This is a genomic window from Rhodococcus sp. TAF43 (assembly GCF_052113525.1).
GTDB lineage: Bacteria > Actinomycetota > Actinomycetes > Mycobacteriales > Mycobacteriaceae > Prescottella.
The window spans coordinates 1-55374 of the sequence record NZ_JBFRDL010000046.1 but is presented as its reverse complement, the minus strand read 5'-3'; the positions used below and the strand labels follow the sequence as shown (position 1 = coordinate 55374).

Annotated in this window: 57 protein-coding genes and 5 pseudogenes (1 of these 62 only partly in view); 27 read left to right on the top strand and 35 right to left on the bottom strand. The window is 69.3% G+C overall.

Features of this window, described 5'->3' with window-relative positions:
- A protein-coding gene (locus AB4Z09_RS23035) for a tetratricopeptide repeat protein (RefSeq protein WP_442240746.1) crosses the window boundary here: on the top strand, window positions 1-567 show its 3' portion. The gene continues 1683 nt to the left of window position 1, outside the view; only the last 567 of its 2250 coding nucleotides appear in the window; its start codon lies off the left edge, out of view; the stop codon is at window positions 565-567.
- On the opposite strand, the gene AB4Z09_RS23030 is transcribed toward AB4Z09_RS23035, so the two are convergent.
- The 4 genes from AB4Z09_RS23030 to pta form a co-directional block, all read right to left on the bottom strand.
- Window positions 500-793, bottom strand: a complete 294-nt coding sequence (locus AB4Z09_RS23030) for a hypothetical protein (protein ID WP_442240745.1) — start codon at window positions 791-793, stop codon at window positions 500-502. The genes AB4Z09_RS23035 and AB4Z09_RS23030 overlap by 68 nt on opposite strands.
- 2 nt (window positions 794-795) lie before the next feature.
- Entirely contained in the window at window positions 796-2565 is a 1770-nt protein-coding gene (gene ctaD, locus AB4Z09_RS23025; RefSeq protein ID WP_442240744.1) for an aa3-type cytochrome oxidase subunit I, read from the bottom strand.
- 86 nt (window positions 2566-2651) lie between these two features.
- Window positions 2652-3842, bottom strand: a complete 1191-nt coding sequence (locus AB4Z09_RS23020) for an acetate/propionate family kinase (RefSeq protein ID WP_442240743.1) — start codon at window positions 3840-3842, stop codon at window positions 2652-2654.
- The gene (gene pta, locus AB4Z09_RS23015; RefSeq protein WP_442240742.1) at window positions 3839-5920 is read right to left on the bottom strand and encodes a phosphate acetyltransferase; all 2082 of its coding nucleotides are present in this window, start codon (window positions 5918-5920) and stop codon (window positions 3839-3841) included. The genes AB4Z09_RS23020 and pta overlap by 4 nt, the downstream gene beginning before the upstream one ends.
- 39 nt (window positions 5921-5959) lie before the next feature.
- Here pta and AB4Z09_RS23010 point away from each other — a divergent pair, with 39 nt between their 5' ends.
- On the top strand, window positions 5960-6469 hold the full coding sequence (locus tag AB4Z09_RS23010) for a nitroreductase/quinone reductase family protein (protein ID WP_114721710.1): 510 nt from the start codon (window positions 5960-5962) through the stop codon (window positions 6467-6469).
- Window positions 6470-6546: 77 nt separating this feature from the next.
- On the opposite strand, the gene AB4Z09_RS23005 is transcribed toward AB4Z09_RS23010, so the two are convergent.
- The 4 genes from AB4Z09_RS23005 to AB4Z09_RS22990 form a co-directional block, all read right to left on the bottom strand.
- Window positions 6547-6951, bottom strand: coding sequence for a suppressor of fused domain protein (locus AB4Z09_RS23005; protein ID WP_442240741.1), 405 nt, complete (start codon window positions 6949-6951; stop codon window positions 6547-6549).
- A gap of 48 nt (window positions 6952-6999) precedes the next feature.
- Window positions 7000-8013: a glucose-6-phosphate dehydrogenase (coenzyme-F420) gene (gene fgd / locus AB4Z09_RS23000; RefSeq protein WP_114721706.1), complete on the bottom strand. Its 1014-nt coding sequence runs from the start codon at window positions 8011-8013 to the stop codon at window positions 7000-7002.
- A 75-nt stretch (window positions 8014-8088) separates the two neighbouring features.
- On the bottom strand, window positions 8089-8574 hold the full coding sequence (locus tag AB4Z09_RS22995) for an RDD family protein (protein ID WP_174912884.1): 486 nt from the start codon (window positions 8572-8574) through the stop codon (window positions 8089-8091).
- Window positions 8571-9299 (bottom strand): hypothetical protein, encoded by a 729-nt coding sequence (locus AB4Z09_RS22990; protein WP_174912887.1) that lies wholly within the window; start codon window positions 9297-9299, stop codon window positions 8571-8573. The genes AB4Z09_RS22995 and AB4Z09_RS22990 overlap by 4 nt, the downstream gene beginning before the upstream one ends.
- A 152-nt stretch (window positions 9300-9451) precedes the next feature.
- Here AB4Z09_RS22990 and AB4Z09_RS22985 point away from each other — a divergent pair, with 152 nt between their 5' ends.
- Complete coding sequence (locus AB4Z09_RS22985; protein ID WP_174912890.1) at window positions 9452-10456, top strand: alpha/beta hydrolase; 1005 nt, start codon at window positions 9452-9454, stop codon at window positions 10454-10456.
- The gene (locus AB4Z09_RS22980; RefSeq protein ID WP_114721828.1) at window positions 10453-11268 is read left to right on the top strand and encodes an HAD-IIA family hydrolase; all 816 of its coding nucleotides are present in this window, start codon (window positions 10453-10455) and stop codon (window positions 11266-11268) included. The genes AB4Z09_RS22985 and AB4Z09_RS22980 overlap by 4 nt, the downstream gene beginning before the upstream one ends.
- Before the next feature lie 11 nt (window positions 11269-11279).
- On the opposite strand, the gene AB4Z09_RS22975 is transcribed toward AB4Z09_RS22980, so the two are convergent.
- From AB4Z09_RS22975 to AB4Z09_RS22955, 5 genes and pseudogenes are all read right to left on the bottom strand, one after another.
- Window positions 11280-12422: a serine hydrolase domain-containing protein gene (locus AB4Z09_RS22975; protein WP_174912895.1), complete on the bottom strand. Its 1143-nt coding sequence runs from the start codon at window positions 12420-12422 to the stop codon at window positions 11280-11282.
- 143 nt (window positions 12423-12565) lie between these two features.
- The gene (locus AB4Z09_RS22970) at window positions 12566-13915 is read right to left on the bottom strand and encodes a bifunctional adenosylcobinamide kinase/adenosylcobinamide-phosphate guanylyltransferase (protein WP_442240759.1); all 1350 of its coding nucleotides are present in this window, start codon (window positions 13913-13915) and stop codon (window positions 12566-12568) included.
- A gap of 93 nt (window positions 13916-14008) precedes the next feature.
- A complete protein-coding gene (locus tag AB4Z09_RS22965; RefSeq protein WP_442240740.1) occupies window positions 14009-15256 on the bottom strand; it encodes an O-succinylhomoserine sulfhydrylase in 1248 nt (415 codons plus the stop codon).
- A pseudogene (locus AB4Z09_RS22960) lies at window positions 15142-15411 on the bottom strand (rhodanese-like domain-containing protein); the annotation flags it as partial. The gene AB4Z09_RS22965 and the pseudogene AB4Z09_RS22960, both read right to left, overlap by 115 nt.
- Window positions 15412-15490: 79 nt before the next feature.
- The gene (locus AB4Z09_RS22955) at window positions 15491-15913 is read right to left on the bottom strand and encodes an Rv0361 family membrane protein (RefSeq protein WP_442240739.1); all 423 of its coding nucleotides are present in this window, start codon (window positions 15911-15913) and stop codon (window positions 15491-15493) included.
- Window positions 15914-16224: 311 nt separating this feature from the next.
- Here AB4Z09_RS22955 and AB4Z09_RS22950 point away from each other — a divergent pair.
- Both AB4Z09_RS22950 and AB4Z09_RS22945 read left to right on the top strand, forming a co-directional pair.
- A pseudogene (locus AB4Z09_RS22950) lies at window positions 16225-17481 on the top strand (FAD-dependent oxidoreductase); the annotation flags it as partial.
- Between the two features lie 12 nt (window positions 17482-17493).
- Entirely contained in the window at window positions 17494-18294 is an 801-nt protein-coding gene (locus AB4Z09_RS22945; RefSeq protein WP_442240758.1) for an amidohydrolase family protein, read from the top strand.
- A 23-nt stretch (window positions 18295-18317) separates the two neighbouring features.
- Here AB4Z09_RS22945 and AB4Z09_RS22940 read toward each other — a convergent pair whose 3' ends face one another.
- Together AB4Z09_RS22940 and AB4Z09_RS22935 are read right to left on the bottom strand one after the other, a co-directional pair.
- Complete coding sequence (locus AB4Z09_RS22940) at window positions 18318-19028, bottom strand: GAP family protein (RefSeq protein WP_254622635.1); 711 nt, start codon at window positions 19026-19028, stop codon at window positions 18318-18320.
- Window positions 19018-19200, bottom strand: coding sequence for a hypothetical protein (locus tag AB4Z09_RS22935; RefSeq protein ID WP_174912907.1), 183 nt, complete (start codon window positions 19198-19200; stop codon window positions 19018-19020). The genes AB4Z09_RS22940 and AB4Z09_RS22935 overlap by 11 nt, the downstream gene beginning before the upstream one ends.
- 109 nt (window positions 19201-19309) lie before the next feature.
- Here AB4Z09_RS22935 and AB4Z09_RS22930 point away from each other — a divergent pair, with 109 nt between their 5' ends.
- Both AB4Z09_RS22930 and AB4Z09_RS22925 read left to right on the top strand, forming a co-directional pair.
- A complete protein-coding gene (locus AB4Z09_RS22930; protein ID WP_174912910.1) occupies window positions 19310-20548 on the top strand; it encodes a sensor histidine kinase in 1239 nt (412 codons plus the stop codon).
- Window positions 20545-21201, top strand: coding sequence for a response regulator (locus AB4Z09_RS22925; RefSeq protein WP_114721684.1), 657 nt, complete (start codon window positions 20545-20547; stop codon window positions 21199-21201). Before AB4Z09_RS22930 ends, AB4Z09_RS22925 begins: the two co-directional genes overlap by 4 nt.
- Before the next feature lie 17 nt (window positions 21202-21218).
- On the opposite strand, the gene AB4Z09_RS22920 is transcribed toward AB4Z09_RS22925, so the two are convergent.
- On the bottom strand, window positions 21219-21701 hold the full coding sequence (locus tag AB4Z09_RS22920) for a DUF456 domain-containing protein (protein WP_174912912.1): 483 nt from the start codon (window positions 21699-21701) through the stop codon (window positions 21219-21221).
- Between the two features lies 1 nt (window position 21702).
- Window positions 21703-22917: a formate-dependent phosphoribosylglycinamide formyltransferase gene (gene purT / locus AB4Z09_RS22915; protein WP_442240738.1), complete on the bottom strand. Its 1215-nt coding sequence runs from the start codon at window positions 22915-22917 to the stop codon at window positions 21703-21705.
- 41 nt (window positions 22918-22958) lie between these two features.
- Here purT and AB4Z09_RS22910 point away from each other — a divergent pair, with 41 nt between their 5' ends.
- A complete protein-coding gene (locus AB4Z09_RS22910) occupies window positions 22959-23384 on the top strand; it encodes a hypothetical protein (RefSeq protein WP_442240737.1) in 426 nt (141 codons plus the stop codon).
- On the opposite strand, the gene AB4Z09_RS22905 is transcribed toward AB4Z09_RS22910, so the two are convergent.
- Both AB4Z09_RS22905 and AB4Z09_RS22900 read right to left on the bottom strand, forming a co-directional pair.
- Window positions 23381-24097: an alpha/beta fold hydrolase gene (locus AB4Z09_RS22905; RefSeq protein ID WP_442240736.1), complete on the bottom strand. Its 717-nt coding sequence runs from the start codon at window positions 24095-24097 to the stop codon at window positions 23381-23383. The genes AB4Z09_RS22910 and AB4Z09_RS22905 overlap by 4 nt on opposite strands.
- Window positions 24098-24101: 4 nt before the next feature.
- A complete protein-coding gene (locus AB4Z09_RS22900; protein ID WP_114721674.1) occupies window positions 24102-24482 on the bottom strand; it encodes a VOC family protein in 381 nt (126 codons plus the stop codon).
- A 130-nt stretch (window positions 24483-24612) separates the two neighbouring features.
- Here AB4Z09_RS22900 and AB4Z09_RS22895 point away from each other — a divergent pair, with 130 nt between their 5' ends.
- A complete protein-coding gene (locus AB4Z09_RS22895; RefSeq protein WP_174912921.1) occupies window positions 24613-25713 on the top strand; it encodes a CaiB/BaiF CoA transferase family protein in 1101 nt (366 codons plus the stop codon).
- Window positions 25714-25773: 60 nt separating this feature from the next.
- Here the strand turns inward: AB4Z09_RS22895 and AB4Z09_RS22890 are convergent, their stop codons facing one another.
- A complete protein-coding gene (locus AB4Z09_RS22890) occupies window positions 25774-26649 on the bottom strand; it encodes an alpha/beta fold hydrolase (RefSeq protein ID WP_442240735.1) in 876 nt (291 codons plus the stop codon).
- Window positions 26650-26717: 68 nt separating this feature from the next.
- On the bottom strand, window positions 26718-28199 hold the full coding sequence (gene yczR, locus AB4Z09_RS22885) for a MocR-like transcription factor YczR (protein WP_442240734.1): 1482 nt from the start codon (window positions 28197-28199) through the stop codon (window positions 26718-26720).
- A gap of 62 nt (window positions 28200-28261) precedes the next feature.
- Here yczR and AB4Z09_RS22880 point away from each other — a divergent pair, with 62 nt between their 5' ends.
- Window positions 28262-28483, top strand: a complete 222-nt coding sequence (locus AB4Z09_RS22880; protein WP_442240733.1) for a hypothetical protein — start codon at window positions 28262-28264, stop codon at window positions 28481-28483.
- Between the two features lie 115 nt (window positions 28484-28598).
- Here AB4Z09_RS22880 and AB4Z09_RS22875 read toward each other — a convergent pair whose 3' ends face one another.
- Entirely contained in the window at window positions 28599-28748 is a 150-nt protein-coding gene (locus AB4Z09_RS22875; RefSeq protein WP_442240732.1) for a hypothetical protein, read from the bottom strand.
- Window positions 28749-28886: 138 nt separating this feature from the next.
- Here AB4Z09_RS22875 and AB4Z09_RS22870 point away from each other — a divergent pair, with 138 nt between their 5' ends.
- From AB4Z09_RS22870 to AB4Z09_RS22860, 3 genes are all read left to right on the top strand, one after another.
- The gene (locus AB4Z09_RS22870; RefSeq protein WP_442240731.1) at window positions 28887-30149 is read left to right on the top strand and encodes a LuxR C-terminal-related transcriptional regulator; all 1263 of its coding nucleotides are present in this window, start codon (window positions 28887-28889) and stop codon (window positions 30147-30149) included.
- Between the two features lie 140 nt (window positions 30150-30289).
- On the top strand, window positions 30290-31375 hold the full coding sequence (locus AB4Z09_RS22865; protein ID WP_442240730.1) for an S-(hydroxymethyl)mycothiol dehydrogenase: 1086 nt from the start codon (window positions 30290-30292) through the stop codon (window positions 31373-31375).
- Entirely contained in the window at window positions 31372-32004 is a 633-nt protein-coding gene (locus AB4Z09_RS22860; RefSeq protein ID WP_114721664.1) for an MBL fold metallo-hydrolase, read from the top strand. Before AB4Z09_RS22865 ends, AB4Z09_RS22860 begins: the two co-directional genes overlap by 4 nt.
- Before the next feature lie 87 nt (window positions 32005-32091).
- Here the strand turns inward: AB4Z09_RS22860 and AB4Z09_RS22855 are convergent, their stop codons facing one another.
- The 5 genes and pseudogenes from AB4Z09_RS22855 to AB4Z09_RS22835 all read right to left on the bottom strand — a co-directional run bounded on the left by AB4Z09_RS22855 (window position 32092) and on the right by AB4Z09_RS22835 (window position 35622).
- Window positions 32092-32643 (bottom strand): maltokinase N-terminal cap-like domain-containing protein, encoded by a 552-nt coding sequence (locus tag AB4Z09_RS22855; RefSeq protein WP_442240757.1) that lies wholly within the window; start codon window positions 32641-32643, stop codon window positions 32092-32094.
- Window positions 32644-32774: 131 nt separating this feature from the next.
- Window positions 32775-33765: pseudogene (locus AB4Z09_RS22850) on the bottom strand (heme-dependent oxidative N-demethylase family protein).
- 8 nt (window positions 33766-33773) lie between these two features.
- A pseudogene (locus tag AB4Z09_RS22845) lies at window positions 33774-34716 on the bottom strand (PDR/VanB family oxidoreductase).
- 2 nt (window positions 34717-34718) lie between these two features.
- The gene (locus AB4Z09_RS22840; RefSeq protein ID WP_442240729.1) at window positions 34719-35225 is read right to left on the bottom strand and encodes a dimethylamine monooxygenase subunit DmmA family protein; all 507 of its coding nucleotides are present in this window, start codon (window positions 35223-35225) and stop codon (window positions 34719-34721) included.
- A 19-nt stretch (window positions 35226-35244) separates the two neighbouring features.
- Window positions 35245-35622, bottom strand: coding sequence for an ethanolamine utilization protein (locus AB4Z09_RS22835; protein WP_442240728.1), 378 nt, complete (start codon window positions 35620-35622; stop codon window positions 35245-35247).
- A gap of 289 nt (window positions 35623-35911) precedes the next feature.
- Here AB4Z09_RS22835 and glnT point away from each other — a divergent pair, with 289 nt between their 5' ends.
- The 7 genes from glnT (at window position 35912) to AB4Z09_RS22800 (ending at window position 42695) form a co-directional block, all read left to right on the top strand.
- On the top strand, window positions 35912-37366 hold the full coding sequence (gene glnT, locus AB4Z09_RS22830; protein ID WP_442240727.1) for a type III glutamate--ammonia ligase: 1455 nt from the start codon (window positions 35912-35914) through the stop codon (window positions 37364-37366).
- A gap of 36 nt (window positions 37367-37402) precedes the next feature.
- The gene (locus AB4Z09_RS22825; protein WP_174912942.1) at window positions 37403-38299 is read left to right on the top strand and encodes a class II glutamine amidotransferase; all 897 of its coding nucleotides are present in this window, start codon (window positions 37403-37405) and stop codon (window positions 38297-38299) included.
- Window positions 38287-38982 carry a protein glxC gene (locus tag AB4Z09_RS22820; RefSeq protein ID WP_174912945.1) on the top strand — a complete coding sequence of 232 codons (696 nt, stop codon included), beginning with the start codon at window positions 38287-38289 and terminating at the stop codon, window positions 38980-38982. Before AB4Z09_RS22825 ends, AB4Z09_RS22820 begins: the two co-directional genes overlap by 13 nt.
- A gap of 25 nt (window positions 38983-39007) precedes the next feature.
- Window positions 39008-40357 (top strand): FMN-binding glutamate synthase family protein, encoded by a 1350-nt coding sequence (locus AB4Z09_RS22815; RefSeq protein WP_174912948.1) that lies wholly within the window; start codon window positions 39008-39010, stop codon window positions 40355-40357.
- A gap of 156 nt (window positions 40358-40513) precedes the next feature.
- Entirely contained in the window at window positions 40514-41161 is a 648-nt protein-coding gene (locus AB4Z09_RS22810) for a helix-turn-helix domain-containing protein (RefSeq protein ID WP_442240726.1), read from the top strand.
- A 16-nt stretch (window positions 41162-41177) separates the two neighbouring features.
- A complete protein-coding gene (locus AB4Z09_RS22805) occupies window positions 41178-41555 on the top strand; it encodes a VOC family protein (RefSeq protein ID WP_114721644.1) in 378 nt (125 codons plus the stop codon).
- Between the two features lie 90 nt (window positions 41556-41645).
- Window positions 41646-42695, top strand: a complete 1050-nt coding sequence (locus AB4Z09_RS22800; protein WP_442240725.1) for an ABC transporter substrate-binding protein — start codon at window positions 41646-41648, stop codon at window positions 42693-42695.
- Here AB4Z09_RS22800 and AB4Z09_RS22795 read toward each other — a convergent pair whose 3' ends face one another.
- Window positions 42696-43247 carry a GbsR/MarR family transcriptional regulator gene (locus tag AB4Z09_RS22795; RefSeq protein WP_442240724.1) on the bottom strand — a complete coding sequence of 184 codons (552 nt, stop codon included), beginning with the start codon at window positions 43245-43247 and terminating at the stop codon, window positions 42696-42698.
- Between the two features lie 144 nt (window positions 43248-43391).
- On the bottom strand, window positions 43392-44756 hold the full coding sequence (locus AB4Z09_RS22790; protein WP_442240723.1) for an ammonium transporter: 1365 nt from the start codon (window positions 44754-44756) through the stop codon (window positions 43392-43394).
- 194 nt (window positions 44757-44950) lie between these two features.
- Between AB4Z09_RS22790 and AB4Z09_RS22785 the strand changes: the two genes are divergently transcribed.
- Window positions 44951-46153 carry an NAD(P)/FAD-dependent oxidoreductase gene (locus AB4Z09_RS22785; RefSeq protein ID WP_442240722.1) on the top strand — a complete coding sequence of 401 codons (1203 nt, stop codon included), beginning with the start codon at window positions 44951-44953 and terminating at the stop codon, window positions 46151-46153.
- A gap of 83 nt (window positions 46154-46236) precedes the next feature.
- Here the strand turns inward: AB4Z09_RS22785 and AB4Z09_RS22780 are convergent, their stop codons facing one another.
- On the bottom strand, window positions 46237-47526 hold the full coding sequence (locus AB4Z09_RS22780; protein ID WP_174912962.1) for an adenylosuccinate synthase: 1290 nt from the start codon (window positions 47524-47526) through the stop codon (window positions 46237-46239).
- Between the two features lie 357 nt (window positions 47527-47883).
- Here AB4Z09_RS22780 and AB4Z09_RS22775 point away from each other — a divergent pair, with 357 nt between their 5' ends.
- A complete protein-coding gene (locus AB4Z09_RS22775) occupies window positions 47884-48558 on the top strand; it encodes a hypothetical protein (RefSeq protein WP_114721632.1) in 675 nt (224 codons plus the stop codon).
- A gap of 27 nt (window positions 48559-48585) precedes the next feature.
- A complete protein-coding gene (locus AB4Z09_RS22770) occupies window positions 48586-49365 on the top strand; it encodes a site-2 protease family protein (RefSeq protein ID WP_442240721.1) in 780 nt (259 codons plus the stop codon).
- A 63-nt stretch (window positions 49366-49428) separates the two neighbouring features.
- Here the strand turns inward: AB4Z09_RS22770 and AB4Z09_RS22765 are convergent, their stop codons facing one another.
- A complete protein-coding gene (locus AB4Z09_RS22765; protein WP_114721628.1) occupies window positions 49429-49734 on the bottom strand; it encodes a chorismate mutase in 306 nt (101 codons plus the stop codon).
- Between the two features lie 72 nt (window positions 49735-49806).
- The gene (locus AB4Z09_RS22760; protein WP_174912968.1) at window positions 49807-50721 is read right to left on the bottom strand and encodes an aminotransferase class IV; all 915 of its coding nucleotides are present in this window, start codon (window positions 50719-50721) and stop codon (window positions 49807-49809) included.
- Between the two features lie 111 nt (window positions 50722-50832).
- Between AB4Z09_RS22760 and AB4Z09_RS22755 the strand changes: the two genes are divergently transcribed.
- Entirely contained in the window at window positions 50833-51795 is a 963-nt protein-coding gene (locus AB4Z09_RS22755; RefSeq protein ID WP_442240720.1) for a DUF389 domain-containing protein, read from the top strand.
- Window positions 51796-51811: 16 nt separating this feature from the next.
- Here the strand turns inward: AB4Z09_RS22755 and AB4Z09_RS22750 are convergent, their stop codons facing one another.
- Window positions 51812-52768: a helix-turn-helix transcriptional regulator gene (locus AB4Z09_RS22750; RefSeq protein WP_174912970.1), complete on the bottom strand. Its 957-nt coding sequence runs from the start codon at window positions 52766-52768 to the stop codon at window positions 51812-51814.
- A gap of 62 nt (window positions 52769-52830) precedes the next feature.
- Between AB4Z09_RS22750 and AB4Z09_RS22745 the strand changes: the two genes are divergently transcribed.
- Both AB4Z09_RS22745 and AB4Z09_RS22740 read left to right on the top strand, forming a co-directional pair.
- Complete coding sequence (locus tag AB4Z09_RS22745) at window positions 52831-53295, top strand: pyridoxamine 5'-phosphate oxidase family protein (protein WP_442240719.1); 465 nt, start codon at window positions 52831-52833, stop codon at window positions 53293-53295.
- Window positions 53292-54215: an SDR family oxidoreductase gene (locus AB4Z09_RS22740; RefSeq protein WP_442240718.1), complete on the top strand. Its 924-nt coding sequence runs from the start codon at window positions 53292-53294 to the stop codon at window positions 54213-54215. Before AB4Z09_RS22745 ends, AB4Z09_RS22740 begins: the two co-directional genes overlap by 4 nt.
- Before the next feature lie 18 nt (window positions 54216-54233).
- Here AB4Z09_RS22740 and AB4Z09_RS22735 read toward each other — a convergent pair whose 3' ends face one another.
- Together AB4Z09_RS22735 and AB4Z09_RS22730 are read right to left on the bottom strand one after the other, a co-directional pair.
- Window positions 54234-55160 (bottom strand): cation diffusion facilitator family transporter, encoded by a 927-nt coding sequence (locus tag AB4Z09_RS22735; protein ID WP_114721622.1) that lies wholly within the window; start codon window positions 55158-55160, stop codon window positions 54234-54236.
- 60 nt (window positions 55161-55220) lie between these two features.
- Window positions 55221-55374: pseudogene (locus AB4Z09_RS22730) on the bottom strand (FUSC family protein); the annotation flags it as partial.

Sequence of the window (55374 nt, the reverse complement as noted above, 5' to 3'; positions counted from 1 at the left end):
GGTGCGACCGCCGAGCTGCTGCTCGATCACAGCGACGAGGAGGGAGTCGACCGCTGGCGGATTCCGGCCGTCTCGTACTACGAGACGGTGTGGCGGATCGATCGCAACGTCGTCAGTGCCGCCTTCGGATCGGCCCGACGCCGCGCCGCCGACGGCGACGTCCACGGCGCGGTCACCGCCCTCGACCAGGTGCCGACCGGCTCGCGCAGCTACGGCCTCGCCCGGATGACGGCGGTCCTGACGTACCTCGCGGTGCGGCCGATCCGCAAGATCACCGAAGCCACGTTGCGAGAATCGGCTCGGCGCGTGCTGGCCCTGCCGCGGGCCGAGAGCCGCGGGCCGCAGATGCGGACCGTGGTGCTCGGCACCGCGCTCCAATGGCTCCTCGAAGGGCACACCCCCACCACCGCGCGCGAGCCGCTGCTCGGTGTTCCCTTCACCGAACGCGGCCTGCGCGCGGGGACGGAGTCCTCACTGCGAGCGATGGCGCGCAGTGCGCCTACGCCCACTCACCGCTATACGCTCGTGGATCTTGCGAACGCCGTCCGTCCGCGAAGCCTGTTCTGAGCGCCCCGTCGGCCCGGCTCGAACTGCCGGACTCCTGGATTCGCGCACCGAACCAGGACAGCGCCGCGAGGACGAGGACGACGGCGACAGGGATCGGCAGGACGACCGGAGTCGCCAGCGCCAGCACCACGGTGAGCAGCGGTGCCAGCAGTCGGCGCGGTTCGGGCCGCGTCTCGGCCGGAGCCGGCTCGACCATCCAGTTGCGGTACCTCGTGCCGTCGTCCACCGTCAGACCCTCGTCTCGTGCTGCAGTTCGGCGACCGTGTCCGCGTTCTTGTCCTTGCCGTGCCCGAGCCCCACGTGGGCCTCGTCGCGCATGCGGTCGACCATGTGCGGGTAGTGCAGCTCGAATGCCGGACGCTCCGAACGGATCCGGGGCAGCTCGGTGAAGTTGTGCCGCGGCGGCGGGCAGGTGGTGGCCCACTCGAGCGAGTTGCCGTAGCCCCACGGGTCGTCGACGGTCACGATCTGCCCGTAGCGGTAGCTCTTGAAGACGTTCCACAGGAACGGCAGCGTCGAGGCACCGAGGATGAACGAGCCGACCGTCGAGATCGTGTTCAGCGTGGTGAAGCCGTCGGTGGGCAGGTAGTCCGCGTACCGACGCGGCATGCCCGACGCACCGAGCCAGTGCTGGACCAGGAAGGTGAGGTGAAAGCCGACCAGCGTGGTCCAGAAGTGYCACTTCGCGAGGCGCTCGTCCATCATGCGGCCGGTCATCTTGGGGAACCAGAAGTAGATGCCGGCGTAGGTCGCGAACACGATGGTGCCGAAGAGCACGTAGTGGAAGTGCGCGACGACGAAATACGTGTCGGTGACGTGGAAGTCGAGCGGCGGGCTCGCCAGCAGGACGCCCGACAGGCCGCCGAAGAGGAAGGTCACGAGGAAGCCGACCGAGAACAGCATCGGCGACTCGAACGTGAGCTGTCCGCGCCACATGGTGCCGATCCAGTTGAAGAACTTCACACCGGTCGGGACCGCGATGAGGAACGTCATGAAGGAGAAGAACGGCAGCAGCACCGCACCGGTGGCGTACATGTGGTGCGCCCACACCGCGATCGACAGGGCCGCGATGCCCATGGTCGCGTACACCAGGCCGCTGTAACCGAAGATCGGCTTACGCGAGAAGACCGGGAAGATCTCCGAGACGATGCCGAAGAACGGCAGCGCGATCACGTACACCTCGGGGTGACCGAAGAACCAGAACAGGTGCTGCCACAACATCACTCCGCCGGTCGCCGGGTCGAACAGGTGCGCACCGAGGTGACGATCCACCCACAGACCGATCAGCGCGGCAGCGAGCAGAGGGAACACCAGCAGGATCAGCAGCGACGTGATGAGGATGTTCCACGTGAAGATCGGCATCCGGAACATGGTCATACCGGGGGCACGCAGGCACACGATGGTGGTGATGAAGTTGACGCCACCGAGGATGGTGCCGACACCACCGAGCGCCAATCCGATGATCCACAGGTCCGCGCCGACCCCCGGTGTGTGCACCGCATTCGACAGCGGCACGTAGGCGGTCCAGCCGAAGTCGGCGGCACCACCCGGGGTGATGAAACCGGCCGTCGCGATCAGGCCACCGAACAGGTAGAACCAGTAGCTCAGCGCGTTCAGGCGCGGGAAGCTGACATCCGGCGCGCCGATCTGCAGCGGAACGATGTAGTTGGCGAAGCCGAACACGACCGGGGTCGCGTACAGCAGCAGCATGATCGTGCCGTGCATCGTGAACAGCTGGTTGAACTGCTCGTTCGACAGGAACTGCAGACCCGGGATCGCCAACTCGCTCCGCATCAGCAGCGCCATGAGGCCACCGATGAGGAAGAACGCGAACGCGGTGACGAGGTACATGATCCCGAGCACCTTGGGATCGGTGGTCGTGATCATCTTGTAGATGAACGACCCCTTGGAACCTGTTGCCGCACGACCTGCCGTCGTCGGCCGCGACGGTGTCAGCGTGCGTGGTGGAGCTGTGTCGATCTCGGGGTTGGCAACCATACCGGACATAGTCGGACGTCCGAGGGTTCCGCCACGAGGGTCGAAGGTCCCGACAGTTCCCGCCGACGGACACCGATCTTCCCGATTCAGGTCAACGCGATCGCCTTCCGTGCAATCGCGAGCTCCTCGTTGGTGGGAACGACGAGCACCTCGACCGAGGAACTCTCTGCGCTGATGCGGCGCTCGCCCCGACCGGGCGACTGGTTGAGGGTCTCGTCGACCACGATACCGAGACGGTCGAGACCCGCAAGGGCGTCGCGCCGGACGTCGACGTTGTTCTCCCCCACCCCACCGGTGAACGTGATGACGTCGACGCCGCCGAGTTCGACGAGGTACGCGCCGATGTAGCGGCGCAGCCGGTGCACGTACACGTCGTAGGCGAGCTTCGCGGCCCCGTCCCCGTCGGCGACGAGCCCCAGCAACGCGCGGAAGTCGTTCACACCGCACAGGCCCTTGAGCCCCGAGTGCCGGTTGAGCAGGTCGTCGATCTCGTCCACCGTCATCCCGGCGTTGCGGGCCAGATGCAGGATGACGCCGGGATCCAGGTCGCCGCTGCGGGTGCCCATCACCAGACCCTCGAGCGGTGTCATGCCCATCGACGTGTCGATCGCACGCCCTCCGCGGATCGCGGACGCCGACGCCCCGTTGCCGAGGTGCAGGACGATCTGGTTCAGCTCCGCGTCGTCGCGGCCGGCGAACGCCGCCGCCCGCCCGCTCACGTACTCGTGCGAGGTTCCGTGGAACCCGTAGCGCCTCACTCGATTCGCGCGCGCCACCTCCGCGTCGATCGCATACGTCGCGGCTGCGTCGGGCAGCGTGTGGAAGAACGCGGTATCGAACACCGCGACGTGCGGGACGTCCGGCAACAGCTTGCGCGCCACCTCGATCCCGACCACGTTCGGCGGATTGTGCAGCGGCGCGAGGGGCGACAGCCGCCGCAACTCCTTCAGAACCGCGTCGTCGATCAGGACGGGCTCGTGGAACACCGCGCCGCCGTGGACCACCCGGTGACCGACGGCGACGATGCCGCGCTCGCGCAGCGGCGGGCCGGTCTCGGCGATCACCTCTTCGGCAGCGCGCAGGCCCGCCGCATGATCTGGAATGTAGAGCTCGCGTTCGATCACGCCGCCCGGGTGGCGGTAGACGATCCGTCCCGCCGGCTCCCCGATCCGCTCCACCAGACCCGAGCCCACGGCATCACCCGCCACCGGGTGGACCAGCTGGAACTTGATCGACGACGACCCCGAATTGATCACCAGCACAATACGTTCGGTCATGACGACACCCCCTGCGCCTGGATCGCCGTGATCGCGACGGTGTTGACGATGTCCTGGACCAGCGCGCCGCGGGACAGATCGTTCACCGGCTTGTTCAGACCCTGCAGGACCGGCCCCACCGCGACGGCGCCCGCGCTGCGTTGCACCGCCTTGTACGTGTTGTTGCCGGTGTTGAGGTCCGGGAAGACGAACACCGTGGCCCGGCCCGCCACCGCCGAACCGGGCAGCTTCGCGCTCGCGACCGTGGGCTCCACCGCGGCGTCGTACTGAATGGGGCCTTCCACCGGCAGGTCGGGGCGCCGCTCGCGCACTAGGGCGGTCGCGGTACGCACCTTGTCCACGCCGATGCCCGTACCGGATTCTCCCGTCGAATACGACAGCATCGCGACGCGCGACTCGATCCCGAATCGGGCGGCCGTGTCGGCCGACGAGATCGCGATGTCGGCCAGCTGCTCGGCCGTCGGATCCGGCACCACCGCGCAGTCCCCGTACGCCAGGACCCGGTCCGACAGGCACATCAGGAACACGCTCGACACCGTCGACACCCCTGGCTGGGTCTTGATGATCTCGAGCGACGGCCGAATCGTGTGCGCCGTCGTGTGCGCCGCACCGGACACCATCCCGTCGGCAATCCCCTTGTGCACCATCATCGTTCCGAAGTACGAGATGTCGGCCATGATCTCCCGGGCCCGTTCGATCGTCATGCCGCGGTGCGCCCGCAGCCGGGCGTACTCGGCCGCGAACGCGGAGACGTACTCGGACGTGTGCGGGTCCAGGACGGTGRCCGACGACAGGTCCACACCCAGCTCGGCGGCCCGCCCACGCACCTTCGCCTCGTCACCGAGGATCGTCAGATCCACCACCTGCCGGCGCAGCAGCCTGCCCGCGGCGCGCAGGATCCGATCGTCGTCGCCCTCGGGCAGAACGATGCGCTTGCGGTCGGCACGAGCCCGGTCGATCAACTGGTACTCGAACATCTGCGGGGTCATCACCGATGGGATCTCGAGCTTCAGGAGATCCGTCAGGGTCCGCGAGTCCACCCGCCGCTCCATCAGGCTCAGTGCGGTGTCGACCTTGCGCAGCGAGGCGACCCCGACCCGGCCGCGGGTCTGCGCCGCGGTGCTCGCGGTGTCGAACGTGCCCATCGCGGTGGTGAGGATCGGCAGCCGTGGGTTCAGTCCGTCGATCAGCTTCGCCACGGCGGGATGCGGCGCGATCCCGCCGTTCATGATGATTCCGGCCAGCGACGGAAACCCCTGTGCGTCATGGGCATTGACGAGAGCGAGCAGCACGTCGGACCGGTCGCCCGGCGCGATGACGACGGTGCCCTCGGACAGCCGCTCGAGGATGTGCTCGGCAGTCATGCCGCCCACCATCACCCGCAGCGCCTCACGCTGTAGGAGCGCGGTGTCACCGCTGTACAGCTCGCCGTCGATGGCGTCGAGCAGTTCGGCCATCGTCGGGGCGACCAGCAGCGGAATCTCCGGCAGGCTCCACACCGGCACCCCGGCCGCGTCCGGCGCGGCCGCGTACTCCTCGAGCCGATCAGGATCGCAGCGGTTGACGACTATCGCGACGAGATGCGCGTGCTGGGTCGCCAGCTCGGCGGTGCACAGGTTCGCGAGCTGCGCCACCTCGTGCGGCGTGCGGCGGGCCCCGCGCAACGTCAGCAGCACCGGCGCCTCGAGGTTGGCCGCGATCCGCGCGTTGTAGCCGAGCTCGCTGGGGCTCGCGACGTCGGTGTAGTCGCTGCCGACGATCACGACTGCGTCGCACTGCTCGGCCACCTGGTGGTAGCGGGAGACGATCTCACTGAGGGCGCCGTCCGGGTCGGCGTGCACCTGCTCGTACGTCACGCCCAGGCACTGCTCGTAGCTCAGGTCCGCGGTGGTGTGCTCGACGAGCAGTTCGTGAATGTGGTCGGTCTCGTCGGTGCCGCGCGCGATCGGCCGGAACACCCCCACTCGCGCAGTGGACGCGCACAGCATGTGCAGCACACCCAACGCGACCGTGGACTTCCCGGTATCGCCCTCCGGCGAGGCAATGTAGACGCTCGACACGGTGCCCGAATCAGCCATGAGCGACAGCCTAGTGACGATCGCGCATAATCGGCGCCCATGAGCGAATCGTCATTCCCGGACGTCCGGTGGGGTTCGGAGAACAGCATCCTGCGCGGGCCGGGCACCGCGTTCGCGGCGACCGGGCTGGGGTCGTGGACCATCCGCCGGCTCGCCGGGGTGGACCGTCGACTGCTCCTGCGCAGCAAGGGCCGCTACACGATCCTCGGCCCCATCGGCGCGCCGACGGTCCTGCTCAACACGGTCGGGCGCAAGTCCGGGCAGCGCCGCACCAGCCCGCTGCTGTACATCCGCGACGGCGACCGTCTGGTGGTCGTGGGCAGCAACTTCGGGCAGGCGCACCACCCCGCGTGGACGTCGAACCTGCTCGCGCAGCCCGAGGCGAGCGTGACGATGGCCGGACGCGACATCCCCGTCCTCGCGGAGCAGGTCGACGGCGAGGAGAAGGACCGGCTGTACAAGCAGTTCGTCGAACTGGCCGGCGCGTACGCCGTCTACCAGGGCCGCACCGACCGGAACCTGCGGATGTTCGCCCTCACCCGCCGCTGACCGGCCTCACCCCGCTGTGGCCGAATGTCACATGCGTTCAGTTGGACTGGACGTATGTGACATTCGGCCAGCGGGGGTCAGACCACGGAGGGGCGGTCGATGTCGGACACGTCGGCGCCCGCCGATTCGAGTCGTGTGAACAGCTCGTCGGCGCCCAACCGGGAGGCGAACTGCAACTCGGCGTCGGTGATCGGCACCGCCTGCAACCATGTGGTCACATCCTCGTCTCGTTCGACGAGGATCTCGAGCGCAGACCAGATGAACGGGACGACGAGCAGCACGTGCCGGGTGGAACGGTCCGGATCCGCTGCGTGAACGGCGTTGGGAACGATGGTGTTCGGGGTGACGTGCAGGGATCCGGACGCGATCTGGAACGCGCACTGGGCGAGGACGTCGGACAGGAGCCGATAGTCGGCGCGTCCGACGGTGATCAGCTCGGTGCGAATGCGTGCCGCGGCCCGGACTTCCTCGCTGGCTTCCATGGGAACGAGCCTAGATGCCGGTCCCGAGCGAACCGGCGTCGGCGCCCGTCAGGCCAGGGCGCGCAGGCGCGGGGCGAGGTCGCGCTCGAAGAGGTCCAGGAACCGCTTCTGGTCGTGACCGGGCGCGTGGAACACCAGGTGGTTGAGGCCCGCGTCGATGTACGGCTTGATCTGCGCGACGGCCTCGTCCGGATCCGACGCCACGATCCACCGCTTGGCGACCTGCTCGATGGGCAGCGCGTCGGCGGCCGCCTCCATCTCGATCGGATCGTCGATGGAGTGCTTCTGCTCCGCCGTCAGCGACAGCGGCGCCCAGAACCGGGTGTTCTCGAGCGCGGCGTCGGCGTCGGTGTCGTACGAGATCTTGATCTCGATCATCCGGTCGATGTCCGCGAAGTTGCGGGCCGCCTTCTCGGCCCCCTCCTTGACGGCGGGGATCAGCTTCTCGGTATATAGGTCCATGCCCTTGCCGGACGTGCAGATGAAGCCGTCGCCGGCGCGGCCCGCGTAGCGCGCCACGACGGGGCCACCGGCCGCCACGTACACCGGGATGCCGCCCTCGGGAACGTCGTAGATCGAGGCGCCCTTGGTGCTGTAGTACTCGCCCTCGAAGTCGACCCGGTCGCCGGTCCACAGGTCGCGCATCAGCTGCACCGACTCGCGCAGGCGCGCGAAACGCTCCTTGAACTCGGGCCATTCGCCCTTGAAACCGGTCGCGATCTCGTTGAGCGCCTCACCGGTGCCGACACCGAGCATGACGCGCCCCGGGTACAGGCAGCCCATCGTCGCGAACGCCTGCGCGACGACCGCCGGGTTGTAGCGGAACGTCGGCGTCATCACCGAGGTGCCGAGCTGCAGGCGCTGGGTGCGCTCGCCGACCGCCGTCATCCAGGCGATCGAGAACGGTGCGTGGCCACCGTTGTGCCGCCACGGCTGGAAGTGGTCGCTGACGGTGACACTGTCGAGGCCGTGTTCCTCGGCCATCACGCCCAGTTCCACCAGGTCACGCGGTCCGAACTGCTCCGCGGACGCCTTCAAACCCAACTTCAGTCCCTGTACCACCGGTTCTCCGATCGTCTACCTGATTCGATTGGGTTCGAGTATGCCCCGACCACTGGGCGCGGAGTAACCCCCGTCTCAGTCGCGCAGGGCGCCGTGCTCGACGATCGTGGGGTCGGCGCGCCAGTCGTAGACCACCGACGTCCGCAGCGCGATGTCCTGCAGCGAGCGGCGCCGCGGGTCGACGGCCACCCAGAGCAGCCCGAACCCGAACAGCACACACAGCACCGCACGCGCGGCGCACCGCGGCCACCGCACGAGGCGACCGTCGCGGCTGACCATCCGCAAACCCATCGCGACGGCACCGACCGTCCGGCCGCTGGTGGCCCAGCACGCCGTCAGATACAGGACCGACAGTGTCAGAAACGTCGTCACCGACAGGATCGCCCGGACCTGCGGGAAGTGAAAGTCCTGCGGCGAGAACAACAACCGCGCGAACATCAGAGCCAGATAGACGCCGACCAGCATGAACAGCACGATGCCGATGTCGATCACCGCCGCCAGACCGCGGGTGACAATACCGGCCGGACGATGTGGCGGGTCCGCGCGGACGGTGCCGGTCACCGATCACCACCGGTGCCGGGATCCTGCGCATCCGACTCGCCCCGGCCGAACAGTCGGCCGACGAAGCCCGCGACCGCGTCGTCCGCCTGCATRCCCTGACTGCGCGCACCGCGGACCGCCTCGGTGGACATCGACCCCGTCGACTCGCGGATGATCCGCGGCAGGTCGACGCCGTCGATCACGCTGTTGGACAGATCCACCAGATCGACCCGTTCGATCACCGCGTCCACGTCCACCTTCGCGGCGATTGCATCCACGTCCACCCGCGCCGCGATCGCATCCACGTCCACCCGGTCGATGATCCGGTCGATGTCGACGCGCGCGGCGACGTCGTCGACGTCGACCCGGTCCAGAATCGGCGCGATGTCCACCCGCGCCGCGATGGCGTCGACATCCACGCGGTCGACGATCCGTTCGATGTCGATGCCTTCCGCGATGGTGTCGAGGTCGACGTGGTCGCGGACGACGGCCGTGATGTCCACCTCCGCCAGCGCGGCCGCCACCACTCGGCGCAGCACGACCCGCAGCACGCGGTCGGAGAGCTCGTCCGCCGCCCGCAGCGTCTCGGCGCCACGCGACTCGAGCACGGCCAGACCGGCCTCCAACCCGGGCACGCGGCGCGCGAGATCCAGCGTGGTGCCCGCCGCGAAGCGCAGAGCGTCGCCGAGGAATGCGACGGATCCGGCCACGACGCGGACCGGATCGGGAGTTCGGTTGCCGTCCATACCGAACATCCAAGACCGATCGGGCGGAAAATGCACGCTCCCGGGTCCGACGCCGTCCGGAAGCGCCACCCCGGCACGACTCCCGCGGATATGCTGGCGTGAGCTTCATTCAGCCAGAATGCAATTCAGGCCGATTCGGCCGGAGGTGCGCGATGAGAAGCTCTGGGGCGAGCGTCGGTGCACGGCACTGGTTCCTCCACTCGATCACTCTCGTCGGGGTGCTGGTGGTCTCCCTGCTCGGCGGGGCGCTCACCGCGCGGGCCGCTCCGTCGGGCGTCGCGTACGTGGCGGGGACGGTCCAGGTGAGCGACCGCGTCACCCGCATCTCGGTGTACTCGCCGTCGATGGACCGAGTGGTCTCGAGCGACGTCATCCATCCCGTCGGTGGCGGGCCGGCACCCACGTTCTACCTGCTCACGGGCATCACCGGCGGCGAGGACGGCGTCTCCTGGTACAACAACACCGACGTGACGCAGTTCTTCGCGGACAAGCACGTCAACGTGGTGCTGCCGGTGGGCGGCAAGTTCTCCATGTACACCGACTGGGCCGACGACGATCCGGTGCTGGGCCGCAACAAGTGGCAGACCTTCCTCACCCGGGAACTGCCGCCGGTGATCGATCGTCAGTTCGGGACCACCGGCGTCAACGCCCTCGGCGGGGTGTCGATGGCAGCCGGCCCGGTGCTCGACCTCGCGATCCAGGCACCCGACGTCTACCGCGCCGTCGGCTCGTACAGCGGGTGCGCGGGAACCAGCGACTTCAACGGGCAGGCGATGGTCCGCTCCATGGTCGAACTGCGTGGCGGCGGCAATGTCAACAACATGTGGGGTCCCGGCGGCGGGCCGCAGTGGATCGAGCACGACCCGGTGGTGCAGGCAGAAAGGTTGCGCGGCAAGGTGTTGTACCTGTCCGCCGCGTCCGGTATGCCCGGCGCCATCGACCGCCTCGACCCGCTGATCGCCATCCCGCAGGGCGTTGTGGGCGGTCTGCTGGAGTCGGTCACGAAGCGATGCACGGTCGTGATGGACGCCCGCCTGCGGTCGCTCGGGATCCCCGCGACCGTCGTCTACCGGGACGTGGGCAGCCACACCTGGGGTGTGTTCGAGGCCGAGATGCAGGACTCGTGGGCGGTGCTCGGACCGGCGATCGGGGCATGACGGATACTGGTGGTGTGAGTACCGACGAGCGGAACCCCGGTTGGACCTATCTCATGGACATGGACGGCGTGCTCGTCCACGAGGAACACATGATTCCCGGCGCCGACGCCTTCCTCGCCGAACTGCAGGAGGCGGGAACGCCGTTCATCGTCCTGACCAACAACTCGATCCGGACGCCGCGGGATCTGCGGGCACGCCTGCTGCGCAGCGGCCTGGACATCCCGGAGAAGTCGATCTGGACCTCCGCGCTGGCCACCGCGACGTTCCTGAAGAACCAGCGTCCCGGCGGAAGTGCTTACGTGGTGGGCGAATCCGGCCTCACGACGGCGCTGCACGAGATCGGCTACGTGCTCACCGACAACGACCCGGACTACGTGGTGCTCGGTGAGACCCGCACGTACTCGTTCGAGGCGATCACCACCGCGATCCGCCTCGTCGAGCGCGGCGCGCGGTTCATCGCCACCAACCCGGACGCCACCGGCCCGTCCCGCGACGGGTCGCTGCCGGCGACCGGTTCGGTCGCGGCCCTGATCACCCGCGCGACCGGCCGTGAGCCGTACTACGTGGGCAAGCCGAATCCACTGATGATGCGGTCGGCGCTGCGCGCGATCGGGGCGCACTCGGAGAACACGCTGATGATCGGCGACCGGATGGACACCGACGTCGTGTCCGGGCTCGAGGCCGGGCTGCAGACCATCCTGGTGCTCACCGGAATCTCCACCCGCGCAACCGTCGAGACGTTCCCGTACCGTCCGACACTCGTCCTCGAATCCGTGGCCGATCTGGTGGGGCGAACCGCGAACCCGTTCTGAAAGAGAATGTTTCACGCGATCGAGGCGTACGCGGCCTCGATCAGCCGGTACGCGCGACGGTCACCGGCGAAGTAGTCGCGCTTGAGGTTCGGCACGAACGCGACCGTCAGTCCGTGGTCGGGGTCGCCGAGGCCGACGGCCCCGCCCGCGCCCGGGTGACCGAACGCGGTGTCACGGGCCACCTCGGGTAGCTCGAAACTCTGCGCCGGACGCATGAAGCCGAGGCCGTACGCGCTGTCGGTGAGCAGCACCCGGTCCGGGCCGCGGACCCGTTCGCGCAGCGCGTCGTCCAGCGTCTCATGGCTCAACGACACGCCGTGCACGAGGTCGCGATAGAACCGGGCCAGCGCGCGGGCCGTCGTCACCATCCCGGCGGCCGGCCATCCGCCGCCGAGCACTGCCGGATCGTTGTACGACGCAACCGGATTCGTGGTGGCCCGGAAGATCGGCGAGCCGGGCTCGGCGTAGGCCGAGTCGATCCGTGTCTGTGTCGCGACGTCCGTCAGCGGCGACGACGGCTCCCCGCGGCGCGGGACGCTGATCCGGGCCGAGCGGGCGATCGTCCCCGCCGGCGCCCCGATCCACAGGTCGGTGCCGAACTCCTCGTGGACGAACTGTCCCACCGTCTTCCCGGTGTGCCGCCGGACCAGTTCGCCGACCAGCCACCCGAAGGTCAGGGCGTGGTAGCCGTGATCGGTGCCGGGTTCCCACTCCGGGGCCTGCCGTGCGAGCCGCTCCGCCATCGCCGCCGGGTCGGCCGCCTGTGCCACCGACACCTGTTCGTCGAACGCCGGCAGTCCGGCCTGGTGTGTGAGCAGATGTTCGACGGTGACGCCGCCCTTGCCGTTCTGCGCGAACTCCGGCCACCACTGCGCGACCGGCGCGTCCACCGTCACGTAACCGCGTTCGGCGAGCAGCAGCGCCGCCGCCGCGGTCACGGCCTTGGTGCAGGAGAACACCACGCACGGGGTGTCCCAGGCCCACGCCCGTCCGGTGCGCCGGTCCGCCACGCCGCCCCACAGGTCCACCACGGGTCGGCCGTCGGCGTAGACGGCGACCGCGGCACCCAGGTTCGTGCCGTCCGCGAAGCTGTCCTCGAAGACATCGCGGACAGCCGAGAACGCCGAATCACATTGACCCTGTACCGATGTCATGAACACCTCGAACCGGACACCCCCGCCGCGGCCCCACCTGACAGCCTAGGCCGCCGCCGACTCCCGCAGGAATGATTCGGCGTCAGCACCCATTCCTCGAGCGCCGGCGCGGGTTCCCGTGCGCAGAGGCCCGGAGTGGGCGCTCAGCGCAGCGGTGTCGCCACGCCCGCAACCACCAGCACGACGCTCTCCGACTCCCCCGCGACCGCCGAGTTCACCCGCCCCAGCAGGTCCCGGAACCGTCGACCCGCCGACGTCGGCGGCACCACACCGCTGCCCACCTCGTTGCTGACCACCACGACCGGCACCGTCACCGCCCGCATCGCGTCCAGCAGATCGCTCACATCGGCATCCACAGCGGCCCAATCGCCGCCCGTCCAGACGCCGTGGTGATCGAGGCGTCCGGTGAGCCAGGTGCCGAGGCAGTCCAGCAGGACGGGTTCGCGGGCGGACCGCAGCACCGCGGACGCGTCCGCCGTCTCGACGGTGGTCCACCCCGCCGGGCGTCGGGCCCGGTGCAGCGCGATCCGCTCCGCCCACTCCCGATCCCCCTCGTGCACCCCGCCGGTCGCCACGTACGTGACCCGCGGATGCGCCGCCAGCAGCGCCTCGGCGTACGTGGACTTGCCGGCGCGGGCGCCGCCGAGGACGAGGGTGCGCCGGAGCCCCGGCGTCTCGGTCACCGTCTGCGCCCCTACGGTCACCGTCGCCCCGTCGTCCACCACCCGGGCACCCCACGGCGCCAGGCGCTCCGTCAGTTCCGGGGTGGGCGGGTTGTAGTGGCTCAGGTGCACGGCCACCACGTCGGTGGCGTCGGTGATCGCGCCGGATTCGCGCAGTGCGGCCAGCGTGCGCGGGAACGTCGTCAGGTCGTGGTGTCCGGCGCAGAGGTCGGTGCGGGTCCCGAAGGTCTCCTCGAGGAACACCGCGTCGTATCCCGCATCCTGGACGGCGTCCAGCGTCGACGACGGCAGCGGCCCGGTGTCGGTGGCCCACAGCATCCGCGCGCCCTCCGGGGCGGCGACGTCGTAGAGCACGCTGTCGCCGTCACGTATCGCGGTGTGTGCGGCCTCGAGCACGCGAATCGTGTAGCCGTCCAGGTCGATTCGGTCACCGGCGGCAACCGGGACGAACCGCACCGGGTCGTCGGGGCCCACCCAGTCGCGGCACAGGTCCAGCGCCTCGGGCGGCCCGATCACGTCGAGGGGTTCGTCCCGCCGCACCCACGCGCGGAACAGCAGCGCCGCCGGACCGACATGGTCGGGGTGCGCGTGGGTGAACAGGATGTGGCGGACGCCGGCGAGGGAACGTCCGGCATGCACCGCGGCCCGCGGGATCTCCGGTCCGCAGTCGAGCAGGATCGTGCCGTCGACGAGGGCGGCCGTCTGACCGCGGATCTCGCCGCGCGCGGCGGCGGTGCGGCAGGACGCGCACACGCAGAAGGGGTTGGGCCACCCGTCGGCGCTGCCGGTGCCCAGCAGTACGACGTCGATGACCCAACCCCCTCCCGTTCGCGCTCCGGCCGAATGTCACATGCGTTCAGTCGGACCGAACGTGTGTGACATTCGGCCACTACACAGCGAGCGTCAGCGCAGTGCCTGCGCCAGATCCTCCAGCAGATCCTCGGGATCCTCCAGGCCGACGGACAGGCGCACGACGCCGTCGGACAGACCGATCGCGGCGCGCCCCTCCGGGCCCATCGCGCGGTGCGTGGTGGTGGCCGGGTGGGTGATGAGCGACTTCGAGTCACCGAGGTTGTTGGAGATGTCGATGACCTGCAGCTTGTTCAGCAGCTCGAAGGCACGCTTCTTCCCCTCGCCCTCGGCCGAGTCCAGCTCGAACGTGACGACCGTGCCGCCACCGCTCATCTGCGACTTCGCGAGCTCGTACTGCGGGTGCGATTCGAGGTACGGGTACTTGACCCAACGGATCGCGTCCTCGGCCTCGAGGAACTGCGCGATACGCAGGGCGCTGTCCACCGAGTGGTTCACGCGCAGCGGCATCGTCTCGAGACCCTTGAGCAGGGTGTGCGCGTTGAACGGGCTCAGCGCCGGACCGGTGTGCCGGATCAGCTGCTGCACCGGGCCGTCGATGTAGTCCTTGGGACCCAGGATCGCGCCGCCGAGGACACGCCCCTGGCCGTCGATGTGCTTGGTGCCCGAGTACACGATCACGTCGGCGCCGAGATCCAGGCTGCGCTGCAGCAGCGGGGTCGCGAAGACGTTGTCGAGCACCACCTTGGCACCGGCGGCGTGCGCCATCTCCGACACCTTGCGGACGTCCACGAGGGTCTGCATCGGGTTGGACGGCGTCTCGAAGAACACGGCCGTGGTGGGCACCGACAGCGCCTGCTCCCACTGGTCGAGGTCCTCGCCGTCGACGAACACCGTCTCCACGCCCCAGCGGGGCAGGATCTCGTTGCACACCACGAAGCACGAGCCGAACAGGCTGCGTGCGGCCACCAGCCGGTCGCCCTTGCCGAGCAGCGCGCCCAGCGCGGTGAACACCGCGGACATGCCCGACGCGGTGGCGTAGCAGCCCTCGGCGCCGTCGAGCAGCCGCAGCCGCTCCTCGAACATCTTCACCGTGGGGTTGCCGTAACGGGAGTACACGAAGTGGTCGACCTCGCCGGTGAACGCCTGCTCGGCCGCCTCGGCGGACTCGTAGACGAAGCCGGAGTTGAGGTAGATCGCCTCGGACGTCTCCTCGAAGCCGGACCACACAGGAAAATCACCGGACGCGCTGCTTCCGCGTCGGCCCCACCGACGATGCCCGCCTCGACCAACTGGTCGACGAAGGACTCGTTGCGCGCACCCGTGGGATAGCTCACCCATTCGATGAGCACGGTCCGGCGGTCGATCGACGACGTGTCGGGCAACCCGACGTATCGCCATTCGGCGTCGGTCCGCACATCCACGAGCACGGCTTCCGGATGCTCGCGCAGCAGCTCCCAGGCTTGCTGCGGCGTTATGTCACCTGCGTAGCTCACCGTCCCAGCTTTCCACAGTGCCCGGTGGGGCGTAGCACGCGGAGGGTCGAGAACGCGAGAACTGTGGAGGTGCGGCGGGTCAGTTACAGACGAGCCAGATGCCGTCGCCCTGGACGAACTGCCACGTCGAGGTGGCGGCGCCCTTGCCGTCGCCCGCGTCGATCCGAACGTCCGCGGTGGCGGCGGTTCYGTTCACGGCCGCATTGGTGACTTCTTCGATCTTGATCTCGCCCTCACGGCCGGCGATCGGGGAGCGTTCCTCGGCAAATCCCTGGCACACCATGTGGTCGATCGCGTCGGCATCGTCGTTGTTGCTCGCGCGGACGAAATCACTGACGGACGCGTTGATCCGATCGGCATCGGATCGACTCTCCTCGGCTGGTCGCAGCAGCGCGGAGACGATAATTCCGATCATCAAGATCGCCACTATTGACACGGCGAGGATGAAGGGCTTCGCCGTCGTGCGCGAGGGGTCGTCGAGGGGCTCCTGCTGATCGGTCATACCTGCGATTTTCCCCTGACGGCCCGGGTCCTCTCCAACCGGGTCGCGAACAGTCCAAGGCCCAATCGCTGTTTGTGACCTCCCAAACAACGGCGTACTACCCGGGGGTAGAACACACCGGGAGTATCGGGTGCGGTCGCCGTGCGAGTTCTAGCATGAAGGCGGGGGACGGTGGGTTCGGGGGAATCCACCGCCCGCGACAGGCGGCAGCACCGCGTGTTAGGTAGGGCTTAGTTTAAGCTGGAGCTTCACACACGGCTGTCGCACAACCACCAGCACGTCCGTCCAATCGAAAAGGTAGTTCGCCTCAGATGACTGACCAGACTCGTCCACTGCGCGTGGCCATCGTCGGTGCCGGCCCGGCCGGAATCTATGCCGCCGATGCGCTCATGAAGTCCGACACCGAGGTGAGCATCGACCTGTTCGAGCGGATGCCGGCGCCCTTCGGCCTCATCCGATACGGCGTCGCGCCGGACCACCCCCGCATCAAGGGCATCATCACCGCCCTGCACAAGGTGCTGGACAAGGACGCTGTGCGTCTGCTGGGCAACATCGACTACGGCAACGACATCACCCTCGACGATCTGCGCCGCTACTACGACGCCGTGATCTTCTCGACCGGCGCCAACGCCGACCGCGCCCTGAACATCCCGGGCATCGACCTGGAGGGCAGCTACGGCGCCGCCGACTTCGTCTCCTGGTACGACGGCCACCCGGACGTCCCGCGCACGTGGCCGCTCGAGGCCGAGAAGGTTGCCGTGCTGGGCGTCGGCAACGTCGCGCTCGACATCGCCCGCGTCCTGGCGAAGACCGGCGATGAACTGCTGCCCACCGAGATCCCCGCGAACGTGTACGAGGGCCTCAAGAACAACAAGGCCGTCGAGGTCCACGTGTTCGGCCGTCGCGGCCCGGCGCAGGCCAAGTTCACGCCGCTCGAGCTGCGCGAGCTGGACCACTCCCCCACCATCGAGGTCATCGTCGACCCCGAGGACATCGACTACGACGAGGGCTCCGAGGCCGCGCGTCGCGGCTCCAAGCAGGTCGACATGGTCGCGAACACGCTGCAGGACTGGGCCATCCGTGACCAGGGCGATCGCCCGCACAAGCTGTTCCTGCACTTCTTCGAGTCGCCGCACGAGGTTCTCGGCGAGGACGGCAAGGTCGTCGGCCTGCGCACCGAGCGCACCGAGCTGGACGGCACCGGAAATGTCCGCGGTACCGGCAAGTTCAACGACTGGGACGTCCAGGCCGTGTACCGCGCCGTCGGCTACCTGTCGCAGAACATCGCCAAGCTGCCGTTCGACGAGCAGGCCGGCACCGTCCCCAACGAGGCTGGGCGTGTCCTCGCGGACGACACTGCGGACGGCGCGTCACGCTTCATGGACGCCACCTACGTCACCGGCTGGATCAAGCGTGGCCCGGTCGGCCTGATCGGCCACACCAAGGGCGACGCGAACGAGACCATCGCATGCCTGCTCGAGGACTCCCCGAACTTCGCGGGTGCCGCCGAGCCGGGCGAGGACGCGATCATCGAGTTCCTCGAGGGCAAGGGTGTTCCGTACACCACGCGCCGTCAGCGCGTGAAGGGCCCCTTCAGCTGTTTCGGGAGGCATGATGAACACGTGTTTGACGCGCACGTGCACATCATCGATCCGCGGTTCCCGCTGGTGGAGAACAACGGGTATCTACCCGATCCGTTCACGATCGACGACTACCGCCGCCGCATGGCGGGCTTCGGCGTCGACGGTGGTGCGGTGGTGACCGCGTCGTACCAGGGCACGCTCGGTGGGCCTGGCCTGCTGGCCGCGCTCGAGGAACTCGGCGAGGGCTGGGTGGGGGTCACGCACCTCGACCCCGACGCCACCGACGACGACATCCTCGCGCTCGACCGCGTCGGGGTCCGCGGGGTGCGCTTCAATCTGCGGCGCAGCGCCACCGACGTCCAGGTCCTCACGACGCAGGCCCTGCGGGCGTACGAACTGGTGGGCTGGCACGCCGAGTTCTACGTGGACGCGACGCTGCTGCTGTCGCTCGAACCGGTGTTCGCGAAGCTGCCCGCAGTCAGCATCGACCACCTGGGCATGTCGACGCGCGGGCTGCGGTACCTGCTCAACCTCGTCGACCGGGGYGCCAAGGTGAAGGCCACCGGCTTCGGGCGGACCTCGATCGACGACGTCGGCAGCGTCATCCGGCAGATCCACGCCGTCAACCCGAAGGCCCTCATGTTCGGCACCGACCTGCCCGGCACCCGTGCCCGCCGCGCGTTCGAGGCCGCCGACGTCGACGTCATCGCCGACGCCGTCGGGGACGACCTCGAGGCCGTCCTCGGCGGCAACGCGCGAGAGTGGTACCGCTGCCCGGGCGGACCTTCTCGGCAATGACCGATCCTGGGCGCGACGATGACTCATAGCGCGAACAGGGCGCTCGCGGCGTCCATCGCGAGCAGAAAGCCCGCGATTCCCAACGCCCAACCCACGGCGCTGTCCGCGTTGCGAGTGAAGAAGTCGTCGATCCGGTGCAGGACGCCGTCGGCGCGCTGCCCGACCAATATCCGCAACCCCAGCAGGGTCACGGCCGGGACGATCATCACCAGACAGTAGGCGGCCAGCAGGGGGATCGACAGAGCAGCGGGCGCTCCCACGGAGACGATCAGCGCGATGGCCGCGAGGTAGGGGACCATCGTGACCAACTCCAGCGTTCCCGCCGTGAGCGCCAGTGTGGCGACACCGCCGGACCCGCCCTTCGTGAGGGCCCGATCGCGCCAGCGGATGACCCGACTCGACTCGCCACGTTCGCGGCGCTTCTTCGAGTCGAAGCGGAAGCTCAGCACGAACAATGCCGCGCCGACGGCCAACTGGACCGCCTTTGCCACAGGCGAATCCAACATCCGGCCTCCGACGTCGAGGCCCATCCGCCCCGCGGTAAGGAGGGCCGCGCCGATGACGAGGTAGAACACGGCGATGACGATCAGGTAGCGGACGATGCGACCGACGGGTGGGCGCCCGGGCGCGAGCAGCATCCACACCGGCAGTACCAGCGTTCCGATGCTCGTACTGTCCACGAGCGCAAGGCCTGCCAGCGACGCCAGCAGCACCACGTTCACGTCAACGGCCACTGGTGTCGGTCCTACGCGCGCTGACGACGTCGATCACCCCGACCGCCACGAGTGCTACGCCGAGCGGTCCGCCCCGGAACCAGAAGAACTCCGCGTCGCGTGCGAACAACCACAACGCCGCCCCGGCGACGATCAGGAACACTCCGAACATTGCCGCAAGTCGTAGCCGCATGCCACGAATACTGCTGGCCCCCTGCGGAGTGACACATCGGCCGCCGGGCGGCTGCGACGTCATCACTTGGTATGACAGGTCCGGCTGTCCACTGTGCTGTGATGGAGTGATGGCGTATCCGTTGCAACCGTCGCGGGGCGGCCTGCGGATGCGCCGGCACGTGAACACCGCCCGGTCACGCCGCCGTGATGACATCCTGATCGCGGGCGGGATGCTCGTCATCGGGTTGGTCCTGTATGCCGTCGGCGCATTTCAACTCGGCACCGGGCCGAGCAGCACCCCCGCCGGTGTTCGGGTCGCGCTGCTCGTCGCGATCGCCGCTGCGGACACCTTCCGCAGCACGTACCCGGCCGCCGCCCTGACCGTGGGGGCGGTCCTGACCGCCATCGACCTCGCACTCGGACCCACCGTCCCCGTGTGGCTGGTTCTCTCCGATCTCGTCTACGCCGCGGTGTTGTACGGGCGGCCCCGCGTCAGCCGGGCGGTCTGCTACTCCACCGGGGCGGCGGTCGTCGTCCTCACTGCTGCCGCCTACGTCGGATGGCAGGACGGCCGTGCGGCCGCGGCGGCGGGGATCGTCCTCGCACTGTTCTTCACGACGCCCGTGTGGTGGGCGCTCGCGATCCGTCGTCACCAGGAGGTCGCGGCCGCCGAACGGGCACGGGCAGAGTCGATGCGGGCCCTCGCGGAGGCGGACCGGGCGGCCGCGGTCGCCCACGAACGGAATCGCATGGCTCGGGATCTGCACGACGTGATCGCGAGTCACCTGTCGGCGATCGCGATTCAATCGGAGGCCGCGCTGTCTCGAGGGACGACCGGGACCGATCCAACTCTCGACAACGTCCTGACCGCCATCCGGGCGGGGAGCGTCGCCGCGCTTGACGAGATGCGCTCGATGATCGATCTACTCCGCGCCGAGAGCGATCCGGATGATCCTGGCGCCCCGCTACGCCTGAGCGACCTCGACATGCTGATCGTCGGTGCGCGCGCGGCCGGAAGCGCCGTGGAAGCCAGCGTCGCGACGAATCCCGATACGTTGACCAGCGTCGTGGACCACGCCACGTACCGAATAGCGCAAGAATCGATCACCAATGCGGTCAAACATGCTCCCCGTCAGAAGATCTCGATCACGATCCAGCAGGATGCCGATGCCGTTCGGCTGCGCGTGCACAACCCGATACCACGCGGCCCGGGCGACGAGCCCTCCGCTGCGTCCGGAGGACAGGGACTGCGCAACATGACAGAACGCGCCCAGTTGCTGGGTGGCCGACTCCACGCCGGCGCGACACAGGACGGCTGGATCGTCGATTCGGTGCTGCCGCTCGAGTCACGAGGAGCGTCCGAATGAACGAGCGCGATGGACTGCCGATCCGCGTGGTGCTGGCAGACGATCACGCGGCCATCCGCGCGGGACTCGCGATGATCCTCGATGGCCAACCGGACATCGACGTGGTGGCCGAGGCGGATTCGGGTACATCGGCGGTGACCCTCGCCCGCACCCATCGCCCGGACGTCGTCCTGATGGACGTGCGGATGCCCGGCACGGACGGCATCACGGCCACGCGTGCGATTACCGACACCACCGACAGTCGGGTGGTCGTACTCACCACGTTCGACCTCGACGAGTACGTGTTCGGGGCGCTGCGCGCCGGCGCGTCGGGGTTCCTCGTGAAAACCGCGACTGCGGATGAACTGACCGCTGCGGTGCGCACGGTCGCGGCCGGAGAGTCCGTGCTGGCTCCGCGTGCTGCGTCCGCGTTGATCGACCAGTTCGTTCGAGTCCCCGCACGCCGCACCCCACCGACGGCACTCGCCGACCTGACCGACCGGGAGCTCGAGGTGCTGCGACTGCTGGGGCAGGGCCTGTCCAACGCCGGGTTATCCCGGGAACTGGGGGTGGGAGCTCCCACGATCAAGACGCACGTGTCGCGGGTACTCTGCAAGCTCGGATTGGCGTCGCGGGTCCAGGCCGCGTTGCTCGCCCGCGAACTCGACTTGTGACTGGCCCGACCGGGCGGTCAGACGAACAGCACCGCGCCCAGCCACAGGCCTACCGCGAGGAGCGCGCCGAACAGTTCGACCAGGATCGACAGTCCGACGGCCTTGGTGGCGTGCACGGTCGAGCCCCACGCGTCGCGGTGCGTGCGGTGCCGGGCCGCCTCGGCCGCGTACGTGCCGAGCAGGAACCCGAGCAGCAGTCCCACCACCGGCACCACGAAGAAGCCGACGATCCCGACCAACCCGCCGAACATCACCGAGCGGTTGGGGACGCCGGCGTCGCGCATCCGGCGTCCGGGCCACGTGTACTTGATGATCCCCGCGCCCACCATCAGCGCGGTCCCGGCCACGAAGACGCCCCACCCGGCAGCGCTGGCGTCGACGATCGCCCACACCAGCAGCGCACCGGCGATCAGCAGCGTGCCGGGCAGGATCGGCACCACGACGCCGACCAACCCGACGAGCATCACCAGGCCGAGCAGAACCTCGACCCCGGCGCTCACGTCACTCCGGCACGACGATGCGCACCCGGGACGCCGCCTCACGGGCCCGTTCGCGCGCCGTCTCGACATCCGGCCCGGTGGACACCGCGACGCCCATGCGACGACGCGCGAACGCCTCGGGCTTGCCGAACAGGCGCAGATCGGTCTCCGGCACCGCCAGGGCGTCGGCGACGCCCTCGAACGCGACACCGACCGACTCGACGCCGCCGTAGATCACCGCGGACGCGCCGGGGGCAGCCAACGTCGTGTCGACGGGCAGGCCGAGGATCGCGCGGGCGTGCAACTCGAACTCCGAGAACCGCTGCGAGCGCAGCGTCACCAGTCCGGTGTCGTGCGGGCGGGGGCTCACCTCGGAGAAGTAGACGGCGTCGCCCTTGACGAACAGTTCGACGCCGAAGATGCCACGTCCGCCCAGCGCGGTGGTCACCTTCTCCGCGACGTCACGTGCAGCGGCGAGCGCGGCTGGGGTCATCGCCTGCGGCTGCCACGACTCGATGTAGTCGCCGGCGTCCTGCAGGTGGCCGATCGGCTCGCAGAAGTGCGTGCCGTCCACGGCGCGGACGGTGAGCTGGGTGATCTCGTAGTCGAAGTCGACGAAGCCCTCGACGATCACCCGCCCCTTGTTGACCCGTCCGCCGGAAAGCGCGTATTCCCAAGAGCTTTCGAGATCGTCCGCACTGCGCGCGACGGACTGCCCCTTGCCGGACGACGACATCACCGGCTTGATGACGCACGGGAACCCGATCTGCTCGGCGGCGGCACGCACCTGGTCCAGCGAATCGGCGAACGCGTACGGCGACGTCGGCAGGCCCAGCTCCTCGGCGGCGAGACGGCGGATGCCTTCCCGGTTCATCGTCAGCTGCGTCGCCCGCGCGGTGGGGATGACGACGGCCAGTCCGCGCTCCTCCACCTCGGCGAGGGCCTCGGTGGCGATGGCCTCGATCTCGGGCACCACGAAGTGCGGGCGCTCGTCCTCGATGACGCGCAGCAGTTGTTCGCGGTCGCCCATGTCGACGGTGTGCGCGCGGTGCRCCACCTGGTGACCGGGGGCGTCGGCGTAGCGATCGACGGCGATCACCTCGACGCCCAGGCGCTGCAGGGCCATTATCACCTCCTTGCCGAGTTCGCCGGAGCCCAGCAGCATCACGCGGGTGGCGCTCGGGCTCAGCGGGGTACCGATCCGGGTGGGAATGTCAGCGGAAGTGTCGGGACGCATGCGTCGGACTATATGCGGTTGCCGCAGGTCATACTGTCGCGATGGAACTCGGCCTCGACACCCGCCTGACGCTGCTCGCGGCGGGGCTCATCTTCCTGCTGGCCCTGCTCCTCGGGGTGTGGAAGTACCGCCAGATGCACACGTCGCCGAATCATCTCGCGCACCCGTACGTCGACATCGCGCACCGCTCGGCGCTCCTGTACTCGTTTGCGACGCTTCTCGTTTCGGCGTTCGTCGAGCTCAGCGACTGGCCGACGGCGGCGAATGCGACGTGCGCGGGGATCCTGGTGTTCTTCTTCGTCGCGGCCATCGGCAGCTACATCGTGCACGGCGCCCGCCGCGACACCACCAACCAGTTCGAGCGCCCCGATGCGGCACTGCGTGTGGCGATGATCGCACTGGTCGTCGGCGAGATCGGCGCGTTCGCGGTGCTGCTCGCCGGGTTCGTCTCGGCGCAGATCCTCTAGCCGCGCGCCTCCACGCGGGCCAGGAAGTCCAGCACCGCGGCGTTGAACAGATCGGGTCGCTCCTCGGCGGACGCGTGGCCCGCGCCGGGGAGGACCACCAGTTCGGCACCCGGGATCGAGCGCGTGATCAGGTCGGTGTGGCGCCGGGGGATCACGTCGCGCTCCCCCACGATCACCAGCGTCGGAACGTCGATCGCGGCGAGCGCGGCCGGCGCGATGTGGGGATGCCGCACCATCAGGCCCAGCATTCCGCGTCTCCGCGCGAGGCCTCGCGACAGCGGCGCCACCAGACCGCCGAGCATCCAGGCCGCCGTCGCGGGAATCCGGAACATCGGCCCCAGTCCGGCCGGATCGAGGTTGGCGGCGTTGACGATCAGCGATCGCACCCGCGCCGGGTGCCGCAGCGCGAGCGTGAGGGCGGTGTTGCCGCCGTCGCTGTAGCCCAGGACGTGCGCGCTCTCGACACCGGTCGCGTCGAGTACCGCACACACGTCGTCGGCGAAGCGCTCGAAGTCCAGTGGGCCGTCGCCCCGGGTCGATTCACCGTGCGCGCGGGTGTCGAGCGCGAGCACACGGTAGGTCGCGGCGAACGCGGGAACCTGCCCGGCGAAATAGCCGAGGTTCTCGCTGTTGCCGTGCAACAGCACCAGCGGCTCGCCGTCTCCGTGCACCTCGTAGTGCAGCCGCGCACCCGCGGCCAGGGCGAATCCCACCGGATCAGGCCGGCGGCTGGTGGATCGAGAGCACGTTGGCGTGCGGATCGTGGAACCACGCGACCCGGGTGCCGTCGGGCGCCGTCCACGCGTCGTGCTCGTCCTGGTCCATCCCCTGGTAGCGCAGGAAGTCGACGCCTCTGGCCCGCAGGTCGTCGACCGTCGCCGACAGATCCTTCGTGCGCCACCCCAACACCGTGTACCCGGTGTCGGCCTTCGACTGGACGAGGGTGATGCGGAGTTCGGTGCCGCCACCGCCGTCGACGACGAGCGCGAACGGCGTGCGCTCGGTGACGGCCAGGCCCAGCGTGTCGACGTAGAACATCGACGAGACGTCCAGGTCGGTGCTGGCCAGGAACGCGACGAGTTCTCCGGGGAAGGCCATGCCATCCACTGTGCGCCCCGATCAGTGCCGGAGACAAGTGGCCGGTTTCCCGTGACCCGCGACACAAAGTCGCATCCGCAGGGGTTACGGTCACAGGAAATGAGGTCGACCATCCAGAAAGAGGTATGCCGTGACTGCTGCAGGGACCGAGCGTAAGGGCCCGCTGACCGGGATCCGCGTCGTCGAGTTCGCCGGAATCGGACCGGGTCCGCACGCCGCGACTCTGCTGGCCGATCTGGGTGCGGACGTGGTGCGCGTGCAGCGTGCCGGGCAGATCCCGCCCGAGGGCACGGTCGGGGATCAGACCGCGCGCAACCGCCGGGTCGTCGAGGCCGACCTGAAGAACCCCACCGACGTCGAGAAGGTCCTCGACTTGCTCGGTCGCGCCGACATCCTGATCGAGGGCTTCCGCCCCGGCGTGATGGAACGCATGGGTCTCGGTCCCGACGTGGTGCTCGCGCGCTGCCCCCGCGTCGTCTACGGCCGCATGACCGGCTGGGGGCAGGACGGACCGCTCGCCCACTCCGCGGGTCACGACATCAACTACATCTCGCTGACCGGCGTCCTGCATGCGATCGGCCGCAAGGGCGAGCGTCCGGTGCCGCCGCTGAACATGGTGGGCGACTTCGGCGGTGGCTCGATGTTCCTGCTGTTCGGCATCCTCGCGGCGATCATCGAGCGGCAGACCTCGGGCAAGGGCCAGGTCGTCGATGCCGCGATGGTCGACGGCACACTCGCGCTGTCGCACATCATCTGGAACTTCCGCCGCATCGGCATGTGGTCGGACGAGCGTGGGGTGAACATGCTCGACGGTGGCGCCCCGTACTACGACACCTACGAGACCTCCGACGGCAAGTACATGGCCGTCGGCGCGATCGAGCCGCAGTTCTATGCCGTGCTGTTGAAGGGCCTCGAACTGGATCCCGCGGAGCTGCCGGGCCAGAACGACGCCGCCCGCTGGCCCGAACTGCGCCAGATCCTCACCGACCGGTTCCTGTCGAAGTCCCGCGACGAATGGACCAAGATCTTCGACGGCACCGACGCCTGCACCACCCCGGTGCTCACGTTCGCCGAGGCCCCGCAGGATCCGCACGTCGCGGCTCGCGGCGGGATCATCGAGATCGAGGGCGTGCCGCAGCACGCCCCGGCGCCGCGCTTCTCGCGCACGCCCAACCGCACGCCCGAGCCGCCCGCCCACAGCGCGACCGACGTCGACACGCTCTGGCGCTGAGCCGCTCCACGGCAGTCTGCACGCGACGCTCGGCGGGGAGGCCCCAGCCGAGCGTCGCCGTCAGTGCCCGGCGAGGAACTCCACGATCCGGGCGTTGACCGCCGCCGGCTGCTCGAGTTGGAGGAAGTGGCCCGCCCCTTCGATCACGTGGGTCTCGCTGCCCGGCGGGAGTCCGGGCCCCACCAGCACGGCGAGCCGCGGATCGAGGCAGCCGTCGCCGCCGCCGTGGAGATAGAGCGTCGGGACCGCCGGCAGCCGCATCTCGGCTCCGGCCCAGCGCCGGTAACGCGCGGGCGGACGCGGGAACGGCCGGAGCATGTTCCGGTAGTAGCCGAATACAGCACGGCGGTGCGCCGAATCGGCGATCGCCTCCAGCACGGCCGGCAGGTCCTCACCGGCGTCGTACCCGGGTGACCAGTCGGCCCACAGCCGGCGAACCAGCCGTTCCGCGTGGCGTTCGGGCAGCAGCGGGAGCTGGTTGAACAGGACGTACCAACTGTTGCACAGTTGGCGGGGCAGCACGCGGACCGCCGCCGGCGTCCGCAGGGCCGCGAACGGCGGGACCGAGAGCGACGCCACCGCGACGAACGGGTTCTCGGCGTGGGCGGCCAGAGCGTTCGCAGTGGTGGCGCCCCAGTCGTGTCCCACCAGCACGGCGTCGGACCCGCCGCCCAGTCGTGCGTGGATCGCGACGGCGTCGTCCATCAGTGCGGCGACATGACTGCTGTGGTCCTCCGGCACCGCCGACGGTGCGTACCCGCGGGTGAACGGCGCGACCACTCGCCAGCCCTCGTCCGCCAGCGCGGGCCCCAGGTGCCGCCAGGTGTGCGCGGTGTCCGGGAAGCCGTGCAGCAGCACTGCCAGCCGGCCGGTCTCCGGTCCCCAGGTCAGGGCTTGAAGGCGTACCGCATCGAGGTCGAGGGTGATCTCACGCATGCGGATCACCCTGGCGGAAGGAGGACGCACCGAGGGGGTGATCCGCCGTTACGGGTGCGGCGACTCGTTCACACCACCAGCGCGGGCTCGGCGGGCTCGCGCGCCACGCCGAGCGCGTCGTAGGCCGCCGCGACGCCGGCCACCGCGCGCCGGAGTTCGTCGACCGGTCGCGCGTAGGGCAGCCGGACGAACCGTTCGAACGCGCCCTCTACACCGAAACGCGTTCCGGCCGCCAGGATCACACCATGGCTCGGCGCGGTCGCGGCCAGCGCCGTCGATACCGGTTCGGGCATCCGCAGCCACAGCGACATCCCCCCGGTGCCGACCGTGGGAACCCAGTCCGGCAGGCGGGCCGACAGCTCGTCGAGCAGTGCGGCGCGCTGTGTGCGCAGCTGTTCCCGGCGGACCTCGATCGGGGCGTCGCCCCGTTGGAGCAGGCGCACGGCGGCCAACTGGTCCATGACCGGGGTTCCCAGATCCAGCGCAGACCGCGAACCCACCAGGCGCGTGATGAGTTCCGGATTGGCCCGGATCCAGCCGACCCGCAATCCGCCCCAGTGCGATTTGGAGACGGAGCCGACCGTCACCACGTCGGAGTCCCCGGCGCCGCGCGCGAACGACGCGACCGGGGGTGGCGGTGGCGCATCCAGCCAGACGTCGACCATCGTCTCGTCGACGACGAGGGTCATCCGGGTCTCGTGGGCGATCCGGGCCAGTTCGGCCCGGCCCGGCGCGCCCAGACACAGGCCTGTCGGATTGTGGAAGTCCGGCAGCAGGTACGCCATCCGGGCGGCGGTCTGCCGTGCGGCGCTTCGGATCCCGCCCAGATCCCAGGCGCGGGCCGCACCTCCCTCCGGTCGCACCGGCACCGGAACCGGGCGTGCACCCACCCGCCGGATCGCCTCGAGCGCATTGGGGTACGTCGGATGGTCGACCAGCACCCGCTCCCCCGGAGCGGTGAGGACGCCCAGCAGGAGCCGCAGGGCGTGCTGGGCACCCGAGGTGATCATGATCTGTGAGACGTCGGTGTCGAGGCCCCGGGCGCGGTAGCGTGCCGCGACCGCCTCCCGCAGCACCGTTATCCCCACCGGCTCCATGCCGTGGGTCTCGAGGAACGGCGGAAGAGACTGCAGCGCAGCGGTGTAAGCCTCACTGATCTCCTCCGCCGGAGCCACCATGGCGGCGTAGCTGAGGTCCACCCCGACACCCTCGGGCACCGGCAGATGGGCGTGGACCCTCCTCCGGTCCGAGTCGACGGCGGCCGGCAGGGTTACGGTGCTGCGCGATCCCTGCCGGCTCACCAGATAGCCCTCGTCGCGCAGCACCGCGTACGCCGTGGTGATCGTCGTGCGACTCACGTTCAACTCCGACGCGAATTCACGTTCGCTCGGCAGCGCCGTCCCCAACGGAACGCGACCGTCGTGCACGAGCAGTCGGATGCCGTCGGCCAGGGCCCGGTACGCGGGGCGCGACGTGCGCCGTCCGGACTCGTCCTGCCAGGCGCCGAGGTCGCGCGCCACCGCCCGGGCACCGAGTGCATGCATCATCATGCGGTCCAGTATTCGCATACTGGCCGTTCATTTCAACGCCACTTCTTCCCAGAATCGTGCTCATGAGCACTCTGATCACCTTCCTCTGCATCGCTGCCCTGGCCGCGTTCGTCTACCGGTACGCACCCGGGGAGCACGAGAGGGGCCCGTTTCGGCCCGAACAGTTCCGCCCCGCAGCACCTTTGGCAGGCATCCTCGACGCCGCCGAAGCTCGGCGACCCGACGAACCGCGCCCCCAGCCCTCCTCCAGCATCGATCAGTCCAGTATTTCGAGACTGGACTGATCGGGCCGAGGCCCGACCGACTCGACACGTCGGTAGCCACACCAGTACCGATCAATCAGGCCACTCACCCCGATTCCCTGAAACCACGTTTCCGGTGGCACCGTTCGGTTCTCGATCAACGGCACGCCGGCACCATCACCGCCACGACGCCGGACGTGGCGACCACAGTGGCGGTCACCGTGCCCAGCACGCTCGCCGAGACGGGAGTGAAGGCATCGCTCAGCGCCGCCGTGTCCTTGGCTGCGGGCGGGATTCTTCCGGTCACGGTCGGCACCGTCCTCGGATCGCTCGAGCTGCCGTCGCTCGGCTCACTGCAATGGCCCTTCGGTTCCTGACCCACCCTGGTGGGGACAGCGGCGGGTGGGTCGGGACGGCCCACCCGCCGTCCCGATATCGTGGCCAGGTGAGCGAGACCGGAACCGAAACCCTGCTGGACGGCCTGCGCGATGTTCTGGTGGGGCGGCTCTCCGACATCGGACGCCGGTTCTCGACGCTGCTCACCGAGACGGTTCCCCACACGGCCCTGGTGATCTTCACGCGCGAGTGCACGGGCCGTCCCCGCAAGATTGCCGGCGACCCGAACATCGTCGATCGGGTGACGATCGCCGAATTGGATTCCCTGCGAGCCGATCTCGAACACGGTCAGATCCACCGCGGCCGCGCAACCATCGCGGGGAGCTCCCGCGACGTGTACGCGATCCTCGACCACACCGACACCCTGCTGGTCGTGGTTCCGCGCGGCCCACTGTCCCGGACGGTGCCACTCGAGTCCGTCCGAGCCATGTTCGGGCTGGTCGCGACCGGTATCCAGTTGCAGGTGCAGGGCGCCAGCCCCGCCTACCTCGCCGAGTCCCGGGCGGCCTCCGCCGAGCGGGCCCGCACCATCGCCGAACTCACCGAGGTGCACGCGACCACGCTCGAGACGCTGCTCTCGACGCTGCGGTCCGACGACCTCGACGACACCCGCGCCCGCGCGGCGGCGCGCGAAACGGCGTCGGCGGCCCTGATCGGTCTGCGGACCTCGGTGGACACGCACCGGGAGTTCGCCGAGGAATCCGTCGTCACCGCGTTCGCCCGCCTCCGCGGTGAACTGCGCGGACTACTGCGCCACCAGAACCTCGACCTGGACCTGGTGGAGCCGCCGGTGGCCGGATGCGCCGTCCCCGGCGAGGTGGCCCACGCGGCCCGCGCCGTCGTCCGCGGCGCGGTACTCGTGTTGTCCGCGCAGGGAGACGTCGGCCGGATCCGGGTCGCCTGGACCTGCCCGGAGACCGAACTGGTGGTGGACATCCGCGACGACGGCCACGGCCTGGCCGACATCGCAGACCTGGACAGGCAACTGCGTCCCCGCGTCGAAACCCTGGGCGGGACCGTGGAGATCGAGTCGACGCCCGGCTGGGGTTCGCGGGTGGTCGCGGCACTGCCGCTGCACGCGCCGACGGCACCCACCGCGCACCATGCGCTCACCGACCTCGGCCCCCGCGAACTCGAGGTACTGGGGCACCTGGTGGCGGGACGTCGCAACCGGGTCATCGCCGATCGGCTCGGCGTCAGCGAGAGCACGGTGAAGTTCCACGTCGCGGGCGTTCTGCGCAAGCTCGACGTCGCAACCAGGGCCGAGGCCGCCGCCCTCGGTGGCGAGGCCGGTATTCGGCCGATCCCCTGACCGACCTGACCGTTCGGCCAGGTTCACCCCTCCGCTCGACCAGTCCCGGGGCCGCCCGCTCATGACTAGCCTCGTAGTGGGATGCGCACCCCACCATGTGTGCGCCCGTGTTCACGTCGACCGAATGGAGTGGAGAAACCATGCCGCAGCAGGTACGGGGCGTCATCGCCCGCTCGAAGGATGCGCCCGTCGAACTCGTGAACATCACGATTCCGGATCCTGGACCGGGCGAGGCCGTCGTCGCGATCGCGGCGTGCGGCGTGTGCCACACCGACCTCACCTACCGTGACGGCGGCATCAACGACGAGTTCCCGTTCCTCCTCGGACACGAGGCGGCGGGCATCGTCGAGGCCGTCGGCGAGGGTGTCGACACCGTCGAGGTCGGCGACTTCGTCGTGCTCAACTGGCGTGCGGTGTGCGGAAAGTGCCGCGCCTGCAAGCGCGGTCGCCCGCAGTACTGTTTCGACACGCACAACGCCAAGCAGAAGATGACCCTCGAGGACGGCACCGAACTGACGCCGGCCCTGGGCATCGGTGCGTTCGCCGACAAGACCCTCGTCCACGCCGGGCAGTGCACCAAGGTCGATCCCACCGCCGATCCGGCCGTCGTCGGCCTGCTCGGCTGCGGCGTCATGGCCGGCATGGGTGCCGCCATGAACACCGGCAACGTCACCCGCGGCGACTCGGTGGCCGTGATCGGCTGCGGCGGCGTCGGCGACGCCGCGATCATGGGGTCGCGTCTGGCCGGCGCGAACAAGATCATCGCGATCGACCGTGATGCCAAGAAGCTCGAGTGGGCCGTCGAACTCGGCGCCACCCACACCGTCGACGCGTCGAAGGTCGACGTCGTCGAGGCGATCCAGGAACTTACCGACGGCTTCGGCACCGACGTCGTGGTCGACGCCGTCGGCCGCCCCGAGACCTGGAAGCAGGCGTTCTACGCGCGCGATCTCGCCGGCACCGTCGTCCTCGTCGGCGTGCCCACCCCGGACATGACGCTCGAGATGCCGCTGGTCGACTTCTTCTCGCGCGGCGGCTCACTCAAGTCGTCGTGGTACGGCGACTGCCTGCCCGAGCGCGACTTCCCGATGCTCGTCGACCTGTACCAGCAGGGTCGCCTGCCGCTCGAGAAGTTCGTGACCGAGCGGATCAAGCTCGAGGACGTCGAGCAGGCGTTCGAGACGATGCACCGCGGCGAGGTGCTGCGCTCGGTGGTGGTCCTGTGAGCGGCGCGTTGCGCGTCGACCGCGTCGTCACGTCGGGAACGTTCGAACTCGACGGCGGCACCTGGGATGTCGACAACAACATCTGGCTCGTCGGTGACGACGACGAGGTGGTGGTGATCGACGCCGCGCACACCGCGCAGCCGATCATCGACGCCGTCGGCGGCCGCAAGGTGGTCGGGATCGTGTGCACGCACGGTCACAACGACCACGTCACCGTCGCACCGGAGCTGGCCGAGAAGCTGGACGCCCCGATCCTGCTGAACCCGGCCGACGACGTCCTGTGGCAGATGACCCACCCGGGTGTCCGACACCAGGCGCTCGAGGACGGTCAGCGGATCGCGGTGGCGGGCACCGAGATCCAGGCCATCCACACCCCGGGCCACTCTCCCGGCTCGACGTGCCTGTACCTGCCCGAGGCCGGCGAGCTGTTCTCCGGCGACACCCTGTTCTCCGGGGGTCCGGGCGCCACCGGCCGCTCGTTCTCGGACTTCCCGACGATCATCGGGTCGATCCGCGACAAGCTGTTCGCGCTGCCCGCCGAGACCCGCGTGCACACCGGGCACGGCGACGGCACCACCCTCGGCACCGAGTCGCCGCACCTCGAGGAGTGGATCGCGCGGGGCAACTGACCTCCCCTCGCGTGACCGAATGTCACATACGTTCAGTCCAACTGAACGTATGTGACATTCTGCTATCCGGGGGGGGGGGAGCCGGTGTCAGCGCACCGACGCGAAAACTCCTCGGCCGCCGTCCCATTCGCCCTGCAGGACCGGCCCGCCCGGCTCGACATCGAGCGGGCGGTGGTGCACCACGACGGTGGTCCCACCCGCACTGATCACGGTGTCCGGGCCGTCCGCGGCGACGCCGACACCAGTGACGGTGGGCGTCGGGGCGCCGGTCACACCGCTGCCCGACGCGTAGGCGGTGTTGTCGATCAGCCTCGGCTCGGAGCCCTCGACCTCGACGTACTGTTCCACCTCACGGCCACCGCCGTAGATCGTCGCGAGCAACTGCTGCACGTAGACGGGGTCGGTGGTGGCGTCGTACACGTAGCGGTGCCCGAGCACCGAGTGCTCCATCTCGCCCGCCAGCCGTGCCCCCGCGAGCGGTGCCGAGCGGTAGGTCAGGGGCACCTGGTAGATCGTGCCGTCGGCGTCGCGCACCAGGTGCGTCTCGATGCCGACCTCGCCGGCGGGATCGTCGAAGCGGTACGCACCGACCGGCGTGAGCGTGGGCGCCCCGCCCGAGTAGTAGGGCGCCGCCAGCATCCAGGCTGCGATCAGTTCGGGCTTGGAGGGCGACAGCTGTGCGGCATGCAGGATGGCCATGTGGCCGATCGTAACCGCCGCCCCTGGCTGGAAGGGTCCGTTCGTGCGCGCGCAGCGTACGAACGGTCCCTTCAGCTCCCGAATCGGACGCCGTAGCGCGCCAGCCAGTCGATGCCGGGCTGCCGGATCCGGGTGATGCCCTTGTACTCGGCCATGTCGTCGGGCAGCTCGGACAGGACGGCGTGCAGCCGCTGCGCCCACTCGGGGACCAGCACGATGTCGGTGAACGGCAGCATGTGGGTGCGGACCAGGAACATGATCGCGCCCGAGGCGCCGAGGCGGATCAAGGTGCTGCACCTCCACCCGCAGGTGCAGCCGCTCCCCCACCTCTGCGAGCGGACCGTCCGCGAGCGCCCGCCGGTCCCGCCCCCACTCCGGGTACGTCTCGGTGGAGGTGTCGAGCCGGCCGTCGACCGTGAGCGTCCAGTTGGTCCGCCGGAACTGCTGTCCCGTCTCGAGCCGCATCAGGAAGCTCTGCGCTCGCGTGACAACGCCCTCGGCGTGGATCCGTGGGACGGGGCCGTGGATCTGCAGGAAGCTCATGCCGACGTCGAACCGTAGCGACCAGTCCGCCGCGAACGTCACCAGGCCCGCGTCGCCCCACAGCTGCCCCTCGCGCTGGTCGAGCAGCACGACGTCCTCCTGGATCTGCCGGCCGATGAACCGCAGCGGCGGCTCCGGCAGCGTCGCCCGTTCCCCGTGCACGAACGCCTGCTCGAGGTCGATGGCGTGGTTGGTCCACCGCCAGATCCCGCCGTCACGCTCGAGCGACATCACCCTCGGATACGACGCCGCCAGCGACCGCATGATCGTGAGCATCGCGTCCCACTGCGCGATCTCCATGTGCGGCAACGCCTGGAACCGGGCGGGATCCGCCGCCAGGATGCGGTCGCGTTCGGCGAGTTCGGTCAGATAGCGCTCGTCGACGTCGACGACGTGCTCGCCCCAGCCACCCGCGGCGGTCACCGCGCGGCCGCCGGCGGGCTCGACGTTGGTGCTGTACCGGTAGGTGTCGCGGGGGAACGGGAAGGCGGCCACCCGCGGCGGCACCCGGGAATCCATTGCGGTACTCACAGTTCCAGCTCCAATCGGGGTCCTCCGGCACCGGACACGCACGGCATCACACAGTCACCGGCAGCCTTCTCGGCGTCGGTCAGATAGAGATCGCGGTGTGCGACGGCACCCGCGGCAACCGGGACACGGCATTCGCCGCACACACCCTGACGGCACAGGCTCGGCACCTCCACCCCGCGCCGTTCCAGCGCGTCGAGCATGCTCGTCCCGGACGGAACGTCGACGTCGACGCCGGTGCGCCGCAACCGGACGGTGAACGCCGTTCCCGGATCGAGGTCGGCGAACCCGAAGTGTTCGTGATGGATTCGTTGCGGCGGCCAGCCCGCGGCGCGCGCTCGACGGCTCACCTCGTCGATCAGCGGCGCGGGACCGCACGTGTAGAGGTGGGTGCCGAGCGGGCGGTCGAGCAGGGCCGGCCCCAGCGCCGACCACAGCTCGTCCGCGCCCCGATAGGCCCGTAAACGGTTGCCGCACAGCCTGCCGAGATCGTCGAGGTGTGGACCGTCGCCGTCCCGGAACACGTAGTGTACCTCGAACGAGCGTCCCCACCGCGCGGCCGCCCGGGCGTGCGAGAGGATCGGCGTGACCCCGATCCCGCCCGCGACCAGCACGTGATGCCGGGCGGTCGACACCGGCGCGAACGCGCTGCGCGGACGACTCACCTCGACGCTCTCGCCGAGACTCAGGGCGTGGATCCACAGCGACCCGCCGCGGCCGGCGTCGTCACGGCGAACCGAGATCGAGTAGGCGCCGGGCTCCACCCCGGACCCGGTGAGCGAGTACGAGTTCCGCCGCGGACGTCCGTCCGCCCCGGAGCCGCACGCGAGGACGACGTGACTGCCGGGAAGCGTACGACGGCAGCGCCGCGCCGGCAGGGTCGACGAGACGCACGTGCCGGACGTCGTCGGTGAGGTCGGCGAGCGAGCCGACTACGAGCATCGTCAAGGGCGTTCCTCCGCATCGCACATGTATCCGAGATAGGCGCCGTGACGGCGCGAGACGTGGTGGTAGACGACGAGCGTGGCACCGCAGGTGAGGCACGTGCAGCGCTCGCCCGGCGCCGAGTCCGTGGCGTGCACCTGATGGCAGTGCGCGCAGTACACGCGCCGCAGGTCGGTGCCGACCACGTCGGAGAGGATCTCCTGGTCCAGCGCGCCGGCGGCGGTGGCCAGCGCCCGCGCCTGCAGCACCGTCACCTCGTCGCCGACCAGGACCAGGCGCCATCCGACGCGGGCCGCCGCCAACTCGCGACCCAGGACGGCCTCGGCGCCCGCCGTCCACCCGGGCGGCATTCGCAGCCAACTGACGCGCCGTCCGGCGAAGCCCGCGACGAGCACCCGCGCCCGCGCCTCGGCGGCCCCGCCGAACGACAGGACCGTGACGGTGCGTCCGGCGTCGGCGAGGGCCCGCGCCTCGATGTCCCACCGCGGCACGCCGGTGGTTTCCATGCAGGCACTCATGTCGCGCCTAGGGTGCGAACGAGCGCAGGCCGACGTAGAACGCCAGTGCGCGGTCGGGGGTGGTGAACCGGATCCGGGAGCCCGCCGGGAAGAAGATCGCATCGCGTGGCCCCGACTCCTCCACCTGGCCGGTGTCGAGGTTCTCGAGCCGGAACCGGCCGTCGAGCACCACCTTCATCTCGTCGTACTCGTAGACGTAGTCGAGCGGCGCGTCGGTGTGGACCAGCTCGAAGTAGCCGGCGGCCATCGCCGACCCGTCGGGGTTGGGGTAGACGTCGGCGATGTAGCCCTCGGTGCCGGGGAACTCCGTCCGGGGCATCTGCGGCAGCGACTTCCAGAAGTCCGGGGTGACCCGGAACGCGGGCGTGGTGGCGGTGTCGGACATGTCTGCTCCTCGTGGTGCGGCGACAGTAGTAGGGGGCGCCGATCGCTGGCGTGAAACGCACAGTAATGAGATGAAACCCGGAAGCGATTACATGCCGGTTAACCCTTGTAACCGAATCCTCCTTCGTCACAACAGTTCCCAGCCCGCCATCCCCGTACGTACCGCCCCGACCCGGCCGTCACGACAACCTCACTCACCCGTAACGTGGCCGTCATCGACGGCATGTTTCCTGACATGCGACACCGATTCACCTAATGAAACACTCGTCGTCGAATCCCGAGGAGTCCACATGGCGCTCGACCCCGCCGATCTGACCGTGATGCGCCTGCCGGCCACCGCGACGCCGGACGCCCCCGCACACTCCGACCTCGCCGCGCTGGCCCGGGCCACCGACACCCGCTTCATCCTCGCGGTGTTCACCAACCTCACCGGCAAGCCGTGCGCCAAGCTCGTCCCGGTCGAAGCGGCCGAAGAACTCCAGTACGACGGCGTCGGATTCGCCGGCTACGCCGCCGCGGCGATGGGCCAGCAGCCACAAGACCCCGATCTGGTCGCGATCCCCGACCTCACGTCCTTCACCCCGATCCCGTTCGTCCGGCCCGGTCTCGCGCTGGTGCACTGCGACCCGCATGTCGAGGGCACACCCTGGCCGTTCGCGCCGCGGGTGATTCTGCGAAAGGTGCTCGCGCAGGCCGCCGAACTGGGCCTGGACGTCAAGATCGGCACCGAGATCGAATACTTCCTCGTCGACCGCGACGAGCACGGGGTGCTGCGCACCGCCGACGCCCTCGACACCTCCCGCCGACCCTGCTATGACGCCCGCGACGTCACCCGCATGTACGAACACCTCACCGCGATCTCGGCCGCGATGAACCAGCTGGGCTGGGGCAACTACGCCAACGACCACGAGGACGGCAACGGCCAGTTCGAACAGAACTTCCAGTACGCCGACGCCCTCACCACCGCCGACCGCGTCATGACCCTGCGCTACCTCATCTCGGTGCTTGCCGAACAGCGCGGCATGACGGCGACATTCATGCCCAAGCCGTTCGCCGACCGCACCGGCAGCGGCATGCACATGCACCTGTCGCTGTGGCGCGACGGCTCCCCGGTGTTCCCGGACGCCGCCGACCCCCGCGGCCTGGGCCTGTCGAGCACCGCGTACTCGTTCATCGGCGGTCTCCTCGACCACGCCTGCGCGCTGCAGGGCGTGCTGGCGCCGACGGTGAACTCCTACAAGCGGACCGGTGCGCTGTCCACCAGCAGCGGCGCGACGTGGTCGCCACGGCGGCCCACGTACGGCGGCAACGACCGCACCCACTACCTGCGCGTGCCCGACGGCAACCGGGTGGAGCTGCGCGGCGGCGACGGCTCCGCCAACCCGTACCTCGCGTCCGCCGCGACCGTCGCGGCCGGGCTCGACGGGATCCCCCGCGGCATCGACCCCGGCGAGCCGGGCAGTGGCATCGACCCCGGCACGGCGGGGAGCGGCATCGACCCCGGCACGGCGGGGAGCGGCATCGACCCCGGCACGGCGGGGAGCGGCTCCGGCGCCGACGTCCTGCCGATGACGCTGCTGCACGCGATGGACGCCCTCGCCGCGGACACCGTCGTGACCGGCGCGCTGGACGCGGCCGGGGCGGGTGTCGCCGACTACTTCACTGCCCTCAAGCGTGACGAGTTCTTCGACTGGCACAACACGGTGACGCCGTGGGAGGTGGACAGCTACCTGACCGCGTTCTGACCACCGCCAGCATCTGACATCCAAGGGAGACAACATATGTGCGGAATCGTCGGGCTCCATCTGCGGGAGCCCTCGCTGTACCCGAAACTCGGTGAGCTACTCACGGGGATGCTGGGCCAGATGGTGGACCGCGGGCCGGACTCGGCCGGGATGGCCATCTACGGTGACCCCACGTGGTCGCCGCCCGGGCACGCGACTGTGACCCTGCTCGACGCCGGCGTCACTGCGGAGGCGTTGGCCGCCGCGGTCGGGAGCGCGCTCGGCACCACGGTCGTCGGCATCGGCGCCGGACCGAACGCGGTGCTGCACGCGCCGGTTCCGGCCTCGGCACTGGCCGACGCGGCACTGGGTGAGGCCCCCGGCGCCATCCTCATCGGGTTCGGCGACGCCGTCGCGGTGCTCAAGGGCATGGGCGACCCCGTCGATCTCGCGCACCGGTTCGGACTGCCGCAGGCATCCGGCTGGCAGGGCGTCGCGCACACCCGGATGGCCACCGAATCCGCTGTCACCGCAGCGGGTTCGCACCCGTTCGCCGTCGGCTCCGACCAGTGCCTGGTCCACAACGGCTCGTTCTCCAATCACCTGAGCGTCAAGCGCGAGCTCGAGGCCGAGGGCGTCGCGTTCGACAGCGAGAACGACACCGAGGTCGGTGCCCGCTTCGTCGCGAAGCAACTCGCCGAGGGCGTCGACCTCGAGAAGGCACTGCGCCTGCTCGGCGAGCGCTTCGACGGCTTCTACACCCTGCTGGTGTCCACCGAGGACTCCTTCGCCGTCGTCCGCGATCCCATCGCGTGCAAGCCCGCGATCATCGCCGAGCACGACCGGTACGTCGCGATGGCGTCCGAGTACCGCGCCCTGGCCGGCCTGCCCGGCATCGCCGACGCCCGCATCTTCGAACCCGAGCCGGAAGAGGTTTACGTATGGCACCGCTGACCGCCACCCCGACCACGTACGACGTGTCGGAGATCGGCACCCGCGAACTCAACGCCGCACTGCAGTCGACCGCGGCCCCCGCGGCCGTCGCCGTCGTCGAACCCGCCGGCGCGCATGCCCTGGCATGCGGTCTGGACGCTCCGATCGACGTCCGCATCGAGGGCCACGTCGGCTACTACGCGGCCGGGATGAACCAGCAGGCGAACGTCGTCGTCGACGGGAACTCGGGCGTCGGTGTCGCCGAGAACATGATGTCCGGCACCGTCCGCGTCACCGGCGACGCGTCCCAGTCCGCGGGTGCCACCGCGCACGGCGGGCTGCTGGTGATCGAGGGCAACGCCGCCGCCCGGTGCGGCATCTCGATGAAGGGCGTCGACATCGTCGTCGGCGGCAGCATCGGCCACATGAGCGCGTTCATGGGACAGGCCGGACGCCTCGTCGTCCTCGGCGACGCCGGTGAGGCCCTGGGCGATTCGCTGTACGAGGCCCGCATCTACGTGCGCGGCACCGTCGCCTCGCTCGGCGCCGATTGCATCAAGAAGGAAATGCGCGACGAGCACCTCACCGAACTGCGAGAACTACTGGGCGCGGCCGGATTCGACGCCGACCCCACCGAATTCAGCCGGTACGGCTCGGCCCGCCGGCTCTACAACTTCCACGTCGACAACGCCTCGTCCTACTGACGCGCGCCACCCCCAGGAGGCCCGAATGACCACGCACACCCCCGGCCTGCGCGAATCCGCGACGTTCGACCGCGACGTCATCCACGAGATCCAGCGCGCCGCCGACACCGGCATCTACGACATCCGCGGTTGGGGTGCCAAGCGCAAGCTCCCCCACTTCGACGACCTGCTGTTCCTCGGCGCCTCGATGTCGCGCTATCCGCTCGAGGGCTACCGCGAACGCTGCGACACCGACGTGGTGCTCGGCGATCGGCACGCGAAGTTCCCTCTGCACCTCGACATCCCGATCACCATCGCGGGCATGAGCTTCGGCGCGCTGTCCGGGCGGGCGAAGGAGGCCCTGGGCCGTGGGGCCAGCGAGGTCGGCACCTCCACCACCACCGGCGACGGCGGCATGACGCCCGAGGAACGCGGCCAGTCCAAGAACCTGGTGTACCAGTACCTGCCGTCGCGGTACGGCATGAATCCCGACGACCTGCGCAAGGCCGACGCGATCGAGGTCGTCCTCGGGCAGGGCGCCAAGCCGGGCGGTGGCGGAATGCTGCTGGGGCAGAAGATCACCGACCGCGTCGCGGGGATGCGGACGCTGCCCGTCGGCGTCGACCAGCGCAGCGCGTGCCGGCACCCGGACTGGACCGGGCCGGACGACCTCGCCATCAAGATCATCGAACTCCGCGAGATCACCGGCTGGGAGAAGCCGATCTACGTCAAGGTCGGCGCCACCCGCACGTACTACGACGTCAAGCTCGCGGTGAAGGCCGGAGCCGACGTCATCGTCGTCGACGGCATGCAGGGCGGCACCGCCGCGACGCAGGACGTGTTCATCGAGCACGTCGGCATCCCGACGCTCGCCGCGATCCCGCAGGCCGTGCAGGCGCTGCAGGAGATGGACGTCCATCGGCGCGGGGCGAACGGAGCGACGGGGGAATCCGGCGGGGTGCAGTTGATCGTGTCGGGCGGCATCCGCTCGGGCGCCGACGTCGCGAAGGCGATGGCCCTCGGCGCGGACGCCGTCGCGATCGGCACCGCCGCGCTGATCGCGTTGGGCGACAACCATCCCCGCTTCCAGAAGCAGTACGAGGCGATCGGGTCGTCGGCGGGCTTCTACGACGACTTCCAGGCCGGCCGCGACCCTGCCGGGATCACCACGCAGGATCCCGAGCTACAGCAGAACTTCGACCCCGTCGAGGGCGGACGCCGGCTCGCGAACTACCTGCGAGTGCTCACGATGGAGGCGCAGACCCTCGCCCGCGCGTGCGGGAAGTCGCACCTGCGCAACCTCGAACCGCAGGACCTCGTCGCACTCACCATCGAGGCGTCGGCGATGGCCCGGGTGCCGCTGGCCGGGACGAGCTGGATTCCCGGTCAGCTCTGACATCGCACACCTTTTGCCGGCGTCGCATAGGTATTCAGTACTGAAAAGGTGTGCGATGCCGACAGAACCTTTGCGGTGCCGGCACCCTCCACAACGCTCACCGCCCGACCACCGCGCCCCGTCCACCGACAGTGGACGGGGCGCTACTGTGAGGCAATGAGCCCGTCCCAGCGCCCCGTGCACCGCGACACCACCGAGCGCGAGGTGCCGGCCGACACTCCCACCGGCGTCGACCTCGAACGCGTCATCGCGGCGCAGGTCCGCAAGCTGCGCCTGGCGAGCGGGCTGTCGGTGGGCGACATGGCCGCGCGGGTGGGCATCTCGAAGGCGATGCTGTCGAAGATCGAGAACGCGCAGACCTCCTGCAGTCTCTCGACCCTCGCACGTCTGGCCGCGGGACTGGATGTGCCGGTGACCTCCCTGTTCCGGGGCGCCGACACCACGCGCGACGCGGTGTTCGTCGAGTCCGGCAACGGCGCGGTGATCGTCGGCCGCGGCACGCGCGTCGGGCATCACTACGAACTGCTCGGCGCCCTGCGCGGGCAGCACAAGCGCCTCGAACCGGTACTCGTCACGCTCACCAACGCCAGCGAGGTGTTCCCGCTCTTCCAGCACCCCGGCACCGAACTGATCTACATGCTCGAGGGCGAGATGGTCTACGGGCACGGCGAGAGCGAGTACCGACTGCGTCCGGGCGACTCGCTACTGCTCGACGGCGAGGGCCTGCACGGCCCGAACGAACTGGTGCAGTTGCCGATTCGGTTCCTCGCGGTCACCGCGTACCCGGACAATCACCAGGAGTGACGGGTAGCGTCGCCCCATGGCGATAGCGCGAATGGGTTCGATCACCCTGGACTGTTCCGACCCTCCGACTCTGGCTGCCTTCTGGCGAGACCTACTCGGCGGAGAGATCTCCCGCTCGGGCGAGAGATACGTCAGCGTCCGGTTCGCCGGCGGCCTGCTCACCGCCATGCGCGTGCCGGGTTACCGGCCGCCCACCTGGCCGGGCGGCGAACTTCCCAAGCAGATTCACCTCGACGTGGTCGTCGACGATCTGGATGCCGCAGTAGTCGAGTCCGTGAAACTCGGCGCACGGCTCGCGCCCGAGCAGTACGCACCCGCGGTGAGCCGTGTCCTGATCGACCCGGCCGGACATCCGTTCTGCGTCTGTCTGCCCGTGGGCCCGTTGAGCGAGTGATCACAGCACGAACTTTCAATTGAGTTGAAATTTTGATGAAGGTAAGCCTATGCTCACCGACGCATCGTCGACGCGTCGGAAGGCTCCTCCATGAGATTCGCTCGATCCGGGACCGCACGCCGGTCCGGACTGTTGTCCGGCCTGGTGGCCGCGGCCCTCGTCCTGGCGGGTTGCAGTTCGAGCGAGTCGCCGGCCGAGTCCGGCAGCACCGACTTCGAGACCGTCACGATCGAACACGCCCTCGGCAAGGCGGTCATCACCGAGCAGCCCGAACGCATCGTCGCCCTCGGCATGGGCTCGGCCGAGACCGCCATCGCGCTCGGCACCGTGCCGGTCGGCGTCGAGGAATACAAGTGGGGCAGCGGCGAGACCGGCTACCTGCCGTGGATCCGCGAGGCGGTCACCGAGCGTGGCGCGGAGCTTCCCGTGCAGCTGACCGGCGGCAGCGAGATCGGCATCGAGGCGGTCGCCACGCTCGATCCGGACCTCATCCTCGCGCCGTGGTCGGGCATCACGCAGCAGCAGTACGACGCACTCAGCGCCCTCGCCCCCACCGTCGCCTACGCCGAGAAGGCGTGGACGATCACGTGGGAGGACCAGATGAAGGTGATCGGCAAGGCCATGGGCAAGTCAGCCGAGGCCGAACAGGAGATCACGAAGATCAAGTCCCAGTTCGCCGACAGCATTGCCGCGCACCCCGAGTACGCCGACGTCTCGTTCTCGTTCATCTACAACACCGGCCCCGGCACGCTGGGCGTGTTCTTCCCGAACGAGCAGCGGGTCGCGATGGTGCGCGGCCTCGGCCTGCAGGTCGATCCGATCGTGAACACCCTGCCGGAGACCGACGGCACCGACTCGTCGGTGATCGGGCTCGAGAACGCGCACCTGCTGAAGGACTCGGACCTACTGTTCACGTTCTACTCGGACCCGGCGAACCGCGCCGAGACCGAGGCACAGCCGGTGTACGCCCAGATTCCGGCCGTCGCGCGCGGGTCCGTCGTGGCCCCGACGAACCAAGCGTTCGTCACCGGCTCGTCGATGATCAATCCGCTGACTGTGCCGTGGTCGCTCGAACGCTACGTGCCGATGATCGACGAGGCGGTCGCCAAGCTCGACCAGCCCGTCGCCCAGGCCAACTAGTCAGGCCGTTCCGGCATTCTCGCCACCGGATGCTCCGCCGTCGCGTGCTCCCCCATCGCGTTCGGCCTTGAAGCGGTTCCACTCGCTGCGGGGCATCCGGTTGTCGATGATCCACCCCATGTAGTCCCGCATGTTCAGCACCCGGATGTGCGCCGGCCCCTTCGGGTCGGTGTGCGCAAGCGCCTCGGTCGCGAGGCGGCGCTGGTTCTCCAGGTACGCGTGCTCGTTCTCGAGGAATCCGCCCCACACGTCCGAATCCATTGCGTAGTAATAAGTTCGGTCTCGCGGCTTGCGGATCACTTTGACGAACCCGCGATCGATCAACCGCCGGACGTACGTCGAGACCGAACCGCGACTGGCACCGAGTTCGGTGGCCAGCTCCTCGGCGGTCACCCCGGGCGACTCGTCGATGAGCAGGTACCCGGCGATGCGGCCCTCGATCCGTGACGCTCCGGCCGACTGCCAGTAGTCGGCGAAACTCTCGACGAACCAGTGCGAGAAGTCCTCTCCCTCCGCGGGACCTCCGCGTCCGGTGTTCCTGCCCTCGCTCATGCCGCCTCGAAATCCCGATTCATCGAAGTACCTTGCCGTCGAACATTATGCCGACGTCCGGGCCGAGACTCACGACACGGCAGGGCGACCGCTGCCCGCCTCGGAGAGGACGGGCAGCGGTCGCCCCGATCGTGCGATGCGCCGCTACGTGCGCTGTTCGGTGTTCACAGCGCGTGTCACGAGCGCCTCGGCCGCATCCGCGACGGCCGCCGGATCCACCGGACCCGACCCGGACACCGTCACCGACACCATCTCGGTCACGTACGCGGTCTCGCCGTGCTCGGTGACGTCGAGACCCTCGTGCTCGTCCTCGGGCGGCACCCGCAGGCCCAGCGTGAGGTCGATGCCCTTCGCGATGATCCACGTCACCGCGAACGAGTAGGCCAGCACCACACCCACTGCCAGCGCCTGCTTGCCCAGCAGTGCGAAGCCACCTCCGTAGAACATTCCGGCGACGCCGTTCGGGGCGTCCTCGGTGGCGAGCAGACCGATCAGCAGCGTGCCGAGGATGCCGCCGACGAGGTGGATGCCGACCACGTCGAGGGCGTCGTCGTAGCCCAGGCGGAACTTCAGCGACACCGCGAAGCAGCACAGCGCGCCGGCGGCCGCGCCGATCAGCAGGGCACCGATCGGCGACACCGCACCACAGGCCGGGGTGATCGCGACCAGCGCCGCGATGAGACCCGACGCCGCACCGAGCGAGGTCGGCCGGCCCTCACGCAGACGCTCGACGAGCAGCCAGCCACAGATCCCGGCGCACGCCGCGGACACCGTGTTGAGGACGACGACGGACGCCGCATTGTCGGCCGCGAGCGCGGAGCCGCCGTTGAAGCCGAACCAACCGAACAGCAGGATGCCCGCGCCGAGCAGGGTCAGCGGAAGGTTGTGCGGGCGTGGCATGTTCGGGAATGCGTACCGCTTGCCCAGCACCAGCACCATCGCCAGCGCCGCGATGCCGGCGTTGATGTGGACGGCCGTGCCGCCCGCGAAGTCGATCGCCCCCAGCTTGTTCGCGATCCAGCCACCGATGACGCTGCCGTCGTCGGAGTCGAACGCGAACACCCAGTGCGCCACCGGAAAGTACACGAGGCTGACCCACAATCCGGCGAACAGCATCCAGGAACCGAACTTGATCCGGTCGGCGAGTGCGCCGGAGATCAACGCGACCGTGATGGCCGCGAACAGCATCTGGAATCCCGCCACCAGGGCCGGCGGCAGAGCGGGCTCCGCGGCCGGTTCGAGCAACTGCCCCAGCCCGACGAACTCGAGCGGATCGCCGAGAATGCCCAAGCCGCCCAAGGAGTTACCGAGGACGACCGAGTAGCCGAAGAGCACCCACAGCACACCGACGACGGCGAACGAGCCGAACGTCATCATCATCATGTTGAGCGAGTTGCGAATGCTCACCATGCCGCCGTAGAACAGCGCGAGCCCCGGGATCATCAACGCAACAGCAGTGAAGGCTGCCAGTAACCATGCGGTATCGGCCGCCGCGAGAGCCTGCTCCATATCTGCCCACCTTGTGTCGGCCCGTTTTACACGGGGAATCGAGGTCATCCGAGAGTGAACGGCGGCTGTAAGGGCTGCGAGTAGCTCCGGTGAACAGTGCGTAACAGGGTTCGCACAGCAAATCCGGGGTTGCGTCTGTTTCACTTCATGCAACACTGTCCATCATCAAGAAACACCGGTGACCGGAGGTCGAGATGACAGACAGCACGACGGAGCACGCACGAATCGTGATCGTGGGCGGCGGACTCGAGGGACTGTCCATCGCGTGGTCCCTGGCCGAACGCGGCGAGACCGACGTCATCGTCCTCGAACGCGACACGCTGTGCTCGGGCATGACGGGCAAGTCCAGCGGAATCGTCCGGTGCCACTACGGAGTTCCGTCACTCGCCGCGATGGCGTGGCACGGCGTCGACGTGTTCTCCCGCGCCGAGGACATCTTCGGAACCGACATCGGCTTCCGGCAGACCGGATACGTCGTCGGCGTCGACGCGGCCAACCTGACGCCACTGCACGCCAACGTCGAGATGCACCGCGGCCTCGGCGTCCCGGTGGAACTGATCGACGCCGACGCCGTCGGCACGATGTGGCCGGGACTCCACCTCGACGACTTCGCCGGGTTCGCCTACGAACCGCTCGGCGGGCACGGCGACGCGTACATGACGGGCATGGCGTACGGCGCCCGCGCCCGCGCACTGGGCGTCCGAATCCGGCAGTCCACCAGCGTTGTTCGACTGATCCAGGACGAGACCGAGCGCGTGGTGGGCGTCGCGTGCGGCGACGGCTCCGAGATCCTCTGCGACACCGTCGTACTGGCGACCGGGGTGTGGAGTCCCGCACTGGCGGCGACCGCCGGCGTGCATGTGCCGATCCGCGCGCAGCGCGAGCAACTGGTCCTGGTGGACCAGGGCGAACCCACCCCCGATGTACCGACGTTCTCGGATCTGGTCAATCTGCAATACATTCGACGCGAGCCGAACGGGCACCTGCTGGTCGGCAACAGCGACCACTCCGCACCGGAGTTCGCCGATCCGGACAACTACCTCAACCGCGCCACCGACGGGTTCGTCGAGACCGCGATCGGCAAACTCGACCGGATCCTGCCCCACATGCCCGACGCGCGGCTCGCGTCGTCGTACGCGGGTTGCTACGACATCACGCCCGACTACAACCCGATCATCGGCCCCTCCCCCGCCGAGGGCCTGTTCCTCGCGGTGGGCTTCAGCGGCCACGGCTTCAAGATCTCCCCGGCCGTGGGACGCCTGGCCGCGGACCTGCTACTCGACGGCATCAGCAGCGACCCCGCCGTCGACGGGAACGACTTCCGCTACAGCCGTTTCGACGAGGGCAAACCCCTCGCCAGCCTGCACCCGTACGCCGGCGCGGGCGAGATGCGCTGAGCCCGAGAAGACCCCCGAAACGCCGAATGTCACATGCGTTCAGTCGAACTGAACGCATGTGACATTCGGTCACACGGGGAGGGTCAGGCCAGGATGTCGCGGCGGACGATGGTCTCGTCACGGCCCGGGCCCACGCCGATGCACGACATGAACGCGCCCGAGAGCTCCTCGAGCCGCAGCACGTAGTTCTGTGCCGCGACCGGCAGCTCCTCGAAGGTGCGGGCGCCGGAGATGTCCTCGGACCAGCCCGGCATCTCCTCGTAGATCGGCTTCGCGTGGTGGATGTCGGTCTGCGTCATCGGCATCTCGTCGACACGCACACCGTCCACGTCGTACGCGACGCAGATCGGGATGGTCTCCAGGCTCGACAGCACGTCGAGCTTGGTGAGGAAGTAGTCGGTGATGCCGTTGACGCGGGTCGCGTAGCGGGCGATCACGGCGTCGAACCAGCCGGTGCGGCGCGCGCGACCGGTGGTGACACCCACCTCGCCGCCCTTGACCGCGAGGTACTCACCGGACTCGTCGAACAGCTCGGTCGGGAACGGACCCGAGCCGACGCGCGTCGTGTACGCCTTGAGGATGCCGAGCACCGTCTCGATCTTGGTGGGGCCGATGCCCGAACCGACCGACGCGCCACCGGACGTCGGGTTCGACGACGTCACATACGGGTAGGTGCCGTGGTCCACGTCGAGCAGCGTGCCCTGCGAACCCTCGAGCAGCACGGTCTCGCCGCGCTCGAGTGCCAGGTTGAGCTGCAGACGGGTGTCGGCGATCCGGTGCTTGAAGCCGGCGGCCTGCGTCAGGACCTCGTCGACCACCTGCTGCGGGTCGAGGGCCTTGCGGTTGTAGATCTTGACGAGCACCTGGTTCTTGAATTCCAGGGCGGCCTCGACCTTCTGGGTGAGGATCTTCTCGTCCAGGACGTCGGCGACGCGGACACCGACACGCGCGATCTTGTCCTGGTAGCAGGGGCCGATTCCGCGGCCCGTGGTACCGATCTTCTTGGCGCCCAGGAAGCGTTCGGTGACCTTGTCGATGGCCACGTGGTACGGCATGATCAGGTGCGCATCGGCGCTGATCAGCAGCCCGCTGGTGTCGACGCCACGCTCCTCGAGCCCGGCGAGTTCCTCGAGCAGCACGCCCGGGTCCACCACCACGCCGTTGCCGATCACATTCGTGACGCCCGGCGTGAGGATGCCCGACGGAATCAGATGGAGTGCGAACTTGTCACCGTTCGGCAGGACCACGGTGTGTCCCGCGTTGTTGCCGCCCTGGTACCGCACGACCCACTGCAGGCTTCCGCCCAGTAGATCGGTAGCTTTGCCCTTACCTTCGTCGCCCCACTGGGCACCGATGAGGACGATTGCCGGCATTTCCCTGTCTCCTACGGTCGACGTGCAGACGTATCCGACTGCATGGTCCTGCCGTGGTGTAGGCAGTGGCCGGACGCACAGTCTAGCCGAGACCGACCGTCGTCCAGCCCACTAGCCCTCCGAACCCGCCCAAAACGGGCAGCGAAGCGGCCCGACCGTTTGCGACGCCCGCCCGCGTTCGGGTAGACATCGAAATGCCTTTGCGCGCGACGGATGCTCCGTCGCCGCTGCCGTGGCGTGGCGACGAACGTGAGAAGACGGGCGGTTCGTGGCTCCAGGTTCGAACTGCTCACCCACACGCCCATCCTCCGAATCGCCGGATCCGAACCGCAGCGTCGGGGACAAGCAAGGAGTGTCATGACCCCGGTAGTGCTCAAGTGCGGCGACGGGCCGCTACCGCTGGCGCTGCGGTCGCTCGACGTGTTCAACGCGCCCGCCCTCCCCGAGAAGGACGACTTCGACGAGGCGTTCGCCAAGCTCGAGACGGTCGAGAAGCCCCGACTGGTCATCGTCGGCGACGACGGCGCGTTCGCGGCCGCGCTGACCCGGCTGATGCGCACCGAGCGCCTGCACATCGAACTCGCCTACGTTCCGGAGGAGCGGACCGACGCCACCCACGCGTACGGACTGCGGACCGGATCCAAGGCGGCCTCGATCGCCGTCTCCGGTGTGGCGCGGCCGCTGCCCCTGATCCGCGACGACGCCGGCATCGCCCTCGTCGGTGAGGCCCGCATCTACGGATCCGAGCATGCGGGCGAGTTGATCGGCGAGGCGTACGTCGACGACACCCGGCTGTTCTCCGGCACCGTCCCCGGAATGCGCATCGTTCCGATTCCCGAACTGCCCGGCGTGCGCGCGACGGTCGACAAGCGACGCTGGTTCGGCGGGCACCGCTGGCTCACCGGACGCGCCGTCCAACTCGGATCGCCGGCGGCGGTACTGACCCGCGACGGTGTCCGCACCCCGCGGGCGGTCAAACGCTCGACCTTCTACCGCCACCACGAGGACTGGCTTCTCGTCTACGGCGCCTGAACCACGCTCGCCTGGATACTGGGAGGCATGTATCCCGACTCGCGTACCCGCTCCTCCGCGGTCCGGCCGAGCCCCGTGTTCCTCGGCATCGTGGCGGTCGCCGTGCTGGGTGGTGTCCTCGCGTGGCGGTCCACGGACTACGCGACGTCGGGCCGGATCGGCGTGTTCCTGCTGGTCGTCGCGGGCTGGGTGGTCACGCTGTGCCTGCACGAGTTCGCCCATGCGTTCGTCGCGTGGCGACACGGCGACCACGACGTCGTCATGCGCGGCTACCTCACCCTCGATCCACGCAAGTACACCCAGCCGCTGCTGTCGATCGGCCTGCCGGTGCTGTTCCTTGCGATCGGCGGTATCGGACTGCCCGGCGGCGCGGTGTACCTGAGGACCGGGTCGATGCCGCCCCGCGTACAGACGCGGATCTCCCTGGCCGGGCCCGCGGTGAACGCGGCGGCCGCGGTCGTGCTGCTGGTGGTGATCCGGCTGTTCGGACTGGACGGGCACAACCAGATGTTCTGGAGTGGGCTGAGCTTCCTGGCGTTCCTACAGGTGATGGCCACCGTGCTGAACCTGCTGCCGGTGCCGGGGCTCGACGGATACGGCGCCCTCGAACCGCATCTACGGCCACGCACGCGCGAATCGCTCGACAAGATCAAACCGTACGGGCTGCTCCTGCTGATCGCGCTGCTGTTCGTCCCGCAGATCAATTCCGCGTTCTTCGACGCGATCTACTGGCTGTTCGGACTGTCGGGCATCCCCGACTACTACGCCGCCTTCGGCAGCTACCTGATGCAGTTCTGGCGGAGCTGACCCGCACAGTTCATCGCACGTGACCGCGCCGACCCCGGTCGGTTCCTGACCGGGGTCAGCCGGTCACATGGCATGACCCAGACGCCCCCGCCCGAGCCGCAGCAGCAGCAACGCAAGCGTGTGCCCCTCCGGCCCCAGGTCGTCGAAACGCGACAGCACACTCATTTCTCGGGTGTGCACCAAACGAGTACCGCCGCCGAGCATTCGCACCTCACCGATCAGACGGGAGATCTCGGTGCGCCGCTGGATCGCCGCGAGGATCTGTGAATCCAGACGGTCGATCTCGCCCCGGAGTTGCTCGATGTCGACGTCCGGTCGGCGGTCCGCCTCCCGGTTCGTCGACATGTTCGTCACCTGTGCGCTGGTCATGCCAACAACGCTAGGTACGCGGTCGCGCGGACACGTAGGTAGTTCACTACCCGATCTCGCCGGCGCCGGCCGTCAGGCGAGGACGGTGACCCAACCGTGCAGGGCGTCCGAACGCAGCGCCGCCGTGTGCCGCTTCCGCAGCGCCTCGCAGATCGGGCCCGTCGTGCCGTCGCCGACGATGCGGCCGTCCACCTCGGTCACCGGAGCCACACCGGCCGAGGTGCCGGTGGCGAAGACCTCGTCCGCGATGTACAGCTCGGTGAGATCGACCGTGCGCTCCACGACTGGGATGCCGTCCTCCGCGGCAAGTGTGAGCAGCGTGCGCCGGTTGATGCCGTCGAGGATGTCGCACGAGACGTCGGGCGTGATCAGGGTCCCGCCGCGGACCAGGAAGATGTTCGCGGCGCTGAGCTCACACACGTGCCCGGCGCCGTCGAGGAAGATCGCGTCGTCGTAGCCGGCATCGATCGCGTCCTGCTTGGCCAGCACCGAGTTCACGTACGCGCCGTTGACCTTGGCACGCGAGGGGATCGCGAAGTCGGGGATACGCCGCCACGTGCTGGTCTTCAGTCGCATGCCGTCCTGCGGGACGATCGGGACCGCGTCGTACACGAACATCGACACGACGGTCCGGCAACCACGCACCCGGGTGCCGGGAATCGACTCGTCGACGTGCACGGTGGCCCGCACGAAGACGTCCGAGCCGGGCGCGTTGGCGTCGACGAGTTCGGTTGCGGCCGAGACGAAACGGTCGAAACTCCACTCGTCGGCGAACCGGTCGATGCCGATGATCTTGCAGGACTCGACGAGACGTCGGTAGTGCTCGGCCAGGCGGAAGGCCGAGCGGACACCACCGTCGGCGTGCACCGGGAAGACGGTGTAGACACTCAGGCCGTACAGGACGGCGGACGTGGCGACTCCCAGAGTGGCCTCGGACGCGGGAACGAGTCGGTCGCCGTAGTACACGTGCGGATGCGGGATAGCCATGGCCGGGAATGCTATCGACGCCGCGCCCCGGCGGAAAGCGAATTCGGGCCCGCCCGGCCGCCGCGGCATCCCACCGTCACCGCGCCCGGCCCGGCCCGGCACACTGTGCGCATGCTCCATCTGCGGATCCTCTCGCCCACCGATCTCACGGACGACGCGGTCCGCATCCTGGAGGACGAACCGGCCGTCAGCGGGCTCGCCGTCCTCCGTGGCGCGGCGGTGCGCCCGACCGGCGACCTCGTCCACGCCGACATCGCCCGCGAGGTCGCGAACGACGTGATCGAGAAGCTCCGCGCCACCGACCTGCACCACCGCGGCARCATCGAGATCGAGCCGGTGACGACCTGGCTGTCCCGGAGCGGACTCGACGCCGAGCTCAGCAGCCCGGGCAGCAGCGCCGACGCCGTGGTGTGGGCGGAGGTCGCGCAGCGGTCCTACGAGGACGTCGAACTGAACTGGACGTACCTGAGCTTCATGACGATGGCGACGCTGCTGGCGGGGATCGCGATCATCACCGACTCGCAGATCCTCGTCATCGGTGCGATGGTCCTCGGCCCCGAGTTCGGCGCGATCGCCGCGCTCGGTGTCGCCCTGGTCAAGCGCCGCTTCGTGCTGCTCGCGACCGCCGTGCGGACCCTTCTGGTCGGATTCGCCGTCGCGATCGGGGTGACCGCGCTGGCCGCCGTGGGCGGACGGATGCTCGGCTGGATGACGATCGACGACGTCACCGGACCCCGCCCGGACACCGCGTTCATCTATTCACCCGACAAGTGGTCGTTCATCGTTGCCGTCATCGCGGCGGCCGCGGGGGTGCTGTCGATCACCTCGGCGAAGCTCGGCGGGCTGTCCGGTGTGTTCATCTCGGTGACAACGGTTCCCGCGGCCGGCAACATCGGCCTCGCACTGGCCTTCGGCGCCTGGCACGAGGTCTGGGGCAGCACCCAGCAGCTGCTGCTGAACCTGTCCGGGATGGCGCTGGCCGGGTGGGCGACACTGGCGATCCAGCAGGCCGTGTGGTCTCGGGTGTCGGTGCGCCGAGCCCGCGCGCTGGACCGGCGGCGCCGCATGCTGTGACGGCCRGCAGCGCGGATCACCGATTGCGGCGCGCCACCTCCTCGGCGACCGCCCGCAACCCGGCGCGCAACGAAGCGGGCTCCAGCACCTCGATGCCGCCGCCGAGCGCGGTGAGCTGATCGAGCGCCACCTCCTCGGCCTCGAGCATCAGATCGACCGTCACCCAGCCCTGCTCGTCCGCCTCGGACGGTTCGACACGCGCCGCCTCCTCCCCCACGACGTCCGGCAGCCGTCGCCACGCGTACGGCGACAGCCGCAGCCGGCACGGGTACCGCAGCAACGCCCGGTCGAACTCCGCCATCGACGCCGCCCACCACGCGGCCAGGTCGAAGTCGTCCGGGCGCGCGGCCTGCGCATCCAGCACCTGCGCGCCGTCGATCCGCGAGACCCGGTACGACAACGTCCGATCCCGGTGCCGCGCCACGAGGTACCAGACACCCGCCTTCGCGACCAGGCCGAGAGGATCGAGGGTGCGGGTGGCCTCGCCACCCCGACGCCGGTACCGGATGCGGAGCCGTCGCCCCTCGAACACCGCGGCCGCCACCGCCGGCAGGTGCTCCCCCGACGGCGTCGACTCGAACCAGCCCGGCGCGTCCACGTGCAGGCGCTCGCGCCACAGCAGGGCGCCGGCCCGGAGCGGAAGCGGCAGCGCCCCCAGCAGTTTCGACTCCGCGCGGGCCGCGACGTCGGCGAGCCCGAGGTCCTGCGCGACGTCCGGGATACCGAGCAGCATGAGCGCGGAGGTCTCCGCGCCCGTCATGCCGCTGAGCTTGGACTGCCAGCCGTCGAGCAGACGGATCCCACCGCCGGGCCCGCTCTCGGTCCACACCGGAACCCCGGCGGCCTGTAGCGCCGCGACGTCGCGATAGACCGTCCGCACCGAGACGCCGAGTTGCTCGGCCAGCCGGGCGGCAGTGGTGCCGGGGCCACCCTGCAAGCGCAGCATCAGATTGAGCAGTCGGGAGGAGCGCACCCGGAAAGTCTACGAATAATCACTGACACAAGATGTCAGTGATCGGCGCGCACACTGACGGCATGACAACCTGGCAGGAGTTCTCCGAGCAGGCCCCGGCGCTGGCCGAGGCAGTCCGTGCGCGACTGACCGCGCACAAGCACCACGTGATCGCGACGCTGCGCGCCGACGGCTCACCGCGCGTGAGCGGCACCGAGGTCGAGATCTTCCGGGGGCTGCTCGTGCTCGGCTCGATGCCCGGCGCCCGCAAGGTCCGGGACCTGCAACGGGATCCGCGGTACTCGTTGCACTCGAATCCGGGCCACCACTCGATGGAGGGCGGCGACGCCAAGATCTCCGGTCGCGCCCGCGAACTGACCGGCACCGAGAATCAGGCGATCCTCGACTCCTATCCCGAGAACCCCGGCGACGACGCACAGATCTTCGAACTGAGCGTCGACGAGGTGGTGCTGACCACGGTGTCGGAGGATCGCCTGCACGTCGACCTGTGGCGGCCCGGCGCCGACGTCACCAGGACCAGCCGGTGACCGCGCCGGACCTGACCGGGCGGGTCGCCCTCGTCGCCGGTGCGACACGGGGTGCCGGCCGGGCCATCGCGGTCGAATTGGCGCGGGCCGGAGCCACCGTCTACGCGACCGGCCGCAGCAGCCGGGTGGCCGGGCCGTCGGAGATCGAGCGACCCGAGACCATCGAGGAGACCGGCGAACTCATCGCTGCCGCCGGCGGCGACGGTGTGGCGCTGCGCGTCGACCATCTCGAACCCGACCAGGTGCGCGCACTGATCGACCGGATCGACTCCGAACACGGCCGCCTCGACATCCTGGTCAACGACATCTTCGGCGGCGACCGTTACGCCCAGTTCGGCACCACACTGTGGGAGCACGACCTCGACGGCGGCCTGCGCATGCTGCGTATGGGCATCGACACCCATGTGATCACCAGCCACTTCGCGCTGCCCCTGCTGATCCGCCGGCCGGGCGGGCTGGTCGTCGAGATGACCGACGGCACCGCCGACTACAACGTCGCCTACCGGCACCAGGTCGGGTTCTACTACGACCTGGTCAAGGCGGCGGTGCAGCGGATGACGACCGCGCAGGCGTACGAGCTCGCCCCGCACGGTGGCGCCGCCGTCGCGGTGACCCCCGGCTGGCTGCGGTCGGAGATGATGCTGGAGGTGTTCGGCGTCACCGAGGACAACTGGCGCGACGCCCTCGATCGAGTACCGCACTTCGCGATCTCGGAGTCCCCGACATTCGTCGGCCGGGCGGTCGCGGCGCTGGCGGCGGCGCCGGATGCAGGCGGATACAGCGGCCAGGTCGTCTCGAGCGGCCAACTGGCCGCGCGATACGGCTTCACCGACGTGGACGGCTCCCGCCCCGACTGCTGGCGGTACATCGTCGAGGTGCAGGACCGGGACCTGCCCGCGAACACCGAGGGCTATCGGTGACCGCTCCGCGTCACCGCGTCACCAAGTGAGGTCCTCCTGGCAGCGCGAGCCCTCGGCCCCGGACTCCACCTGAACGGTGGCGTGGCTCAGGCCGTGCGTGTCCAGCACGGTCTTGGCCGACGCCAGCACCCGCTGCGAGTCCGAATCGGTGGTCAGATGCACCGTCGCGACGTCCATGCCGGTGGTCAGGGTCCACACGTGCAGGTCGTGGACGTCCGACACCCCGGGCACCGCACACAGATCCGCCCGGACGGCGTCGACGTCGATATTGGCGGGCGATGCCTGCGTGAGGATCCGCAGCGCCGAACCGGCGAGCTTGAGTGCGCGCGGCACCACCCACAGGGAGATCAGCACACCGACGACGACGTCGGCGTAGGTCCAGTCGAACAACACCAGAGCGGCGCCGGCGATCAGGACACCGACGCTACCGACCGCGTCGGCGAGCACCTCGAGGTACGCGCCGCGGACGGCGATGGAGTCCTTCGCGTCGCCGCGCAGCATCAGCATCACCACGATGTTGGCGGCCAGGCCCGCGGCCGCGGTGGCCATCAGCGGGACGCCGGGGATCTCGGGGACGTCACCGATCCGGCCGATGGCCTCGTACATCACGAACGCGGCCACGCCCAGCAGCAGCACGGCGTTGGCCATCGCCGTGAGAACCTCGGCACGGTGCCAGCCGAACGTGCGGGCCGCGGCCTTGGACCCCTGCTTCGCGAGCAACAGCGCCACGAGCCCCATCGACATGCCGACGACGTCGGTGAGCATGTGCCCGGCGTCGGCGAGCAGCGCCAGGGATCCGATCGCGAGGCCGACGACCACCTCGAGGATCAGGAACGCGATCAGAATCCCGAGCGCGATCACCATCTTGCGGATCCGTGTATGCGACGGACCGGCGGCGCCGACGCCCGAAGTGTTGCCGTGGCTGTGCCCGTGACCGGCTCCCATGATCACCCTCCTCGTAAGTCCGGCCCATCATATGCATACATTCGCATATATGAAAAGGAGTCAGAGTTCGGGCTTGTAGGCGGGGTTGGGAACTGTCGGCGGCAGCGTCGCGATCGCCGAGATCCGCTCGAGTCCCGCGACCTGCAGAAGATCCACGATGAGCGACCGGATCTGCGCGAACACCACGGTCGCGGAGATGCCGGCCCTCTCGACG

What these genes read in the sequence shown, in the direction of transcription:
- AB4Z09_RS22910 (WP_442240737.1), top strand. Translation starts at nt 22,959, where the DNA reads ATGGAACTCGGCCTCGACACCCGCCTGACGCTGCTCGCGGCGGGGCTC.
- AB4Z09_RS22760 (WP_174912968.1), bottom strand. Translation starts at nt 50,721, where the DNA reads ATGGCTATCCCGCATCCGCACGTGTACTACGGCGACCGACTCGTTCCC.
- AB4Z09_RS22820 (WP_174912945.1), top strand. Translation starts at nt 38,287, where the DNA reads ATGGCACCGCTGACCGCCACCCCGACCACGTACGACGTGTCGGAGATC.
- AB4Z09_RS22980 (WP_114721828.1), top strand. Translation starts at nt 10,453, where the DNA reads ATGACGGATACTGGTGGTGTGAGTACCGACGAGCGGAACCCCGGTTGG.
- AB4Z09_RS22735 (WP_114721622.1), bottom strand. Translation starts at nt 55,160, where the DNA reads ATGGGAGCCGGTCACGGGCACAGCCACGGCAACACTTCGGGCGTCGGC.
- AB4Z09_RS22745 (WP_442240719.1), top strand. Translation starts at nt 52,831, where the DNA reads ATGACAACCTGGCAGGAGTTCTCCGAGCAGGCCCCGGCGCTGGCCGAG.
- AB4Z09_RS22765 (WP_114721628.1), bottom strand. Translation starts at nt 49,734, where the DNA reads ATGACCAGCGCACAGGTGACGAACATGTCGACGAACCGGGAGGCGGAC.
- AB4Z09_RS22930 (WP_174912910.1), top strand. Translation starts at nt 19,310, where the DNA reads ATGGCGTATCCGTTGCAACCGTCGCGGGGCGGCCTGCGGATGCGCCGG.
- AB4Z09_RS22975 (WP_174912895.1), bottom strand. Translation starts at nt 12,422, where the DNA reads ATGACATCGGTACAGGGTCAATGTGATTCGGCGTTCTCGGCTGTCCGC.
- AB4Z09_RS22985 (WP_174912890.1), top strand. Translation starts at nt 9,452, where the DNA reads ATGAGAAGCTCTGGGGCGAGCGTCGGTGCACGGCACTGGTTCCTCCAC.
- AB4Z09_RS22780 (WP_174912962.1), bottom strand. Translation starts at nt 47,526, where the DNA reads ATGCCGGCAATCGTCCTCATCGGTGCCCAGTGGGGCGACGAAGGTAAG.
- AB4Z09_RS22810 (WP_442240726.1), top strand. Translation starts at nt 40,514, where the DNA reads ATGAGCCCGTCCCAGCGCCCCGTGCACCGCGACACCACCGAGCGCGAG.
- AB4Z09_RS22800 (WP_442240725.1), top strand. Translation starts at nt 41,646, where the DNA reads ATGAGATTCGCTCGATCCGGGACCGCACGCCGGTCCGGACTGTTGTCC.
- glnT (WP_442240727.1), top strand. Translation starts at nt 35,912, where the DNA reads ATGGCGCTCGACCCCGCCGATCTGACCGTGATGCGCCTGCCGGCCACC.
- AB4Z09_RS22925 (WP_114721684.1), top strand. Translation starts at nt 20,545, where the DNA reads ATGAACGAGCGCGATGGACTGCCGATCCGCGTGGTGCTGGCAGACGAT.
- AB4Z09_RS22835 (WP_442240728.1), bottom strand. Translation starts at nt 35,622, where the DNA reads ATGTCCGACACCGCCACCACGCCCGCGTTCCGGGTCACCCCGGACTTC.
- AB4Z09_RS22785 (WP_442240722.1), top strand. Translation starts at nt 44,951, where the DNA reads ATGACAGACAGCACGACGGAGCACGCACGAATCGTGATCGTGGGCGGC.
- AB4Z09_RS22900 (WP_114721674.1), bottom strand. Translation starts at nt 24,482, where the DNA reads ATGGCCTTCCCCGGAGAACTCGTCGCGTTCCTGGCCAGCACCGACCTG.
- AB4Z09_RS22865 (WP_442240730.1), top strand. Translation starts at nt 30,290, where the DNA reads ATGCCGCAGCAGGTACGGGGCGTCATCGCCCGCTCGAAGGATGCGCCC.
- AB4Z09_RS22965 (WP_442240740.1), bottom strand. Translation starts at nt 15,256, where the DNA reads ATGGGTGAGCTATCCCACGGGTGCGCGCAACGAGTCCTTCGTCGACCA.
- AB4Z09_RS22775 (WP_114721632.1), top strand. Translation starts at nt 47,884, where the DNA reads ATGACCCCGGTAGTGCTCAAGTGCGGCGACGGGCCGCTACCGCTGGCG.
- AB4Z09_RS22855 (WP_442240757.1), bottom strand. Translation starts at nt 32,643, where the DNA reads ATGCTGGCGGCGCCCTACTACTCGGGCGGGGCGCCCACGCTCACGCCG.
- AB4Z09_RS22840 (WP_442240729.1), bottom strand. Translation starts at nt 35,225, where the DNA reads ATGGAAACCACCGGCGTGCCGCGGTGGGACATCGAGGCGCGGGCCCTC.
- AB4Z09_RS23010 (WP_114721710.1), top strand. Translation starts at nt 5,960, where the DNA reads ATGAGCGAATCGTCATTCCCGGACGTCCGGTGGGGTTCGGAGAACAGC.
- AB4Z09_RS22890 (WP_442240735.1), bottom strand. Translation starts at nt 26,649, where the DNA reads ATGCGTGAGATCACCCTCGACCTCGATGCGGTACGCCTTCAAGCCCTG.
- yczR (WP_442240734.1), bottom strand. Translation starts at nt 28,199, where the DNA reads ATGATGATGCATGCACTCGGTGCCCGGGCGGTGGCGCGCGACCTCGGC.
- AB4Z09_RS22880 (WP_442240733.1), top strand. Translation starts at nt 28,262, where the DNA reads ATGAGCACTCTGATCACCTTCCTCTGCATCGCTGCCCTGGCCGCGTTC.
- AB4Z09_RS22770 (WP_442240721.1), top strand. Translation starts at nt 48,586, where the DNA reads ATGTATCCCGACTCGCGTACCCGCTCCTCCGCGGTCCGGCCGAGCCCC.
- AB4Z09_RS22825 (WP_174912942.1), top strand. Translation starts at nt 37,403, where the DNA reads ATGTGCGGAATCGTCGGGCTCCATCTGCGGGAGCCCTCGCTGTACCCG.
- AB4Z09_RS22815 (WP_174912948.1), top strand. Translation starts at nt 39,008, where the DNA reads ATGACCACGCACACCCCCGGCCTGCGCGAATCCGCGACGTTCGACCGC.
- AB4Z09_RS22795 (WP_442240724.1), bottom strand. Translation starts at nt 43,247, where the DNA reads ATGAGCGAGGGCAGGAACACCGGACGCGGAGGTCCCGCGGAGGGAGAG.
- AB4Z09_RS23005 (WP_442240741.1), bottom strand. Translation starts at nt 6,951, where the DNA reads ATGGAAGCCAGCGAGGAAGTCCGGGCCGCGGCACGCATTCGCACCGAG.
- AB4Z09_RS23020 (WP_442240743.1), bottom strand. Translation starts at nt 3,842, where the DNA reads ATGACCGAACGTATTGTGCTGGTGATCAATTCGGGGTCGTCGTCGATC.
- AB4Z09_RS22790 (WP_442240723.1), bottom strand. Translation starts at nt 44,756, where the DNA reads ATGGAGCAGGCTCTCGCGGCGGCCGATACCGCATGGTTACTGGCAGCC.
- AB4Z09_RS22805 (WP_114721644.1), top strand. Translation starts at nt 41,178, where the DNA reads ATGGCGATAGCGCGAATGGGTTCGATCACCCTGGACTGTTCCGACCCT.
- AB4Z09_RS22935 (WP_174912907.1), bottom strand. Translation starts at nt 19,200, where the DNA reads ATGCGGCTACGACTTGCGGCAATGTTCGGAGTGTTCCTGATCGTCGCC.